This window comes from Paenibacillus caui, from assembly GCF_019904135.1.
Classification (GTDB): Bacteria; Bacillota; Bacilli; order Paenibacillales; family Paenibacillaceae; genus Fontibacillus; species Fontibacillus caui.
The window spans coordinates 57,672-114,154 of record NZ_JAIOGQ010000007.1 but is presented as its reverse complement, the minus strand read 5'-3'; the positions used below and the strand labels follow the sequence as shown (position 1 = coordinate 114,154).

Sequence of the window (56,483 nt, the reverse complement as noted above, 5' to 3'; positions counted from 1 at the left end):
CCAAGAGGGAAGCCGTTCTGAAGGCCATGCGCGAGCTGAACTATCACGTCGATGCAAGCGCCCGCGCGATGAAGACGGGCAGAAGCCATTGTGTGGCCGCTTTTGGCGATACATCGAACGCGCTGTTCCTGCAGCTTCTTGAAGGGCTGCAGCAGGCGTGCGTCCGGCTGGGCTATCATGTGCTGTTGGTCGGGCAAGGAAGCGGACGGGAATCAAGGGAAGAGCTCATCGCGCTTTATTTGCAGCGGCGGGTCGACGGCATCATTAGTCTGGATCATCCCGGATATGAGGATAAAGCATGGGCGAATCAAGTTGAACAACATCGCATTCCGTACGTATCCGTGGAAGGATATGCCGGATCCGATGAAATCTGCTCGGTGCTAGCGGATTATTACGGCAGTGTAAAGACGGCGCTGCAATATCTGTCCACGGGCAAGCCCGATATTCCAAGCTACCTGCGGATTGCCGCCTCCGAGGCCCCGGTCAACTGGGCGGAAAAAGCCCGGCTTCAGGCTTATCTGGAGTTTTGCGCGGGTAAAGGCGCAGAACCCGTCGTAGAGGTGGTCGAAAGCCAGTATGCGGCGCGAATCAGGGACATTCTGAAGCGGGACATCGCTGCGGGACGTCCGCTGCTGTATTTGTCCAACTGGATGGACGGCGCTCTGGAAATTTACAGGGCGGCGGCGGAACTGGACCTGAAAATTGGCCGCGACGTGCGGGTCATGTCGGCGGACAATACATACCGGGTAAGCCGTCAGCTCGTCCCACGGCTCAGTGTAATGGCCGTTCCATATAAGGAAATGGGAGAGAAGGCGGTCGAAGTGCTGTTGGAGCAGATTGACCGCAGTGAGGTCGAGACTGAAGCAGGGGCTTCGTGCAAGCATTGGATAGAAGCCCAGCTGATCTCTGGCGAGAGCGTATAGTTTATGGCCAATCCGAGTTTTCCGCGGTTTCGGCAAGCCCTACCAATTTCGCAGCTGGCTTTCGGCAAAGTCTCCGATCCAGGGAAGCTTCAGCCATTTTTTTTGCAGCGAGGACACGATAAGAATGATCCACAGCAGTACTCCAACAATGCTGAGCAGCATCGACAGCACAATCCCGATCAAGGGAATGAAGCCCGCCAACGTATGGCTGACCATCAGTCCGCCGAACAGCAATACGGATTGCAGCGCATGAAACAGGACAAAGCGGCTTCTTTTCTCAATCACCAGAAAAACAATGCCGCCAACGAACGGGAACAGGTGGCAGAGAAAGGCAGCCAGATTTTCCGGAAGGCCTGTGGAGGATCTGAACGGTGACAATCGCAACACCTTCTTGATTTCATCAGATGAAGGGAATCGGGAGTCCCCCTCTCCTTGATAATTTATGACAAGCATTCCGAACTAAGAACGTGATTTCCGGTCTGCAGCCTATTTGGCTGCCGTTTCAGGATGGCGCTGCCGATGCCTCTAGCCTTGAAAAAATGCTCGATCTGCCTAACAAGCGTTCTGCATGCCCCCGTAAGCTCCCCCCATCAGAAGCACGACCGGCTTGCCTTCCGGTTCCTGTCATGATTCGTAAGGTACAATTCCATAAAATCCTTCAAAAATAATGAAAGCTGAAACATGCCGATGAATATGTTACAATATAGAGAGATAGGAGGCCGCTTCATTCATATCCGGTATATACACAAGATAACCTAAGGAATTACGCCTTGAAGATGACTTGGATACCAAGCATTGATTCATGGCGGTTCGCACCGGGTATGTATAGTGTCAGATGCTTGCCGGAGGGCAGCGAAACAAACTTAACCACTTCTAGATGAATATTTGTAGGATCTTTTCGGCATTCTCATTAACGGAAGCATTAACCATAAGCGTTCTGGGAGGGAATCATTATGGCAACGAAAGGTCATAACGAAGTTAAGGAAAGTTTGCGGGAAATGACAAGAATTTTCAGACCGAAGGATCCCAAAAAGTTTGTTAAAGAGTACGTTCGCAAATACCGTATTATGGGCGGTTATGAGGAAGAGCTAACGCACCTTGTTGAACGGGAAATGGGCAAGCTGGATTCTTCAGTTTCATGATGATTCACTGATGATCGGTCAGCTATCACAAACGAAATAGGAAAGCGCCAAACCGTCTGTTCGCAATTTACAGCGAAGGACGGTTTTTTTCTTTGTTTTATAACATATATTAAATCATTACAGGTCTCATTGAATACAGGTCAAAGAGCGCACAAATTTAAAAAGGAGGCTTGCCCCATGCCGAAAGCCACGTTGAAGAATGCGGAGCAGATTGCGCGTATACGGGCAGCGGGGAAAATACTTGCCGACTGTCATAGGGCCTTGGAACAATTGATTGCCCCCGGTATTTCCACGATGGAGATCAACGCCTTTGTTGAACGCTTCCTGCAGGAGAGGGGAGCCGTTCCGGCACAGAAAGGATACCGGGGATTTCCTTTTGCCATATGCGCTTCGGTAAATGATGTGGTATGCCATGGATTTCCGACTCACAGGCCGCTGCAAAAGGGCGACATTGCAACGATTGATATTGTCGTGGACAAGGACGGCTGGCTGGCCGACTCGGGCTGGACTTATCTGGTTGGCGAGGCGAGGCCCGAAGTCCAGCGATTATACGATATCACAAAACTGGCGCTGGAGCGCGGCATAGCCGAGGCGGCTCCAGGCAAACGGATCGGCGATATCGGTTATGCCATTCAGCGAACGGCGGAGGAAGCGGGGATCGGTATTGTAAAGCCGCTGGTCGGGCACGGAATCGGTCAGACGATGCATGAACCTCCCGATGTCCCCAATTACGGAAGACCGGGTGCGGGACTTAAGCTGCGAAAAGGGATGGTCATTACCATTGAGCCGGTTTTTATGCTTGGTGAAAGCGGCGCGGTGCTGTGGGAGTCCGACGGTTGGACGATCCGTTCTGCGGACGGGACGCCAGGTGCGCAGTTTGAGCATACCGTAGCCATAATGGACAAGGGAGCGGCCATTTTGACGTTATAAGCCGGCAGGTCCTGTTGGCTTCGGCTTCGCTGTTATATTTTATATTAACACTTGGCATGCAGCCTGGCGCAAAGCGCCGGGTTTTTTTGTTCTTTATTATTGCAGGTTGACAAAAACTAACAATACTCATATACTGTGTATAAAGATATACACAGTAATCACAGTTAGTGAAGCAAGCGGCTTAATCCGGGTTTGGAAACAGCTCGCTGGCAGGACGAAAAGAATGGATTGCCGCTTAAGGGAAGGAAGGGAATCTTGGCGATGAATGCATGGAAAGACAGCATGATCTTAATGAAAAAGGAATGGGACACCGAACGATTTACTCTGCTGTGGAATTTTGTGTTCATGATTTATACGGCCGGAGGCATCAGCTTATTGCTTTTTGGTTCAAGATCGGATGAAGCGGCCGACATTCTCAGTCCTGCCGTTGATTTTATGTTTCTTATATTTGCCCCAATTACGGGCTCTTACTTCTCGAGGCGTTCTTTCCGCTATTTGAAGGATGATTCTTATACGCAGATGCTGCTGTATTACCGGATTTTGCCGATTCCGCTTCAGTCCATTGTTTTTTCCCGATTCCTGCAGGCTGTCGCCGCTTTAATATTTAACGGTCTGGTGTACTATGCCACGATTTATTTCCTGTCAGGCGGCCTGAACGATAGGATTCATGGATTTGACTATGCCGCATTTGCATTGACCTGGACCGGGTACGGATTAGTGACAACAGGTCTTTATATTTATTTTGAATTTTTGCGAAGCGGGCGGACCTATATGTGGATGAGCTTTGCCCATATGGGGATTGCTGTCCTGGCTGCGATTGCCATCATGATGATGAAAGGGAGCCTGCTAGGCTATACGCTGCAAGTTTCCCGCCACTTTGGATTGTTATCCCCGCTCATGTGGGGAAGCCTTGTACTCGGCGCGATAAGCTTGGCTTTGTTCTACCGTGTTATTTTACGGAAGCTGGAAGTTAGAGATTTGGTTTGAAGTAAATAATAGGGATGCGGCTGCTAAATGCAGCTAACAATGGCAAGCGTGCCGGGAATATGAATCGAGGTGTTGTAAAGGGTGTGGATTCCCATACAGATAAACGAGAGCAGCGCCGAGCCGCTTTATCATCAGATCGAAACACAGCTTCGGTCGATGATCGTCAGCGGTCAGATCGGGGAAGGCACCCTTCTGCCGTCTATCCGGGAATTTGCCGGAAGTCTGAACTGCAGCGCAATAACGGTCCGGCGTGTCTATCAGGATCTGGAAAATGAAGGCCTGCTTCGGACGAAGCAGGGAACGGGAACGTTCGTCGCCAAGGTGGAGGAATCGCAGCGCGGGGCATTCAAGCAGACCTTGGTTATGGAGGCGCTGGAAGCGGCTGCTGACGCCGCGATTTCCTTGCAATACAGCAAAGAAGAGCTGCTAGATCTGTTCATGCAGGTGCTGGGCAGGAAGTACGAGGATAAAGGGAAAGGCGGAGATCAGAAATGACTGGCGAGTTGGCCGTTCAGCTCAGAGGGGTTACCAAGGAAGGGCGCCGTAAACCGATAGGTCCGATTGACCTTGATATCCCTGCCGGATATGTGGTTGCCCTTGTCGGGCCAAATGGTGCAGGGAAGAGCACATTGATGCATCTGATGCTGAAGACGTTACAGCAGGATGAAGGCCAGGTGGAATGGTTCGGCAAGCAGTATGAGCGGGGTCTGCCTGTGGAAGTGCAGCGGAAGATCGCTTATGTGCCTGAAGTTCCGATCTATGAGGAGAACTATTTAACCGCGGAGAAGGCGGGGGAATTCCGTTCCAAATGGTACCCTGCCTGGGATGCCGGACGTTTTGAAGAGCTACTGAACCGCTTTGGCGTTCCGCGGGGGATCAGGCTTGCCAAAATGTCCAAAGGGGAGCGGCGCAAGTTCGAAATTTCGGCGGCGCTCGCCTGCCGTCCCAAGCTGCTGCTGCTCGACGAGCCTTCTTCCGGCCTGGATCCATTCGCCTGGAAGGAAATGATCGAAAGCTTGAGGACACTGCTTGAAGAAGAAGGAATCACGATTATTCTGTCCACGCACATTGTGGAGGAAGTGAAGCGGCTGGCCGATTATATTGTGCTCGTCTATCAGGGTCAGGTACACGGCATGGTGGAGAAGGATATGCTCCTTGGCTGCTTTCAGGAATGGTGGATTCGCGGGGGCGCAGAGGAGGCGGCCAGACTGAAGGGGCTGAGCAGTGAAAGCGGCCCGGGTATGATGAGAATTATGGTAGGCTGTCCGGAAGAAACGGAAAGCATTGCAGCCAGAGAAGGCATCGAAGTGCTGCGCAAGCGAAGCCTTGAGCTGGAAGAGGCTTTGGACCTATGGATGAAGGGACATCTGCCCGAACAATTGAAATGGAAGAGGGGAATTTAGTAATGGCAAAGCCTTTGATTTTGAATCGGGTCTTGAAACAGTTTGGGGACAAGACGGCGGTGAACGGCATTTCGCTGGAGGTGGAAGAAGGTGAAATTTACGGCCTCCTGGGGGCGAATGGCGCCGGCAAGACGACAACGATGCGGATGGTGCTTGGCGTTATTTTTCCGGATGGAGGAGACATTTCCTATTTCGGCAAGCCGTACGGACCGGATCAGCGGCATGAAATGGGCTATCTGCCTGAGGAACGCGGATTGTATCCCAAGGTGAAGGTAAGCGAACAAATTATTTATCTTGCCCAGCTGCGCGGCATGTCCGCAAGGGAAGCTGACCAAAGCCTCCGTTTTTGGCTCGATCGGTTTGAGGTGCCTGAGTATTATGACAAGCGGATTGAAGAACTGTCGAAAGGCAATCAGCAAAAGATGGGCTTTATCGCGGCAGTGGTCCATAAGCCCAAGATTCTTATTCTGGATGAGGCCTTCAGCGGCCTGGATCCGGTCAATGTGGAGCTGCTTAAGGCGAACGTCAAACAGCTGCGCGACGAGGGAACGAGCATTCTGTTCTCGACTCACCGCATGGAGCATGTAGAGGAACTGTGCCGAAATATTACGATTTTGCACAAGTCGAATTCGGTTATTCAGGGGGATCTTCGCGAAATCAAGAAACGTTACCCGCGGGAGGAAGTCTTTCTTGGCACAACCAGTCCCGTGGCAGGATTGGAAGAAATTGCGGGCGTTACCGGCGTGGAACGCAAAGAGCGCGGCTACCTCATCCGCATCTCCGATGTTGCGGATGCCAAGCATATTTTGGCTGCAGCCATGGAGCAGAGCGAGGTTGAGCACTTTGAGATTAAAGAGCCGACGCTGAACCAGATCTTTATTAAAGAGGTGGGGGAGTCCAATGAATAAACTGGGTACGGTCGTTCGATTTTCTTTGCTGAGTAAAGTGAAGAAGAAATCATTTATGATCACTATGATCATCATCGCTATCATTGTCAGCATTTTAGTTAACGTTCCTTATCTGATTCAAGTGTTTACCGGGAAGGATGACGAAAGCAAGTCAGTGCGCATTGGCCTTCTCTATGACACTCAGCCGCAAATCGCCGAGACGTTCAAGCAGGCTTCGCAGCAGCTTCCGAATGCCGGCTACACCTTGATTGATTACAAGCAAAAGACGGACAGCGGCGTTCTGCAGCAAGACATCGATCAGGATAAAATTGACGGTTATCTGCAGTTTGGCGAAGAACAGAAGGGCGGCTTCCCGGACGTGACGTACATTTCCAAATCCGGCAGTGACCTTGAAGGCAGTCTGCAGGCTACAATCCAGAGCGCTCTTCAGAATGTAAAAATGCGGATCATTGCCGGCGGGTCTCTGAGCAATGAGCAGCTTGGCGAGATGGGAGTTCCGGTGCAGTTGAACGAGCAGAAGGCCGGAAGCGCGGATTCGGGCTCCAAGAAAGACAATTCGATTGAATCCAATCTGGCCAATTACATCTATGTGTATGTTCTGATTATTTTGTTCCTGATGATCAACACGATGACCGGCAGCATGATCGCTTCGGAAGTCACGTCGGAGAAAAGCTCGCGGATTATGGAAATTCTGATTACGAGCGTATCGCCGCTTACGCAGATGTTCGGCAAAATTATCGCCATGTTTCTGCTCGGACTTATGCAGATCGCTTTCCTTACCCTTATTGTTGTCGGGAACGTGGCGATGCCTCACAACCGCCAGGCTATCACCGAGATGGGCGTAGACTTGTCGCAGATCAGCCTTGACGTATTCCTGTTCGGCCTGCTGCTATATGTCCTGGGATATTTCCTGTATGCGACCCTGTTTGCAGCCATCGGTTCGCTGGTCAGCCGGACAGAAGAGCTTGGCCAGGCGATCATGCCGATTACGCTTCTGCTGATGATTTCGTTCTATGTAGGGATGTTCAGCATGGGGACTCCGAACGCGATTTTGATTAAAATTACCTCGTTCATTCCGTTTACCTCTCCGATTTCGATGCTGGTGCGGATCGGCATTGGGGACGTGGCAGCCTGGGAAATAGCGGTATCCCTGGCCATTCTGCTCGTATCCATCGTGTTCTTCGGCTGGCTGTCGGCGAAGATTTACCGTACCGGCGTGCTGATGTACGGCAAACGTCCGTCGCTCCGGGAGCTGGGCAAGGCGATGCGGGCTTACAAGATGTAGCAGGAATGAAGACATATTGTGCGGTGTCATAATTATTGAGAAATTTTTCGGAATTAATGAGAAATGAATTAATACATTTTAATGGTTGAAAGGATGAGTACAACTGCTCATCCTTTTTTTCTATTTTGTAATTTTCTCGACAATATGACTCTTTAATAAATATCTATAGTAGAAACAAAGGTTAGATGTAAATGGTACTGGTTTTTGGCAGTAAAAGAATACTCAATGTTGACGTGGAACAAAAACGAAATTAAACTATTCAATAAATTAATTGAACGATTGAGGTGATTTAGAAATGAATGAAAGAGACTTTAAAGATGAATTATTTAAGGAATTTGCTCGTATCGGTAAATGCCTTTCTAGTCCCAAACGATTAGAAATCCTGGATATTTTAACACAAGGACCAAAGTCAGTTGAGCGTATATCGACTATGACATCCATGTCTGTGGCAAACGTCTCTCAACACTTACAAATCCTACATCATGCAAAATTGGTGGATTATAAGAAACACGGAAACTTTGTTTATTACGAGCTTGCTGATTCGGCAGTGTTTCATTTTCTTGATTCGCTGTATGGATTGTCTGAAAAACAATTAGTTGAAGTTCAACGCATTAAAGACGAATTCTTGGGTCAGTTATCAGATATAGAGGAAGTCTCCATGGAAGAACTCTTGAACCGTATGGAAGAAGGGAAGGTTACGCTAATCGACGTCCGTCCAAAGGATGAATATGAAGCCGCTCATATTCCAGGAGCTATTTCAATACCTATTGAGGAGTTGGCAGATCAATTGGCTACACTGCCAGCAGATGCTAAAGTTGTTGCGTATTGTAGAGGCCCCTACTGCTTAATGTCTGTAAAGGCAATCGAGTTTTTAAAATCGAAGGGATTCGATGCTGCTCGTTTTGATAAGAGAGTTCAAGACTGGGATATTCTTAAACAAAGTATCCGTAGAAATGAAAAATTTCACTGATTTAAAACCAAAAACAGAGGTGTTACTCTATTGAATTCAAATATAGTTGAGAACCCGTCATCAATTCTGCAAAGTTACGTTGAATCTCCTGAAAAGCAAAGCAAATTATACCGCCGAACCTTGGTCATTGTTATTCTTTCGCAGATTTTTGGTGGAGCTGGACTCGCAGCAGGAATTACAGTCGGGGCGCTTTTGGCCCAAGATATGCTGGGAACTGATAATTTTACTGGCATTCCAACAGCTCTGTTTACATTAGGTTCAGCAGGTGCTGCATTGCTGGTTGGCCGTCTATCTCAACAGTATGGAAGGAGTTTGGGATTAGGTTTAGGATTTCTTATGGGCGGTTTGGGAGCAGTTGGAGTCGTGGCAGCTGCTTTAGCCAATAGCATTATATTGCTTTTAATTTCATTGCTCGTATATGGAGCAGGTACGGCAACGAATTTACAGGCCCGATATGCAGGGACAGACCTAGCCAATGCTAAGCAGCGGGCAACTGCAGCTAGTGTGGCTATGGTGTTCACTACATTTGGAGCAGTAGCAGGTCCCAATTTGGTTAATGTCACGGGGGACTTTGCGCTTTCTATAGGAGTTCCGAGCTTAGCTGGGCCATTTCTTTTAGCAGCCGCAGCTTATACTCTGGCCGGAATTGTTTTGCTGGTTTTACTGCGGCCCGATCCTTTGTTGGTAGCCAATGCAATTGCTATCTATGGTAAAGAGTCAGAAAAGATATCCTCAGTACAAGAAACGATTCCTATGGGATTAGAAAAGCGTGGAATTACCATTGGTGCGGTGGTTATGATCTTAACTCAAATCGTGATGGTGGCCATTATGACCATGACGCCTGTACACATGAAACACCATGGACACGGACTAAGTGAAGTTGGACTTGTGATTGGATTTCATATCGGCTCCATGTATCTTCCCTCTCTGATTACAGGTATTTTGGTAGATAAGATTGGTCGTACAGCGATGGCAATCGCTTCTGGAGTTACACTTTTAATTGCTGGTGTAGTAGCTGCAACCGCGTCGGCGGATTCGATGGTGGTATTGATTATTGCTCTTTCACTTTTAGGCTTGGGATGGAATTTTGGTTTAATTAGCGGTTCAGCCTTAATTGTGGATGCAACAACTCCATCAAATCGCGCTAAGGTGCAAGGTTCGGTTGACGTTTTAATCGCCCTCTCTGGAGCTTCAGGAGGAGCGTTATCCGGTATGGTTGTCGCACAATCTAGCTATGCAACCCTTTCCTTTGCTGGAGGTTTGCTGTCCCTAATGCTTATCCCGGTGATGTTATGGCTACGTCACAAAAAGTAAATGAACTCTCTTAGATATAGAATAGGTTTCTCGACCTTTTGAATGAGCGGTTAGGCTCGTTAGGACCTCAGGACGAACTTTATCGTGAGGGATTAAACCAAGTGGTGGAAGCCTACCGTAGTGGAAAGAAAGTGGGATTCCCTTGTGGTGGAGGCAGGGGAAGGACGGGAAATGGCTAAAACCATTTGCCGAGTATCAATGGCTCCAAGCTTCCTCGCTTGATTTCACGGGCGATCGTAGAATGATGTCTACCTAGCTCACGACCAATTTGGTGCGTTGTCCAGCCAAGACGATGTAAAGTTTCTAGTTTACTGCGTTCAATTATGCTACGATCAGAGTAGCTCATGTTGGGTTCTCCTGTTCAATGGTTAGTGTGGTAACTTCCATTTTACACGAATCCATACATGGGCGTTTTCTTTGTTTACCTGTTGCACTTCATATTACAATCTGTCGTGTCCAAATATTGACTCAAATCCAAATCTAACTTCAATTAGCTTATACTAAAATGTAAAAATATCTAAGTAAGGGACTGATAAGATGAAAAAGGTTGGAATTATTGGAGGTACGGGACCAGAATCAACAGTAGATTATTACCAATCAATCATTTCTAAATATCAAGAAAAGATTGGAAGCAAAGAAGATTTACCGGAACTCTTTATTAACAGCATTAATATGTACAAGATATTTCATTTGCTTATGAATGGACAGACACAAGAGTTAATTAATTACTTAACTGATGCTGTTCAAAAATTAGAAAGTGTTGGGGCTGATTTTGTGGTGTTTACTGGAAACACACCACATATTGTTTTTGAACAAGTTCAAGAAAAAGTCCAAGTACCTATGATAAACATGGTAGAAGAAACTTATTTAAAAGCAAAAGAATTGAGCTTAGAAAAGATTGGTCTTATAGGAACAAAGTTTACGATGGAAAATGATTTTTTCAAAAAACCATTTATTTCTCATAACATAGAGATGGTAGTACCGAATCAATCGGAACAGGAATACATTCATAGAAAAATTGTAGAAGAATTAGAAAATGGCATCGTGAACAACGATACAAAAAAAGGTTTTTTAAATATCATTGAACAAATGACAGATAGAGATGGTATACAAGCGGTCATATTAGGTTGCACAGAAATTCCTATGTTAATCAAAAATGAAGATTTAAATATTCATTCATTAAATACAGCAGAAATTCACATTAATAAGATTATCGATACTATTTTTATGGACACAACTCATTGACGTTATTGAACTATATGGGGCGATTGTTGAGCAAGAAGTAAAAGGTCGATTCATATTATACACTGCCATTTCTTTAGCGGCGGGGATCTGTTGGAGAATCTCTTTACTTGTCCCATACGGCATTAATTTCATGTTGAATCAAATTATAGTGGGTCACCCTGGCAGCGTCTTGTATCTGTCGAATTTTTTTCCTGCCATAAACAAAGGAACCGGCTTTCTGTCCGGCTATACCCATTCCCTGAATCCCTATGCCGGCTGCTCGTTCGCCTGCTCCTATTGCTATGTTCGGCAAATGCCGATATCCACATTCCGCCCGGAAGAGTGGGGCAGCTGGGTAGACGTCAAGCTAGGCGCAGCCGCTCTGCTGCAAAAAGAGCTTCGAAAAGCCAAGTCCAAAGGCAAGGTAACCGTGTTTATGTCTTCCAGCACCGATCCTTACCAGCCTGTCGAATACAAGGAACAAATAACGAGATCCTTGCTTGAAGTGATGACTTTGGATCCTCCCGATTTTCTGTAGCGTCCAGACTCGCAGTCCCCTCGTGGTCAGAGATACCGATTTGCTCCGGAAGCTTAAAGGGCAAGTAAGGGTCAGCATGACCGTGGAAACGGATTTGGAGCCCATGCGTCGGCACTTTACGCCCGCTGCTCCGCCCATTGCGGCCAGATTAAAAGCGTTGGAGCACCTCAGGGCGGCGGGTGTTCGACCTAGGCGACCATTGCTCGGGTGCTTCCCAGCAGTCCCTCGTTTGCGATGACCCTTCGCAAGGTGGCAGATCGGGTCTGTGTGGATGACTATTTTATGGGTGACGGCAGCGGAGGAAGAAGGACTGGCAGGCTCGGCATACGCTCATTATATAGTCAGATGGATATGGAGGAATGGTATGATCCTTCAGCTTAGCGCATGGTTTATGACCGGCTTAGAGCCGTATTTGCAGACCATCAGATTTTTGTAAGCCAGCAAGGATTTTAACCCTTAGCAGTGAAGATCGGAAGGGCTATAGAAACGAACGGGAGATTACTGCCATATGCCAAGGGTTGAAACGAAGTATTTTGACTACGGTCAGGCTGAAATGGATTTTTTGAGTAAAAGAGATGCGGCGCTTGGAGCGGCGATAACCAGAATGGGCAAAGTGGAGCGTAGCGTGATTCCCGATTTGTTCAGCGCCCTCGTCTATGCCATTATAGGACAGCTTATTTCCGTAAAAGCCGCCAAGACGGTTTGGGACAATATGCAGCATCAGCTCGGCGAAATCAGTCCGAACAACCTGTCTAAACAAACACCGGGCGAGATCCAAAGGTGCGGAATCACGATGAAAAAGGCGGTCTGCATCCATCAGATCGCAATGACGATCGAGGAGGGCGCACTCGACCTGGAGGAGCTGCACCGGATGTCTGACGACGAGGTCATTCGCAGGCTGACAGGCCTAAATGGAGTGGGACGATGGACGGCTGAAATGCTGCTAATCAACTCGATGGAGCGCCGCGATATAGTCAGTTGGGGAGATGCCGCCATTCGACGGGGCATGATGAAATTGTACGGTTTGGACCAATTAACGAAACGGCAGTTTGACGAATACCGTCTTTGTTACTCACCTTACGGTTCCGTTGCATCCATCTATCTGTGGGAAATCTCGTTCGAATAACATTCCTAGAAACGGAAAATTCGCGGCATGAAGCGGAAATGAGCATTAATTTCACTATCTTGCTTTTTCATTGCAAAAATCGTACATCGGGCATGTCAAAAGGCTATACTGTTCACAGAGGTGATAGGCATGTCAAAACGAAGGGAATCGGGTACAAGCAGCAGTAAGGAACAGGAGCTGACCGAAGAGAAATGGCAGGCTATTCTAGGGAATGACCCGTCCTATGACGGTCACTTCTTCTATGCAGTCAAGTCTACCGGCATCTTCTGCCGTCCATCCTGCAAATCCAAGGCTCCGAAGCGTGAAAATGTGCGGATTTTTGCGTCGGCCACCCAAGCCTTGCAAGAGCAATTCCGTCCCTGCAAGCGCTGCAAGCCGACCGGGGAACGGTTGCCGGACGAGGAGTGGGTGGCTGTCATGACAGCATATATCGACAGAAATTATTCCGAGCCGATATCGCTTGAGTTTCTCGCCGAAATGTGCCATGGCAGCCCTTATCATTTGCACCGGACCTTTAAGAAGGTCATGGCGATCACGCCAACCGAATATCTTAGGCGTACCCGCATCGCGCGGGCAAGGCAGTATCTGGTGCAAACCGATCAGTCAATAGCAGAGATTGGCGCTATGGTGGGACTGCCCAATACCTCTTATTTCATAACGCTATTCAAGCGTATAACGGGGGGCACTCCTGCCGGTTACAGGCAGCGAAACAAGGTACAGCAAGCAATGAACCCAGATATGGAGGGAGCTAATGATGAAACTGAGCAAGAGTACCGTCTGCTGGACAATTGTGAAACATGAGGACTGGCATATTCACATCGCCGCAAGCAGCACCGGACTCTGCTATGTCGGATCGGCAAACAAGCCTTATGCGGAGCTAGAGGAATGGGTGCTGAAACGTAGACCTGGCAGCTCGCTCGTGCGAGATGACGAACGTATGCGGCCCTTTGCCCTTGAGCTAGCGGAATATTTGGAGGGCCGCCTAAGCAGCTTCACCGTTCCGTCCGATTTGCAGGGAACGCCGTTTCAAACGGCTGTTTGGGAGGCTCTACGTCAAATTCCGTATGGGGAAACCTGGTCCTACTCGGATGTTGCCCGTCATATCGGGAAACCGGCTTCAGTACGGGCGGTCGGAGCAGCGGTCGGAGCCAACCCGCTATTGATCACGGTTCCCTGCCACCGGGTAATCGGCAAAAGCGGAGCCTTAACCGGATATCGGGGCGGACTCGAGATGAAGACAAGGCTGCTTTCGCTGGAACAAGGGAACGCTGGATTTCAAGAAGCAACGTTCAGGGGAGAGACTGTGCTTCAGGTTAAAGAGGCGGAAAGCGGACACGCCAGTTTACAAGTCGTTAGGAAATGATCGCGGCTTGCTGGCTTTTAAAAAGGCTGCCGCATCCCTCACGCGGCAGCCTGTAAGCAATATGGCAAATAACTAGGCTAAAGAATCAGCAATAAGTTCGGACCAATGCTTTACGCAAACCCCAGCACAGGGTGCGGTACGTACGGCTCTTCAAGTCTCTTGATCTCATCCGATGTCAGCGTAATTTCCAGTGCAGCCACGGCATCCTCCAGATGGTGCGGTTTGGTCGCTCCGATGATCGGAGCGGTTACCGGCTTCTTCTGGAGCACCCATGCGAGCGCGATTTGCGCGCGGGGAACGCCGCGTTCTTCCGCGATTTCCTTGACCACTGCGGCTACTTTGCGGTCGGCCTCGGCGGTTGTCGTGTACAGCTTTTTTATAACTTCGTCCGTTTCGGAGCGAACGCTTGCTTCTTCCCAATCCCGGGTGAGCCGTCCTCGTGCCAGCGGACTCCAGGGGATCACCCCGATGTTCTCCGCTTCGCACAGCGGCAGCATTTCGCGTTCCTCTTCCCGGTACAGCAGGTTCAGGTAATTCTGCATGCTGACAAACCGGGTCCAGCCGTGGCGTTCGGCCGTGAAGAGAGCCTTCTGGAACTGCCAGGCGTACATGGAGGATGCGCCGATATAACGCGCTTTGCCGGCTTTAACCACATCATGAAGAGCTTCCATCGTTTCTTCAATCGGGGTGTTATAATCCCAGCGGTGGATCTGATACAGGTCCACATAATCGGTTCCAAGCCGCCGGAGGCTGTGGTCAATCTCGGACAAAATCGCTTTGCGCGACAAGCCTTTTCCGTTAGGGCTGTTGCGCATCTGGCCGTGAACCTTGGTGGCGATGACGACTTCATCCCGGTTCGCAAAATCCTTCAGCGCTCTCCCGACAATTTCCTCACTCGTCCCGTCGGAATAAATATTCGCGGTGTCAAAGAAATTGATGCCAAGCTCCAGCGCCCTTTTGATGAAAGGCCGGCTCAGTTCTTCATTCAGCGTCCATGCATGCGCGCCGCGTGAAGGCTCTCCGTAACTCATACATCCCAAGGCAAGCCGGGAGACATCCATCCCGGTATTTCCGAGTTTTACATATTTCATGGCCGTCATCCATCCTCTCTACCCTTCATGATTGATAGCAGGAGCATCAGTTGTTCTCCCGTTAAATTTAAGTTTAGTTCACCTGCGCAGTGGGTGCAAATTCCACGCCGCCCAGGTTTCGGAAGCGGCCAGATTGCCGAAGCTTGCATGACAGATTAGCGCTTTATGCCCAGGTACTGGCCAAAGGATTATTCCTTGGTCCTTCGTTACCAAGTTTAGGGCTTCCCATTCTTGCGATTAAGATGACCGTATTGTAGTATCTGGGGTGAGGTGAAGCTTAGTGAACAGAGAAAACAAGACAAAGATTTTGTTTGTCTGCTTGGGCAATATTTGCCGTTCTCCGATGGCTGAGGCGGTGTTCCGTCATCTGGTTCGGCAGGAAGGCATGGAAGACCAGTTTGTCATTGATTCGGCGGGAACCGGAGACTGGCATACAGGTGAGCCTCCGCACCATGGCACCCGCAGAATACTCGACCAACACGGCATTTCCTATGAGGGACTTCGGGCGAGACAGATAACGGCAAACGATGGTTCGGAGTTTGATTATATCGTGGCCATGGACGCGTCCAATGTGGATAATCTGAGCCGGTTAACGAAGGGGACGGGAGCCAAGGTTATCAAGCTGCTTGATCTCGTGCCTGGATCGAAAGGTCAGGATGTTCCCGATCCGTACTACACGGGAAACTTTGAGCACGTCTACGATCTTGTTGGCCAGGGCTGCCGGGCTTTATTGGAGCATATCCGGCAGGAGGATGCCCATAAAGCGTAGAGGCCCGATGCCTTTAGGGGACAGGCGTTTTTTGCAAGCCATTCAGATTCAGGTTGAAAAGTCCGCGTAAACCGCGGGCTTATTATATTTTCAGACCAGACGCTTCCTGTTCTTGACACTGCAGCGACACTCGAATAGAATTAACGCTGTAAGTGAACACTTGCATTAAAGAAGGGGAAATCAATGAGCAGCAATCCAAATACCAGTGATAGACTTCTATTGGCAGCAATTGATCTCATGGCCGAGAAAGGGTATGACGGTACGACAACCAAGGAAATTGCCCTTGCTGCCGGAGTGAACGAAGTTACGTTATTTCGTCATTTCGGAACGAAGCAGAAACTGCTGGAGGCCGCGTTCAACCGTTATCATTATGCCGAAGAGATGACAAAGCTTTTTAATGAATCCCTTATATGGGAACTCCATTCGGACCTTCTCACGATCAGCCGAACGTATCATAGAATCATGAATCGGAACAGAAAATTAATTTTTATCGCTCAAAGAGGCAGCAGCAGTCTTCCGGAAGAGGTTTATCGGGAGGCCGGGCGCCATCCTAAACATCTGAAAAATCTTTTAACGAGGTACTTAATTACAATGGCGGAACAGGGCAAGGTGTTGACGACGAATCCTGAAATGCAGGCGTTGTCTTTCATGTGGATGAATTACGGCGCGTTTATCAGCAGCTTGCACGAACAAGACCCCACTCCGGAAGGCTCGTTAAACGAATTTATCGAGGAGAGCGTACGGCTGTTCTCTAGGGCATTGACTCCCTAGCATTTTTTATAAAGTTGATTGCAAGTATTATATTTTTGCTTCACTGATTCGTCCTCGGCAGAATGCGGAAGAGGAAATAGTGGTAAAATAAAACAAAGGGGTAAGTCATATGAAATTAATAACGAAAGGAGCAGGTGAAGGATGAGGGATCTGTTTAACCGGGCGCTGTCGCTTGGGCTTGGACTTGCGGTGCAAAGCAAGGAGCAAATCGAGAAGGCGGTTGACGAGCTGGTAAAGAAAGGCGAGCTCTCGCGCAGCGAGTCGTCGGATGTGGTCAATGACCTTGTCGCCAAAGGACAGGAAGCAAAGCGCAATATCGAGACTATGGTCAACGAACGAGTACAGAAAATGATCGGAGCACACAACTTTGCGACCAAGGAGCAAGTGGAGGAATTAACGAAACGGGTTGAGCTGCTGGAGCAAAAGCTGAACCAGGACAAAGCCGAAGGGTAGCGTCAGAGAGATCCGGGCTGCTCCGAGAGGAGGAATGGGATGAAGGCGGGAAAACGGGTGAGGCACCTTCTTCGGTACCGGGAAATTGCGATGGCGCTTGCCCGCAACGGTTTTGGCTATATGGTTCACGAGCTTGGCTTTCCTGACAGCGTTCCATTTATCGGAAGGGGCCGGAATACCCCGGTGAAAACCCGGGGGGAGCGGATTCGTCTGATCCTGGAAGAGCTGGGACCCACCTATGTGAAATTGGGGCAGATCGCCAGTACCCGGCCTGATTTAATTCCGGCGGACATCGTCGCGGAGCTGGAGAAGCTGCAGGACAAGGTCCCTCCATTTCCCTATGAGCAATCGGCCGCAATTATTGAAGAAGAATTAGGCGGCAAAATTGGCGAACTGTTTCTCAGGTTCGAGGCCGTGCCTATGGCTGCCGCATCGATAGGACAAGTCCATGAGGCCGAGCTGAAGGATGGAACGAGGGTTGCGGTGAAGGTGCAGCGTCCGGATATCGAAAAAATGGTGCGCACCGATTTGGACATTTTGGCGGAGCTTGCCCGAATCGCCGAGGACCGGCTGGAATGGGCCAAAAATTACAGGGTACGCGAAATTGTAGAGGAAATTGCCAAAGTGCTGCTGGCCGAGCTGGATTACAATGCGGAGGCGCGAAACGGCGAAAGGTTTGCTGCTCAATGCAAGCGGCCCGGGTCCGTGACGATTCCGAAAGTATATTGGGACTACTGTACACGCCGGGTGCTGACGATGGAATTTATTTCAGGCATCAAGCTGTCGGATACGGATCGTCTGGTTCGTGCCGGAATTGACCGGAAAATGCTGGCGAACCGGATTGCGTCCGTTATTTTTCATCAAATTTTAGTGGAAGGATTTTTCCATGGAGATCCCCATCCCGGCAATTTGCTCGTGCTTACGGGCGGAGACCTCGCCATGCTGGATTTCGGTATGGTGGGCCGCTTGTCCCCCGAGATGAAGCAGCACTTCGCATCGATGGTCATTGCATTAAGGAACCAGAACACCAGGGGAATCTTAAGGGCGATCTCTGCCATGGGCATTGTTCCGGACGATGTAAAAGAAGCCAAGCTGCGTCAGGACGTGGATGATCTGAGGGAAAAATATTATAATGTCCCGCTCAGCCAGGTCAGCATCGGAGAAGCCGTTAACGATTTGTTTCGGGTCGCCTTCCGCCATCATATTGTCATTCCTCCGGAAATGACCCTGGTCGGGAAAGCTTTGCTGACGATGGAAGGGGTTGTTACCGCCCTGGATCCGGATATCAGCATATTTGATATCGCTGAGCCTTACGGCCATCTCCTGCTCAGGGACCGGTTCAATCTGGCGAAGGTTTTCAGAAGGTGGGCGGATAACATTCCGGATTATTTGGACCTGCTGAGTGATGTGCCGAAAAGCCTGAAGGTTTTGAGCTCGCTGATGAAAAAGGGCAAGGTTCAGGTCGAGGTTACCGCGCCGGAACTAAACACCATCCTGGGCAGGCTGGACCGGATCAGCAATCGGGTGTCTTTCAGCATCGTTCTATTATCGTTCAGCATTATCATGATGGGGCTGATTATTGGTTCGTCCATGGGACATCAGCAGTCGGTCCTATGGGATTTCCCCGTGGTCGAGATCGGCCTCGGTATTGCAGGACTGCTTGTCCTGTGGCTCATCTATGCTATTTTCAGGTCCGGAAGGTTTTAAGTGGACCAAAGCGGGCAACCACCGGCGGCAGGCTTCAGCAGCCTCGCGAAGCCGGTGGTTGTTCATAATTAGGCGAGAAACAGGGCGGGTTGCCTTTATGGGTAGTCTTGTCTCAGGCCGGTCTGTCCCTCGCTCACCCGATAGTCGGATGGAGACATGCCGATGATCTTTTTGAACATACGTGAAAACAGCAACTGGTCCGTATACCCGACAGAGTAGGCGATTTCCTTGATAGACAGCTCCGAGCTTTCCAGCAATTCGCAGGCCTTGCTCATCCGGTACCGGCTTAAATATTGCTGTGGCGGCATGCCGGCAGCGGACTTGAACAATTCGGCAAAATATTTACGATTCAGTCCGAGCGTCTGCGCCAGCTCTTCGATTGTTATAGGCCGTGAATAATTAGCCTTAATGAAGCAAATGGCTTGTTTGACATATGCGTTTTTGATCTGGTGCTTCTGGGGAAGGCAGGCCTCTTTGGGCGAAGGTTCGAGCAGGATGGACAGAAAGGCGTACAAGGCGGAGGTCCTCCGCAGCGTGTTGCCGTAAACCTGTTGAGTGGCGTCGAACAGCCGGTCCAGACACTCCGTTATTTCCGCATCCCGCCCGCAGGCGATGACCGGGTAATCATGGGTGAATCCCGCCTGCTGCAAATACGTTTCGACCTGAGTCCCGTTAAAGGCAACCCATGAGAAGTTCCAGGGATCTTCTTCGTCCGCCTGATAATAACAGAGCTCGCCGAGCGACATCAGGAAGGCGCAGCCGCGGGTTAAATGAAAAGTTTCCGTGGCTGTCCGGAAGACGCCCTTCCCGCTGCAGTTTCCTTATAAATATAGCGGTTCAACCGAAGTAACAACCCAAGTCTATGAACATATTGCAAAGGGACTGCTTAGATTTTTCCCTATTGCAAATAAAGGAAAACTGTATTATTGTTGTACATACAAAATAAATGAGGATGATCTTAGCTATGAATGACAGCTTTTTGCACAATTGCTTATTTTTCACGACTAATCGTTTAAGCCGGGCCATCACCAAGATCGCTGAAGAAGAGTTCGCGCCGACAGGACTAACCCCGATGTACGGTTATCTGATTCTGCTGGTTAATGGAACTCCGGGTATATCGCAAAAGGAATTGGCCGAGAAGCTGTACATCACCCCTTCTACCTTGACGCGCTTTATCGACAAGCTGGAGGGCAAGCAATTGGTGGAGCGTAAAGGGCAGGGCAAGACGGTCCTTGTATATCCGACGGATAAAGGCAAAAGTCTGGAAGAGTCCATACGCGATGCCTCTAAGAATTTGCAACGCCGGTATGAAGCGATTCTCGGGGCCGCCGTCTCGGATGAGCTGACGAAGGACAACGAGATGGCCAGTGAGAAGCTGGAGAGAAAATAATATTTTCTCGAATAATATGTTGTTTGTACAACCAAAATAGATAAAGGAGTGGATCTTTTGTGAATACATCAACAACAGCAAAATCGCCTAAATTTTTTTACGGATGGCTTGTGGTCCTGATTACCTTTGTCGTGCTGCTTGTGTCGGCGGGAATCCGCTCAATGCCAAGCATTTTTATGCTCCCGTTCGAGGATGAATTCGGCTGGAGCCGGGGAGAAATCTCCAGCGTCGTATCTCTCGATATTTTACTGTACGGTCTGATGGGGCCGTTCTCTGCCGCTCTGCTGGAGAGGTTTGGTATTCGCCGGATGCTGCTGGTTTCTCTGGGCGCTTTGGCGGTCGGGCTTTCGATTACACCTGTCATGACGGCTTTATGGCAGTTTGAGCTGCTTTGGGGGCTGCTTGCCGGACTTGGTACCGGCATGATGGCGAATGTCCTCGGCGTAACGGTAACTAATCATTGGTTTGCAAGGCAAAAGGGGCTTGTGATCGGAATCCTTACGGCCAGCGCTGCGACAGGTCAGCTCCTGTTCCTGCCCTTGCTCGCGCATATCACGGTGACATCCGGCTGGAAAAATGCCATTTACGCGGCGGTTGCGGTTCTTGTTGTTCTGTTGATTGCCGTAGCGGTCTGGATGCGGAACCATCCTTATGATGTCGGGGCTGCTCCCTACGGAGCGGAAGAGCTTGTTAAACCTGAACCTTTTCAGGGGAACCTGTTCCTTGCGCCGCTGCTTGCGCTCCGTTCGGCCTTTCGCAGCAGGGTGTTCTGGCTGCTGGCCGGTACCTTTTTCTTCTGCGGTTTTTCAACGAACGGCTTGATTGGCACACACCTTATTCCCGCTAGCGGCGATCATGGCATTCCCCAGGTAACGGCGGCCGGGCTGCTGGCCCTGATGGGCTTGTTCGATCTCGTTGGCACAACGCTTTCGGGGTGGCTCTCCGACCGGTTCGACAGCCGCTGGCTGCTCTTCTGGTATTACGGACTCCGAGGCTTGTCTCTCCTTTATTTGCCGTATGCGCTGGATGCCAATTCAGCTATGCTGATGATCTTTACGGTGTTTTACGGCCTGGACTGGATTGCGACTGTTCCGCCAACCGTCAAGCTTGCCACGATGGAATTTGGCAAAGAAAAGGCGGGCATGATATTCGGATGGATTGCAGTTGCTCACCAGTTGGGAGCTTCGGTAGCAGCTTATGGAGCTGGCGTCATGAGGGATATGCTCGGCAGCTATACCTTGCCTTTCCTTGCGGCTGGCTTGGTATGTCTGTTCGCGGCTGTTATGGCGATAAAAATTGGAATTTCCAAAAATAAGGCTGAGGCGCCTGCCTGACAATCTTGGAATGCCGGGCGGCGATTGTGTTTATCCGGCCTTCATGTGATAATTAATTTTTACCCGAATGTTTGAAAATGAATTGTTGGAGGTTGGCCAGGCGCGTGAACCGGTTTCCGTTTGATTATGATCCTTCCAGACCTTTTGTAGAGCAGGTAGGCGAGTGGGTTGGAGATGTATTTTATGAAGTGCTTCCCGAGGCGGGCTTTGAAATCCGCGATGAGCAAATTTATATGGCTTATCAGCTCGAGCGGGCTTTTGCGGACAAAATGCCGATTTTTGCCGAGGCGGGCGTCGGCACGGGCAAGACGCTGGTCTATTTGCTCTACAGCATCTGTTATGCCCGTTATGCGGGGAGACCCGCGGTCATCGCCTGCGCGGATGAATCGCTGATTCAGCAGCTTGTGAAGCCTGAAGGCGATATCGCCAAGCTGGCTCTCCACATGAATATGGAGATCGACGCCCGGCTTGCCAAATCGCCGGACCAATATATGTGTCTGAACAAACTGGACCAGGTCCGAACGGGCAGTGAAGGGAGCTTGCCGCTTGAGCATCTGTACGGCAGCTTGCCGGACTTTGTGCATTCCTATGCGGCTATGCAGGAGTTTCACCCTTACGGGGATCGCAACAATTACCCCGAGCTGAGCGATGAGCAGTGGAGCAGGGTCAACTGGGATTCTTTCCAGGACTGCTTTGCCTGCGAGCAGCGCCATCGCTGCGGCCAGACGTTATCGCGCGACTATTACCGGAAAGCGGCGGACCTTATCATTTGCTCTCACGATTATTATATGGAGCACGTATGGACCTATGAAGGACGCAAGCGGGAAGGCCAGCTTCCTCTGCTTCCGGAGCATTACGCGGTCGTCTTTGACGAAGGGCATCTGCTCGAAGCCGCAGCGATGAAGGCGCTGGGCTACAAGATGAAGCATGTCGTCTTTGAGGAGCTGATCAGCCGGCTCCTTCAGAATGAGATCCGTGAACAATTGGCCGTGCTGATTGATGAAGCCATCCAGCAAAGCGACCTGACGTTCGAGATCCTTCGCGGCCAAAGCCGCAGCATTCCGGGCTCTGACCGAAAGAGCGTGGAGCTGAGTGACAAGCTGCTGCGGGAGATTCGCCGGTTCCGGGATATCCTTGCGACTATTGAGGAGGAACTGGTGTTTGAAAGCGAGCTGTATACCCTGGACAACTACCAGCTGCGCATCGTGGAGCAGCATCTGGAAATGATGGGAATAGCGCTGAAGCTGTTCGAAGAGTCGGGCGCCCTGATTTGTTGGACGACCGAAGACCGTGATGGACTGACGCTGTGCATCATGCCAAGGAACGTCAAACAGGTGCTTAAGGAGCGTGTGTTCAGCCGGGACATGCCGATTGTTTTCTCCTCCGCCACCCTGTCGGTGGACAAATCGTTCCGCTATGTGGGAGACAGTCTTGGCGTAAAGGAGTACTTGTCTTTTTCCGTCGATTCTCCTTACGATTATGAAAGTCTGATGGAAGCCTTTGTACCGGAGCTGCCGGAAGGTAGTCTGGATGCAAAAGTGGATACTGCCTTGAAGCTGATCAACCGGACGCAAGGAAGGGCGCTTGCGCTGTTCCGGACCCGGGAGGAGCTGCTGCAATTCAAGCAGAAGTGCAGCGGCAGACCCGAAGGAAGTTTGTTCCGGTTTCTGTATGAGGGCGATGGAGAGATCAGCCATTTGATATCGGCCTTCCAGCGGGACGAGCACAGCGTGCTGTGCGCGGTCAGCTTGTGGGAAGGGCTGGATATACCGGGGCCATCGCTGTCCAATGTTATTCTGTGGTCTTTGCCTTATCCGCCGCATGATCCGGTATATATGGCGAAGCGGTCCGAGTCGTCCGCCCCGTTTGAGGAAGTCGATCTGCCGTATATGCTGCTACGGCTTAAGCAAGGGATTGGGCGTTTGATCCGCTCGAGCGAGGATCGAGGGATCGTGGCCATCCTTGCCGGCGAAGACGAACTGCACAAGGTGCGCGGGTTCATCGCCTCCGTATTGCCCAAGGGAGTGCAGCTAAAGAGACTTGCAGCCGAGCGTATATAGTCGTATTCATATAATTGGTTGCAGGCAGTGAGCTTCAAGTTCGATTTGAAGCTTTGAGAGAGTGATGAGAGCGGGAGGGGAACCTATGTCATCCGATGAAATGCTCGATGTTTTCAACGAGCAGATGGTAAAGACAGGGACGGCCAGCCGCCGGCAAGTGCATGCCGAGGGACTGTGGCATCAGACTTTTCAATGCTGGGTTGTCAATATGCAGGAACCCGGCAACCCGGGGCTGGTCTTTCAGCTGCGCGCAGAGGATAAGGACACATTTCCGGGGAAATTGGACATTTCCTGCGCGGGACATTTGCTTGCGGGGGAAACTCCTGCTGACGGCATACGGGAGCTGGAAGAAGAACTCGGAATAACTTCCGAAGCCGGGGAACTGATCTACTGCGGTATGGTAGCTCAGGAAAGTCTGATATCCGAGCAGTTGACCGACCGGGAGTTTAACCATGTATTTTTGCTGGAAAGCAGAGTACCGCTCAAGGAATATCCGTTCCAAAGGAGCGAAATTTCCGGCTTGTTCCTGATCGGGCTACAAGAGTACAAGGCGCTCCTGAATGGGGAACAAGAAGAAATCCAGACCCGGGAAGGCGTGCTGCTTAACCGTGTGAAGGGAACGTGCGGCAGCATGAACAAAAGGGTGACGCTGGCAGATTTTACGCCGAATTCCGAAGCCTATTACCGGCTGTTGTTTGGCACGATTGACAAAATAAACGCCGAACAAAAATGATGGAAGAGAGCTGACAGCGCAAGGAGTGAGATAGGGAACGGCAGCGTTTTCCCGGAACGCGTGCAGCCTAATGCAAGAGACCCGTCCAACGGTAGTTCGGACGGGTCTTCCTATTATACGGTACGTTTTCTCAAGGGCTCAGGAAGAAGCGGATCTGATTGTCATTTCGACCCGGGGAACAAGCGGCTTAACGCGCTGACTGCAGGTGTGGCGCAAAGCGGTTTTCTAGGTTACAATGAACTCCAAGATAATCAAGGAGCAGGAGCAGAAGCAGACATGATAACCTTGGAGAGAATCAAGACAGGACAGGTTCGATGGGAAATGCAGATTATGAATTCAGATCCATTTTTTAACCGGGTAACCAAAGGAAAAGAGTCGTTTGCGCTGGAAGAAGCGCTTCAGGAGATTCAAGAGTCTGAAGAACTCGGTGCAGAACGATATTTTATACTGAATGGCGATGAACGGATCGGGATGCTGGAGTTTTTGATGAAGAATCCGGCCGATGGCTGCACCTGGCTTGGACTCTTGCTGATCGACAAGAAATATCAGAGGCAAGGCTACGGCAGATTCGCATTTGAGCTGTTCTGCAGCATGATGAAGGATCGAAAAGTCAGCGGATTTCGGATTGGCGTCGCCATAGACAATGACCCCGCCCATCGATTCTGGGAAAATTTAGATTTCAAACCGATTGAGCATAGAAAGAAGCCCGATGGCAGGGAAATCGTCATTTATGAACTGAATATATGAAGGTGAAGAGAACGTCCATTTCGGACGTTTTTTTGCTTTAAAGACTTCATACGTTGCCGGGAGTCGGAACAGCGTGTCTGAAGTCCCTCGAAAAGAGAGCCCGCTCTGGGAATTTTTTTTGTATAGGCTGCGAAACATAACATGACTAATCAAGAGATATCCAGATATTTTTAAAGAATAATAGATATTTTAGCGTTTTCATGCTTGGAAATGAGTCTTGGAGTGCTTTTTTTCGTTAAAGTATAATGGAACCCTAGGCGTTGCACCGGATTAAAGATTTAAAATTATTCATTAAGGAGGATTAGTCTTTGTTTTTTGGACAGCTGAACAAGAATTGGTTTTCGAACGCGCGCACCGATGTACTCTCGGGGATGACGGTCGCGCTTGCGCTCATTCCCGAGGCGATCGCCTTTTCGCTTGTGGCCCAGGTCAGTCCGATGGCAGGATTGTATGCGTCCATTACAATGGCGATTGTGATCGCTTTTGCAGGTGGAAGGCCGGGCATGATTTCCGCAGCTACCGGAGCCATCGCATTGCTGGTAACGGGGCTTGTGAAGGAGCATGGTGTAGAGTATCTCTTTGCCGCAGCTGTGCTGGCTGGCGTTTTTCAAATTATACTGGGATCGCTTAAGCTTGGCAGGTTTATAACCTTTGTTCCGCGGCCGGTGATGACAGGGTTCGTCAATGCGCTTGCCATTCTGATTTTCATGTCCCAGCTTACGCACTTTAAGGGGCAAGGATGGATCATGTACGCGCTCGTTGCGCTGACGCTTGTCATCATTTACGTCGTTCCGAAATTGACGAAGGCCGTTCCCCCAGCGCTTGCGGCAATTGTGGTCGTCTCTGTGCTGACGATAGCCTTCCATCTGGATGTCTACAAGGTTGGCGATATGGGTGCGCTTAGCCGTGATTTGCCGACGTTCCATCTGCCGGATATCCCACTGACGTGGGAGGCGTTTCTTATTATTTTGCCTTATTCTGTTTCTATGGCTTTTGTCGGTCTGCTCGAATCGCTGATGACGGCGATGCTGATTGATGATATTACGGATACGGCCAGCGATAAAAACCGGGAAATGCGGGGACAAGGCATGGCCCAGATCGTGACTGGATTTTTCGGAGGTATGGGCGGTTGCGCCATGATCGGACAATCGATGATCAACATCAAGTCCGGCGGAAGAACCCGTCTGTCCACCCTCGTAGCAGGCGTCTTTCTGCTTATACTGCTCGTGCTTTTTGGCGATATTGTCAAGCAAATTCCAATGGCTGCTCTCGTCGGCGTCATGATCGTTGTATGTATAGGTACGTTTGACTGGAAATCGGTTAGCGGGTTGCGCAAAATCCCGCTCCCCGATGCTATAGTCATGGTTGTGACTGTAATTATTGTCGTAGCAACGGACAATTTGTCGATTGGTGTTGCAGCAGGAGTTCTTTTAAGCTCGGTTGTATTCGCCTGGAAAATGGCTATTGTTAAACTTCATTCAACGATTAAGAACGATGGAAGCAAGGTTTACACCGTTTCAGGCCCAATGTTCTTCGGAACGATGCATCATTTTATGAGCGAATTTCATGTGGCCGAGGATCCGGAGCGGATTATCATCGATTTCTCGAAAACGCATATCTGGGACCAATCGGCTGTTAACGGAATAGCCAGAGTGATTGAGAAATACGAGCAAAACGGGAAAAAGGTGATGATCCAAGGCCTGAACGAAGAGAGCAGGGCGCTTTTAGAACGGATCGGGCTGGCAGCGCCGGAGGGCCACTAGAATTAAAAGGTCAGAGAAGCGTGGAAACCAGGCCATAATGAAACCGCCTCGTCATGAGGCGGTTTTTTGCCGATCCATGGATTGCCCAAAGGAAAAGGCCTCAAGCAGCTTCCAGTACAGTGCGCTATGCCAAAGCTCCCCGCTTTAGCAGCCTTTTAATGCTGTGGTTGGACTCCTTCAGCACGGTTTGCTTATCCAGCGTTTTCATGACCCCGTTCTCCATAACGATCCGCCCGCTGATAATGGTGGTCTCCACGTCCGCCCGTGTGGCCGAATAGACGATTCGGGAAATCGGATCGACGTCATAGGACGGGAATGTGTGAAAGTTGAACAGGTTGAGGATCGCAAGGTCGGCCTTCTTCCCGACTTCGATGCTGCCGATCTCTTTGTCCAGGCCGACGGCCCGTGCGCCGCCAATTGTGGCCATCCGGAAGACCGTTCTGGCATCCATGACCGTCGGCCCGTGCTGCGGCTTCTGAATGAGCGCCGCGAGCCGCATTTCGTTGAACATATCCAGATTGTTGTTGCAGGGAGCGCCATCGGCGCCGATGCTGACGGAAATATCCCGCGCCAGCAGATCCGGCGTTTCCGCAATGCCCGAGGCCAGCTTGAGGTTCGAGCCTGGACAATGGCTCACGCGGACCTTCCGGTCGTGCAAAATCCGCTTCTCCTCCTCATCCAGCCAGATGCAGTGGGCCAAAATGAGCCGTTCATTGGCAAGGCCGATATGATCCAGATACACGATGTTGCGCATGCCGGTATTGGCCTGAACGATTTCAATTTCTCCTCTGTTCTCGGAGGCGTGCGTATGCACCATTACATTATATTTTGCGGATAAATCACGAACCTCTGTCAGCAGCGGTTCCGTACAGGAAACGACAAAGCGTGGAGAGAAGGCGTATTTGATCCGGCCGTTGTCGTAGCCGTTCCATTTCTCCAGCAGATCCACGCTTTCCTGAATGGAGGCGGCCGTATCTTCCTGAAGCGGCAGGGGAATGTCATCGTCCTTCCGGTCCATCATCACCTTGCCCGAAAGGGCGCGGATTCCGGATTCGGCAATGGCCTTTAGAGCGGAATCGGTATGATGGACGGTCTCCATATCGACAATGGTTGTCGTGCCGCTCTGGATTAGTTCGCCGATGCCAAGCAGGGCGGAGTAGTAGATCGATTCTTCGTCGTGCGCGGCTTCAAGCGGCCATATCCGGTTCCTTAGCCAATCCATCAACTCGAGATCGTCCGCCTTGCCCCGAAACAGCGTCTGGCATAAATGGATATGCGTCTGTACAAATCCCGGAATGACTGTCCGTCCTGACGCGTCGATCGTGCGGTAAGGCTGTGGAGGATTCAGGCGTTCGCCGATCCCGGCAATCAGACCGTTTTCAATCCATATATCTCCGTAAATGATATCTTCGGCCCCATTCATCGTAACGATTTCGGCATTTTTGATCAGCAAGTTCTCCATGTATTTATATCCCCCTACTGAAAAGTCTGATTTCACTGGCAGTTCTATAGCTTATTCTCGATTATCGCTCGAAGCGGCACGGATGAACAATGAGAATAATGTATCTCATTTATAACACATTTTTATCTCGCAGACCCGTCAGACGTCAAGTAATGACAAAATGAAACTTTCTTTGTCCGATGACCGTTTACTATGAAGGTGCCTCTCACCGATTAAACAGGAAGGAGAAAAATCATGGCACAAGCAACGCTGCCCAAACGTCAGGAAGCGCGGGCGGGCATGAAGAGAAGAAAGAAGAAGAAACGGAGTCTGTTTCGTCTGTTGTACCGGACGTTATTATTGATAATTTTGATGGGAGCCATTGGGGCATGCTGGTTATTCTTCACCGATTCCGGCAACAATTTTCGTTACCTTGTAGCGGATACATTAATTACGACCCAGCATCGAAAATGGGCCAAGTACATTATTGGGGAAGATGGACTCAAGAAACGCGTAGCGGAGTATAACCAAGAATTTGAGCAGATGGGAATGGAAAAAGATACGCATACCATCCAGATGCCTGTTTCGGACCAGTCGGAGGAACAGAAACCGCTTGTGGAAATTGATACAATTTCAGGAAAAAGCTATCGCGGTTATGTCATGACTGTCCATGATCCGACCAAAATCCGGCTGGGCGTGCCGGCCAAACGCGGCAAGGGCGAGAAGGTGTCGAGCATGGTGCAGCGGCTTGGCGCGGTCGCGGGCGTGAACGCCGGCGGATTCGACGACCCGAAATGGAAAGGGAACGGCTTCAAGCCGATCGGTGTCGTCATTTCGCAAGGAAAGCTATATTATAATGGACTGGGGAATAGCGACTCCACCCAGATCGTAGGCATTGACAAGCAGGGGAAAATGATCGCGGGGCACTATACGCTCAAGGAACTGAGCGATATGAATATACAAGAGGCGGTTACTTTCAAACCCCGAATTATCGTTAACGGGAAAGGCCAGATTAAAAACCACAAGGACGGGTGGGGCATTGCGCCGCGAACAGCGATGGGTCAGCGCGAGGACGGAGCTATTATCTTCGTGATCATTGACGGACGCCAGCCGGGTTACAGCATCGGCGCGGACCTGTACGATGTGCAGAATATCATGCTTGAGCACGGCGCAGTGATTGCCGCAAATCTGGACGGCGGTTCGTCTACGGTTCTTGTCAAGGACGGCGGTATTGTCAACCGCCCATCATCCGAGCACGGGGAACGCTACCTGCCGACAGCTTTTCTCGTATTCGACCATCCCGAAGAGGCCGACATTTCGAACGTGTGGGAAGGGCTGACCTCAAAGGATATCGACGCCGGCAAAAAATAAGATGCGGTCCGGCCTTTGGCCAGCGGGTTAAGAAGCCTTCCTTGAAAGGGATTTATCCAACCAAGGAAGGCTTCTTTTTGTTTGGCTCTACGAATCGCGTAGAATACTCCACCTTATGTATCAATTCGTGCAGGTTTTGATTATTTTCTAACTTATAAACAGGAACCTGAAATATTCATGGGTAATTTAGATAAATGTGGATATAGAATGACGTACGTATCCGTTGGCAATCTCTTAAAGATAAGAAAGAGATATTATTGCGATTGTTCCGAAAACGATTGTACCGCCAACAGAAATCCACTTTGGAGCTTTCCCCGCCCAGTATCCAGCAACTTCAAGAACAGTATTAATAACCGCCAATAAACAAGCGCCCGAAGTGAATTTGGGATTCACAGCACCAACAAAGTAAACAACACTAACAGAAACCTAAAGAGCAGTTAGCATGTAACGGAAAATGGATTGATTGCGGTTTAAGTTTTGAATATGAGGTGCATGTATCCCATAAAGAGTGTTGTCAGTTTGTTTATAGGAAAAGAACATGCCAATAGCGGTTATTATTTGAATAGCACTAAGAAAAAGAAGGTTTATAGTTATCAACATTAGAATCACCTCATTGTCTAAAATAAGCATGTATTGTATTTAGAAAAAGAATGGTGAAACTTATCTATGTATCCTTCTGCATCATTACTTGCTGATTCAAGTTCAATAACAGACAGTTTTTTGATTTTCTCTATAAGACCTTTGTTTATTTAATGAACACTCCGCCAAAGGGGATGACTTCACGCAAAATTCTTTTGAACAGCCCCTCGTCCTCCAGGTTCTCTTCCAGCTTCCTGTTCTCCCGGCCGGCCTGCAGCAGCACGGAGCCTTGTCCGGTCATTTTCCAATGATAGTTCATATGCTGGCTCGCCAGATGGTTGCCGTAGACGGACAGCTCCATCCGGGCATTCTCCGGATAAGCGATGACGCTGCCCGCCTGAACATACAGCGGTTCAACCGGATGAAGCGCCGCTTCAACGACGCATCCTTCGGTCAGAATGCCGATTTGTCCCTCCCCGGAGAACTTCATCTTGATGGCGTCCCGGGTAATAAACATATTTTTGACGCTCAGGATTCGGGATTGCATGGCAATGCCGTCGCTGTAATGGAACAGATGGCGATAGTCGTACAAGAGATCGCTCCCTGGATCAAGAGTAATCGGCTTCAGGCTGTAAGCGGCCGGAAGGGCGGCAATGAACTCGCAAGGGCCGGAAAAGTCGGCCCGGATGAGCTTTTTCTTGCGGTACATGCCCTTCACGTTCATCAAGCGGTCAACCCGTCCCTTGGCAGGACCGCGGTAAGCGATAACTTGTCCCGGGTGGAGCACATGCGCCGTTTCCCCCTCCCCAAGACGGAAGGTGACGGCTTCGCCGGAGACTTGCGCATGGTCCGTTTCGAATTGGATGTCCACAGCTTGTCCCCCTTTATTTACGAAGCTTGAAGCGCACGACCCGTAAAAATACAAAATAACCGGCGAACAATCCGAGCGCGGTATACAGCATGATGCGCAGCTTGTGGGAGGTGGCTTCGCGCGCCTCGTTTGCATCCTTCAGCATATTCACCGTCTCGGCCAGCTGGCGGTTTTGCTGCGCCAATTGTTCATTCTGCTGTTTCAGCGATTCGCTTTGCTGACGGTAATCTTCAAGGCTGCTCTGCGCCTGTTCCAACTGTAGCGCTGCGGAATTGTAATCCTCCTTGAGCTTGTTTATATCGGAAGGAAGCTCCGAGAAATCCTTAATCCCGTTATACATATCGTTAAAGTAGCCGGCCTTGGCAATGGGCGTATCCGGAGCGGCAAACAGCAGTGCAGGGGCGAGGATCAGTGCGGCGAGCAGGCAGCGTGCTGCAGGATGAAGTGTTTTTTTCATAAGAGGAGGCAGCCTCCTTTCAAATCTGGTCGGAAATAGTCTATACAATAATACGTCATTATGGGCCGTAAAGTTTCCATATTCTGCGGTTGCTTCGACAATTTCCTTGGTGGCTTGCGGAATTTTTTGTCAGCTAGCAAAAACGCTGCCGGTACTTTCGGGGGGATACCCCCTCGTATTTGACAAAGCAGGAGGTGAAATAAGCGGCCTGGTTAAAGCCCACCTCCTCGGCAATCCGCGCGATGGACAGATCGGTCTGCAGCAGCAGCAGCTTGGAGCGTTCCAGCCGGTACCGCATCAGATAGGCGGCCGGGGAGCAGCCGAATGTTTTCTGCATGCAGCGCGCAATGTAGACCGGATGGAAATTAACGCTTTCCCCGAGCGCTTTGGCAGTCACTTCTTCCCGGTAATGCTCCCGCAAATAAGCGGCGGCGCGTTCGGCGCAAATGGAATGGGCCGCAGGGGCTTCGCTTAAGGCCGAATCCGCGAGCAGGCGCAGCACGTCCTGAAAGAGAAGCTGCTGCTTGAAACGGCTGCCCGCTACATGAAGCGATTTGCCGAGCAAGGTCAGTTCGGCAAGCGTATCGTTCATGCTACCGGGCTTCGGCAGATGTACGTACTGGGGAATCAGCTGCGTAAATTCGGTTGTCTGGAAGGCAGGCAGAAAGACGGGCGTTCCCGATGAATCCGCATCGGGTTCGGCCGCTGTCTGGTCATCGAGCTGGCACCAGGAACCGCTGCTCTGAAAATGGAGCCAGTAGTAAGAAGTGTCTTCCCGGCATTCGGCCGTCGAATAGTGGTAGCGGTCGGGCAGCAGAATCAGGCAGTCTCCGGAGGAGACGTCATATTCGTGGTCATCTTCGCCAATATAAATGCAGCCGCTTACGACAAACAGCAAATCAAATACCCCGGTATTGCGGCGGCTCCCGTGTCTTGTCCCCTGAGGGAGCAGCCCGTGATCACAAACAATAAAATGCGGAAGCGGAGGTATCGTGAACCTAAGCATCGGCATCAGATCGTCCCCTTGCGATAAGGAATTTATAAGGTTGGAAAAATGAAATTATTGGTTGTAAAAATGATAGTTCCGTTTCAGTATAGCATCTATAATTTGTCTCAGACAAAAACGTGAAGAGGAAATGGCAGATTCATTTCTTTCCCTTCGGGAGGTTGTAATGTTGAAAAATCGGGCGACTGACAAATACTCCATGTGGATGCTGGCCTGGCCTATTTTTATTGAACAATTTCTGCAGTTTCTGCTCGGAGCGGTAGACACGCTGATGGTCAGTCATTTGTCCGACAACGCCGTGGCCGTGGTGGGCTTCTCCAACCAACTGTTTAACGCGCTAACGACGTTGTTTGTAACAGTAGCCAGCGGGGCAGGCATTCTGATTGCGCAGAAGATCGGATCGGGGAAGGAGGAGGAGGCAAGAACGGTCGGCGTTATTGCCGTTAAAGCCACCCTGCTGATCGGGGCCGCGCTCAGCGTGCTGCTGATTGCTATTCCCGGGCCGATTGCTCGCATTCTCCAGCTTCCCGAGGAGCTGCTGCCGCTTGCCAAAACCTACATTTCCATTGTCGGAGGCGGCATGATCCTGACGGCCATCATGACGGCGCTAAGCACGGTCATCCGCAGCACAGGCAATACGCAAGCTCCCATGTTCATAGCCGCAGGGATGAACGTGGTGCATATTTTAATGAACTACTGCTTTATCTTCGGCGCGTTCGGCTTTCCGCAGTGGGGTCTCACAGGCGTAAGCATCTCCACGGTAACCAGCAGGCTGCTGGCTTGCACCGCGCTGTTCGTCATCTTCCTGAATGCGTTCTGCCGAAAGATCGGAGTCAAGGATATAAGGCTGTTTGACCGCAAGCTGTTCAAGGAAGTGATGGATATCGGCTGGCCGCTTGGCGTGAACACGGCAAGCTGGGTATTCTCGCAGCTGGCCATCTTCTCTTTCCTGGCCATGCTCGGGACGAAGGAGCTGGCGGCCCGAACCTATATGAATACACTGGAATCGTTCTGCTTTCTGCTCGGTTTTTCCATTGCACTGGCGGTTCAGATTCGGATTGCCCATCTGTTTGGCGGAGGCAAAACAAAGGAGGCTTACAGGGCTGCTTATAAAGCGCTTGCAGTCGGACTTCCGCTCGTAACCCTGAATGCGCTGCTGCTGGTGCTGTGCGGCAGAAGCATCCTCAGCCTGTTCACCACCGACCCGGCCATCCTGGCCATTGCAGGTTCGCTGCTGTGGCTGAATGTGCTGCTGCAGCCGGGCAAAATGCTTAACATGGCTCTGGGAAACTCGCTAAATGCTCTCGGCGACTCGCTTTTTACGATGGCTATTTCCGTTATCTTTATGTGGGCAGCGGCAGCAGGCGGTTCCTACCTGTTCGGGGTAACTTTCGGCTTTGGGATTACCGCGATTTATGTCAGCATGATCACCGATGAATATATTCGGGGCATGCTCTCCCTGATCCGCTGGAGAGGGCGCAAGAAGCTGCGCATGAGGGAGAAGGAGCTGGAGCTCGAAGCGGCGGGGCGCTGGCAGATGGATAGCAGCGCGAGCGTGCAAACGGGGCCTGGCGTCAATACGGCGGCAGAAGCCTGATGTAAGGCGCGTCATAAACAAACAACCCCTAAGCCTGTGAATCAGGCTTGGGGGTTGTTTGGCTTACGGGCGGGATGAGTGCACATTCGGCACCTGTATCCCGGCTGTAAAAGGTTATCTCTATTATTTTGCTGCGTTATAACGTTTTTCAACTTCAGCCCAGTTGATGACGTTCCAGAAAGCAGCGATGTAATCAGGACGTTTGTTTTGGTATTTCAGGTAGTAAGCATGTTCCCAAACGTCCAGGCCCAGGATTGGAGCAGCGCCTTCCATAATCGGGCTGTCCTGGTTAGGCGTGCTGGTTACAGCCAGCTTGCCGTCTTTGACAACAAGCCATGCCCAGCCGCTGCCGAAACGGGTTGCTGCCGCTTTGGCGAAGTCTTCCTTGAACTTGTCGAACCCGCCGAGCTCGCTGTCGATGGCAGCTGCGACATTGCCTGTAGGAGCGCCGCCGCCGTTTGGTCCGATGATTTCCCAGAACAGGGAGTGGTTGGCGTGGCCGCCGCCGTTGTTGCGAACTGCAGTACGGATGCTTTCAGGCACGCTGTCCAGGTCTGCAATCAATGCTTCAACGCTTTTGCTTTGCAGTTCAGGCGCGCTTTCCAGTGCCGCGTTCAGGTTCGTCACGTATGTATTGTGGTGACGGTCGTGGTGAATATTCATTGTCGTTTCGTCGATATGCGGTTCAAGAGCGTTTGCCGGATAAGGCAGTGGTGGCAATTGATGAGCCATGATAAAATTCCTCCTTAGGATTGGATCGTAATTTGGTTATTCAAAGAACTTACATATAGCATTGTAAAAAACTTTTCCGACTTAGTCAACATTTATGTTTCATAAGTCGGAAATGGAAGAAAATCATGGATGGGCCGATCCGGAGGACGGCGAGATCACATAGGCGCAGCATCCGCCTCCCTTGGCGAGGCATTCCGTCCGGGTGACGCTGGTTCCAAGCAGGGACTGAAACAGCTCCAGCTCGCAGTTGCAGGCCTGATTATATTCGTTAGCAACTTGAAAAATCGGACAATTATGTTCTTTCAGCACAAATTGCCCGTCTTTTGTTTCTTCGCATTCGGCCATATAGCCGTTCTCGTTCTGCATTTCGGTTAACAGCCTGACTTTGCCGCGGAGATCCTGTCCGGCCGCTCTCATTCTCGGCTCATAGTTCTTCATCAGCTTCAGCTTGCGCCGCTCGAACAGCTTCCCGATCATTTCTTCGCCGACTTCGTCCGCAAGCTCGCCAAGCAAATCGAGCGCTACCTTGTGATAGGTTTTGGGGAACATGCTGTCGGCATGGTCCGTCAGCGCATACTGTGAAGTGGGCCTGCCCATCGCCTGGCGCTGCAGCCTGGGCTCAATTAGGCCATCCCGTTCGAGATTACCGAGGTGGCGGCGCACCGCCATCTCGGTAATCTGAAGTTCGACTGACATTTCCTTGACGGTTAAAGGCCCGCGTGTCTTGAGCAGATAGAGAAGGTGCTCCCGTGTTGGCAATTCTTTCATTTTGTTCAAAGGGGAACCTCCATTTTCTCATACTTGTAGTCTTCAGGAGCATGATCACGGCATTCCGCAGAGCAGAAGCGGTAATGCGCATCCTCGCATTCTTCACAGCAAACATGCTGCAGGTTGCAGGTCGGACAGTTAATATATCGGTCATGGGGCTTGCCGCAATGATAGCAGCTGGCGATGACGACATCTTCGTCGGTCCGGTTGATCGGCACGGAAATGCGTTCATCGAACACATAGCATTTGCCGTCGAACAAGCGGCCCTGGACATCGGGATCCTTACCGTAGGTGACGATACCGCCTTCGAGTTGGGACACGTCCTGAAAGCCTTCGTTCATCAGGAAACCGGTCAGCTTCTCACAGCGGATGCCGCCTGTGCAGTAGGTAAGCACTTTTTTATCCTTGAACTGGCTTAAGTTATTGCGAATCCATTCCGGAAACTCGCGGAACGATTCCACCTCCGGCCGAATGGCTCCCCGGAAATGGCCGATTTCATATTCGTAATCATTGCGGCCGTCAATGACGACAACGTCCTCCTGCTGGAGCTGCTCATAGAAATCCTGCGGGGATAGGCGCTTTCCGCTCTTCACATTAGGGTCAAGGGGCTGATCGTACCGGAAGGTGACCAGCTCCTTTTTATGGCGGACAAACATCTTTTTGAAGGCATGCCCCTCTGCTTCATCAATTTTATATACCATGCCCTTGAACAGGGGATTTCTGCGCATATCATTCATATACTTCTCCGTTTGTTCCCAGGTTCCCGACACGGTGCCGTTAATTCCTTCGGAAGCAATGAGGATCCGGCCTTTCAGGCCCAAATCCTTGCAGTATTGCAGATGCTCCGCCGTAAAGGCCTCGGGATCGTCAATATGGACAAATCTATAGTACAGCAATACGCGGTACTTAGGGTTATTCAACATGTTTGTCTCCTCTATTCTATTTATAAATAAACCGGAAGAAGCAGTGGCAAGAAGGCTTACGTTGAACCGGCACCTTTGCCACTGCGTTGTTCGCATGAATTTGCAACTTTCGATAATGTCCGATTGTAAGCTATTAAGTATAGTTAGTCAACATATAAGTATAATAAGTGTAAAATTGGCAGTCCGGGAGCGATGATCTCCATATAAGAAAAACATCCGGGCAAAAGCCGTGATTGGCTTTACCCGGATGTCTCCATGCTTTGTCGTTATGAACTTTAAGGTTAATTGGCCTGCCGGTCCGGGAGCTGCTTGACATAGCTATCAGATAGCTGGAGCAGCTTCAGGGCGCGGTTATATTCGTCTTCTGTGGTCAGCGCCTGCGTGACGCCGTCTTTGGCAAGCGGATACTGGTCTCCATCCTTGTACCATACCCCCGGCATAAAGAGCGCCTTATCGTTCAGGAATGAACCGGAAGGGAGATAATACCGCTCGGGCAGCAGGTTGTAGGTTTGGTTCAAAATGTCCTGACCGAAGTGAATTTGGTCATCCAGAGAAATGCCCAGCAGATTGGCTGCTGTCGGCATTACATCGACCTCGCCGCCTACATGGTCAATAACGGCAGGCCCTGTACCCGGCAGGGACACAATGAACGGAATATTGATCATATCGATATTGCTGTAGGGGCGACCGTAGATTTCTTCCATCAGGGCGAGCTCATCCTTGTTCAGCGAATACTTCGGCAGCCCCTGGTGATCTCCGTACAGCATCACAACACTGTTATCCCAGATCCCTTTTTCCTTGAGCTGCTCGATAAACTGTCCCAAGCACCAGTCGGCGTAGTTTTGGGAACGGATATAATCGCCGACCATCGTATTCTGGTACCGCTCAGGCAGCGTGATTCTATCAAGCTCATGCGGTATCGTAAACGGGTGATGGGCCGTCATTGAGATAATCTGGGTGTAAAAAGGCTTGGCGCTTGCCTGCATCTTTTCCAGCTCGGGCATGGTTTTGGCATACAGCACTTCGTCGGTTGGGCCGAAGAATACGGTATGATCGGTGCCAAAGAACTTCTGGTCATAATACCGGTTCCAGCCAAGCGCCTTGTACAGCTCTCCGCGATTCCAGAACTCGACGACGTTCGTATGGAATGTCGCCGTATCATAGCCGTTCTTCTGAAGCAGCTTCGGTAAGCTTGGCAGCTGTTTGTCCGGATAGTTCTGGGTGGCCGCTTCGTTCGGCGGAATGTAAAAGGATGTGTTCACCACAAATTCCGCATCCGACGTATTGCCTTGTCCGACCATTTGATAGAAATTAGGGAAATAAAGGCTTTCGCCTGCCAGTTTGTTCATAGTCGGCGTAATTTCCTGGCCGTCGATCTTCAGGTTGATCAGGAAATTCTGGAACGATTCGAGCTGAATGATAATCAGGTTCTTTCCTTTTGCAGCGGCATAATAAGCGGGGTCCACAGGCTTGCTGGTTCCCTTCAGCTTGTCAATCACCGACTGATTAATTTGTTTGGCATCGACCAGGTGTTCTTTTTTGCTGGAAAGAATGGTATATGCCTCATAATTGAGAATGCCCATGGATTCCGCTTTTTTGATCTCGTTCATGCTGGCGCGGTTTGGCCAAATATTAAAAATGCACAACGCCAGGCATAGAGCGAAAAGGGCGGATACAGCCACTCTGTGGCTCCGGCGCAGCTTCGGCTCAAGCCCCCGCTGTTGTTTACGGAGCCGGGCGATCCGGATCAGTACGATACCCAGGACAACAATATCTATAAAGATCAGCAAATAATAAGGGTCAAGCAGCGAGAATACGCTGTTCTTCACAGCTGTAACCTGGTTCACCTGCTGAAGCGCGTGATACGTAACGATCACGCCGTAATATTTGTAATACATAATGGCAGCGAAAAAAATGCCTGTCAGCAGTAAATTGACGATTAGGTAGTAAAGCGTTTTCCGTTTAGATGCAAAATACTCAATCAGGCAGAAAGTGACCCATATGAAAGGAATCTCTTTCAGCAGTGGAGATAGTGGAGGAATGCCATCAAAGATGGACATCCAGGCCAGATAACTCTTCACTATTAAAAGCAGCGAGAAAATAACGAACGGTCTTTTTCCGCTGAACCATTTGAAGAGACGGTTAGTTGATGATGACACGTTTGCTACCTGCCTTTCGGAGACAATTTAATAGATAAAGCAAAAGCACGGGTACATACATCATACTCCGAAAAGGCATCACAATAAAACCGATGCTTGCCCTCTAAAACGCACTAATGACCTTAAATTTGCAGGAAGTAGAGGATAATTCCAGAAAAAAGGGAAACAAAGCACAGAAAAGTCTGAATTGGGAAATATCTGGGAATCAATTGTTCGTTCGGACACTGTTTTGCTGCCTTGGTGATTGGTTATTGACTGAGGTCTCCGTAATTGGTACATTAAGGATATCCTAATTAACAGGGAGAGATTTTGATGTTGGTGACCGTTCTTAACTAAGCAATTTCATAAGATCGACTTCGGCAGCAGGGCGCCTTCTGTGAATGTATATGCAGAGGCAGTCTCATTTAGGCATGTCCGGAGCGTTCGTTTTGAAATTAGTTAAGAACACGCGGAACATCATTGTCGCCTTCTTCAGGCGCCATATGTCTTTGGAATGATCCAAAACCGTGCTGCATTCTTTAGCACGGTTTTTTTGATGCATTTCGGGAGGGCGGAACCTGGAGAGAACAAGAGGGGCAAGGAATGACTTCGTTCATTCTTTGCCCCTTTTTGCATTTTAAAAAAGGAGGCATCACACGGATGGAAGAACAAGAACAAACATGGCTTACGCTTGAATACGGAGAGGTGGTCAAGGAACTCGGCAGGCACGCGGTTTCCTATGAAGGGAGAAGAAGAATCTCGGAGCTGGCGCCTTCGGACAATCCCGTAGCGGTAGCCAGGATGCTCGCGGAAACGGCGGAGGCCAAAGCGCTCATTGAAAAAGGAGCCAGCGTTCCCCTGCCATCCCTGGGTGGCATCGAATTCGTCGTTTCGCTCCTCGGCACCGGGTACCTGTATGCCGAGCAGGATTTCAGCGCGGTCAGCCAGTTTCTGCGCAGCTGCTCCCAACTGAAGCGATACATGACGGGCAAGGGAGAGATCGCTCCGACCATTGCTTCCTATGCTTTATCGCTGTGCGAGGAGCAGCGGCTGCAGTCGGAAATCGACCGCTGCATCCGGCATGGACGCATTGAAGACGGAGCGAGCCGGGAGCTGGAGAAGATCCGCCGCAAAATAAGCGGAGTCAAGGAACGCATTCAGAAGCGGATGCAGTCCGTTTTGTCCAAATACGGATCTATTCTGCAGGAAAACCTGGTGAGCACCCGCGACGGGCATTATGTGATTCCTGTGAAAAAGGAATATTACCGCCAGGTGAAAGGCAATGTGCTGGATCAGTCAACAAGCGGACAAACGGTGTTTGTGGAACCGGACGAAATATCGTCGCTGCAGTTTGAACTGAGCGGGCTGCTCGGCGATGAATCCCGGGAGGAAGCCAAAATACTGGCTATGCTGACCGGATTGCTGGAGTCCTCGGCGCGGGAACTGGCCCTGAATATTGAAATCACGGGGATGTACGATTTTCTCTTCGCCAAAGGCAAGTTTGGAGTGGCCATTGGCGGAAGGAGCGTCCCGGTGAATGACGCGGGATATACCCGCATCTGCGGCGGGAAGCATCCGAAGCTTCTCGGCACCATGGTGCCGCTTGATATTGAAATCGGGGCCGAAGCGAGAGGGATGATCATTACGGGGCCCAATACCGGCGGCAAGACAGTCGTGCTGAAGACGCTCGGTCTGCTTACGCTGATGGTCCAGTCCGGACTGCTCGTTCCGGTGGATGAAGGAAGCTGCTTCGCCGTCTTCCGGAATATCCGCGCCATCATTGGCGACGGGCAGAGCCTTGAACAGTCCTTAAGCACCTTTTCGGCGCAAATCGCAAGCCTTGTCCGGATGCTGGACACCGCGGACCGCTCCAGCCTGATGCTGATTGATGAGCTGGCGGCAGGGACCGATCCGGCGGAAGGGATGGCGCTGTCTATTGCCATTCTGGAGGAACTCGGGCGTAAGGGAGCGGTGGTGGCGGTGACAACGCATTTCAATGAACTGAAGACCTTTGCCTCCCGAACACCGGGCTTCCGGAACGCCCGGATGGAATTCGATCCGGTATCGCTGAAGCCGCTGTACCGGTTGACGATCGGGGAGGCCGGAAAAAGCTATGCGCTTGAGATCGCGCAAAGGCTGGGGATGGACCGGCGCGTGGTTGAACGGTCCCGATGCCTGATGACACATCGTTCGGAAGCGGAGCATGAAGCGCCGGCTGGGTTAGCGCCTGAAATGCCCGGAACACCGGCTGGAACGGAACAAGCAGCTGAAGCGGCAAGCCATGAACCGGCCGGAATCGCCGCAGACCGGCAGCCGGAGAAAGAGGGAGAATCGCAGTCCGGCAGCGCCAAACAGCCTGCAGTATTTGAACCGGGAGACGCCGTATGGGTCACCTCCTTGGGCAAAATGGGTATCGTATGCAGCCCCAAGGACAGCCAGGGGATGATAGGCGTACTGGTCCAAAAGCAGAGGCTGAAGGTCAACCATAAACGGCTTAAACCTTATATCGCCAAGAGTGAACTGTATCCGGCCGATTATGATATGGACATCGTCTTTGAAACCAAGGAGAACCGCAAGCTCAAGAAGCAATTCGGCAAAAGGCATGTGGAAGGGAAGATGATCATAAAGGAAAAAGATTAGACAAGAAAGAAGAGGCTCCTTCGCCGGATTTGCACCGGAAGAAGGAGCCTCTTGATTTCGGGCCTTAAAAGCGGCAGCTTATGAAAACTGCATCTCTTCTGTCAGGACATGTACAACTTGTTCGAGGAAGCGCCGGTCTGTTTCATCAAAGCGTCCTTTCAGCGGACTATCGATGTCCAGTACCCCGATCAGCCTTCCGTTCTGCACGATCGGAACAACGATCTCGCTGTTTGAAGCCGCGTCGCAGGCGATGTGTCCCGGAAATTCGTGCACATCCTGAACGACAATCGTTTGCCGCTGCTGCGCGGCTGTTCCGCATACGCCTTTGCCGAGCGGAATGCGAATGCAGGCGGGAAGCCCCTGGAATGGGCCGAGTACAAGCTCATGTCCATCGTAAAGGTAAAAACCGGCCCAGTTAATATCCTGCAAGGTGATATTGAGCAGAGCGGAGGCGTTGGATAAATTGGCAACAACGCTCGGCTCGCCCTGAATAAGTCCTTTAAGCTGTGCCAGTGCCGTTTCGTATGTCTGCTGGCGATCCCCGGAAGAAGCTGCGGCTTGAAACATTTCATTCCCTCGCTTTTTAAGATGAAAACGTATTAATAGTTAACAGTATGACACGATCTTTTCGGCTGTCAACCGAGCTCAAGGATGAGGCACTCCGTAAAGGAGTGCTCAATTTTTGCCAATTTCGAAAATGTGTTTTTTTGGCATCATCGTTTATAATATGAAATTATCGCTGAAGGGAGGGACAGATTATGACTGCCCAGACACGATTTTCCAAAGGCAAAACCGTAAGGAAGAGCCGGATTAATGAAGATCTTCATGATACAATCGAGAACTTGAGGAGAGAGCTTGTTGAAGTTTCATCAACCAGCGGTTTTACAAGTGAAATCGTCCTGGAATTAAGCCAGCGTCTGGACAAGTATCTCGTCCTAGCCCAGCGCCAGATGAGAAAAAGCCATGATGCCGGCCTTGAGATGTGAGTTTGCGTAGAAATTGAATGTATATTACATAAAGACTGAGATATTTCTTTAAGAAAAAAGCGTGAAGCGGCAAAGAACAGTCCGCTCAAAAGCTGGGAGAACGTACAGCATACGATTGGTGAATTTTCTCATAGAATGAACTTAAACCACTTATGGAAATATTTTCAGTCTGCCGGTTCCGCCGTGCATGGTCGGCGCAGGGCCGCTCGCTCGAGGAACTGCCGTACCGGACGAAATGGTTCCCGTTCGGCCCGCTGCTCGCGATGAAGCTCTGTGCCATCGTCATCGCCGGCCAGTTCATCGGCGGGGTCAGCGGCGGGAAAGTGGACTGGGCGTTCATCATCGCGTCCTATTTCGGTCTGCCGCTGTTCTTGGCCATATGGCTGGGTCATAAATGGAAGCATAAGACGAAGTTCCGGAAGCTGGAGGAATGCGACCTGAGTCCGGTTTGATGAGGAGGGCTGGATTGACCAGCCCTTTTCTAGTAACTGCCTGGGGATGGGCTTAGACAAAGCTATCTATGCGTCTGTACCGGTCAGCCTTCAGCCTGAGGGATTGCCAGAGAAGGTGCCAAAGCAGGGGCCATAACGGGAGATTCGGCCATGTTTTCATCAATAAATGTTTGCACGGCTTCTTTATAACGTTTCGGCTCGGTCTGATAGGAGGCGGCGTGGCGGGCTCCGGGAATCAGAACGAGCTGCTTTGCGCCCGGTTTGGCATCATACATGTGCCGGCTCATGAAGGTTGGGACATAGCGGTCGGCGGCGCCGTGTATAAATAGAACAGGCTGCCGGCATCTCATGACCGATTTGATCGGACTGACCTCTTCAAGCCGGAAACCCGCTCTCATGTGCAGACGCCGGTTTAACAGGCTCATGAATGGAAAAGCGGGAAGCCTGGCCAGACGCGTGATGTGATGCCGGATCAGTTCTTTCAAATCCGAATAAGCGCAGTCGGAGATGGCGAACTTGACTGCCGGATCCGCCATGCTTAAATATTCCAGAACCGTCCCTCCTCCAAGCGATTGCCCATGAAGCGCTATTCTGATGTCCCTGCCGAAATGTTCAAGCAGCCAGTTTACCCAGGCTTCGACGTCATATTTTTCGTGAAAGCCGTAAGTCGTATAGCTTCCCTGGCTTTTTCCGTGTCTGCGCTGGTCAATCAGCAGAAGATTGAATCCCTTCTCTTCGAACATGCTGGCAAACTGCAGCGAAGCCCGCAGCGACATCGTATAGCCGTGAACAATAATTGCCCACCATTGGGAATCGGGATAGGGCTCAAAGATTTGTCCATTAAGGAGGAGACCGTCCCGAGAGGTTGTCTTTACTTCGCGGGGCGACATGGAATCGTATTTTTCCTTTGTAAAAATACCGGTCCTCAGGAGGTACTCATGCAAATGCTCATTCGGATAGCGGTGGAGGCGCATTTGGGTGATCTGACGGAAGCCGTAGCGGGTTATTCCATTTACGCAAAGCCAGCCCGTCAGCAGGCAAACGGATGCAATGACATAAATCAAGCGGGATCTTCTCCTTTTTTTAAGGTTTTTTTAATGTATTTTTACCCAAAATGAACGTTTTTACTTCAGGTGAGGGCTCATTTAAAATGCAGAAATGACAAAAGAAGCCGTCATGGTAGCAGGCGGCTTGTTCAGTGTCAAATATAAGAAGGCTTGGTTGCCTTTATTATAAGGGCGGGTTGACGGTTTCGGCGCGGGATTCGGCCGTCATTTCCGGGCTCGCAGGAGAGGTCTTTTTCCCGGATTTTGGCTGGGTTGCAAACGCATGAATGATGATGCCTCCCACAACGAGGGTAAGTCCGATCCATCCCCATAATCCCGGCAGCGGGGCGGACAGCAGCAAAATTTCGGCGATCAGGGTAAATACAACTTCAAACGACTGGGTTGCCTCCACTCCGGCAAGGCGCAGCGGATCTTTCCGGACCATTTGGGTCGCCTGAAAGAAAAGGACGGTGGCAGCTACTCCCGAGAATACGGCAACCAGCAGCGAGTTGAACAGCTGCCCTTGGCTCGGGGGACCTGAAGCCATCCAGGCGCAGCCGGACAAGATCAGCCAAAACGGCATGCTGCACAGGGTCATGGCCAGAACGCGCTGGGTTGCATCCAGCCGTCCGCCGCTGATCTGCATGAGCTTGCGGTTGCCGGCGGGATAAGCGGCGCTGGCCAGAATAATAGGCAGAACGCCCAGCAGCAGCTCCTTCCCGGACAAGCTTGAGCCATGACCCGCCTGCACTAGGACGACTCCGGCTAAAATAATTAGGGAGGTGCCCAAAGCGGGCAGGGGAAGCGACGAACGGTAAGCGGAGGAAAGGCGCCTCCTTCTGAATTGTTGTTCCAGAAGCGGAGAGATGAGCAATCCGGCAACGATCGTGATCTGCCAGGTAGCGGCCGTAAGCCAGCCGGGTCCGTAGATGGAGGCGAAGCAGATCGGGGCGTAAAACAGCACGAAACCGATAAAGCTCCACAGCATCCAGCCCCATGGATTGCTCCTGATTTCCCGGATGACCGGACCGATCCCGCCGCGCCATACAGCCAGCAGAAACAAGAGAGGCAGCATCATTTCGTAGCGGAGCGAAGCGGTCCAGGCCCAGTTGCCGCCTGCAAGATTCATATACCGGTTCAAAATAAATGTAAAGGCAAAGAAAAATGCGGACAAAATGCCGATCCCGAGCGGTTTCACGGCTAGCCTCCTTTCCCGGCCAAAACGCAAGAATATTCATTCATTGTAGCAAAAGGACGGCGAAATGACGACTTAAAGATTTGCCCTCGCAAGCAGGTTTTCCCTTTGACGAGAGGAAGCCTGATATGATTTGCTATAGCAAGAGCGGTGAAAGGAGCGATCGGATGAAGGCGACATACCTCTGCAGAGGGAATATACCGGTTCTTGAAACCCCGCGGCTCATGCTCAGGAAGATGGAACAAGAAGATGCAGCACCGATGTTCCGTTTCTGGAGCGACCCGGAGGTCGCGAAGTATATGAATGTCCCGCCTTTTGCGAGTGAAGACGAGACGCGGGAAATGATCAATCTGCTCAACGCGCTTTCCGAGACGGAAGATACGATTCGCTGGGGGATTGAAATCAAGGAGAACGGCAGCCTGATCGGGAGCTGCGGATTTAATGCGTGGCAGCTTTCGGGAGCCTATCGCGGTGAAATCGGCTATGAGCTTGGACAGGAATATTGGGGCAAGGGATATATGCGGGAAGCGCTGCAGGCTATGTTTGAATTCGGCTATGAGACGATGGGACTGAACCGGATTGAAGCGCTGATCTACCCGCAAAATAGCGCCTCGATCCGGCTGCTGGCCGGACTCGGCTTCAGCAATGAAGGCCTGCTGCGGGAGTATCAGCAGGACGGAGACGGGGAGCGGTTTGTGGATTTGTACATTTTTTCGCTGCTCAAAAGAGAGTTTGGAACGAAAGGGAGAGTGCAGGGATGAAATTTGGAATGAAAAAGCGGGGGGGTTATCCGTCAGGGTCCGAACATGGCCGCTGCGGCCACTCTGCAGATAGCGGGATGACAGCGGATGAACCGCCAAAAGGGTCGATGCTGCACCGGGCGGATCCGCTCAGCAAGCTCATTGGGCTGCTGGGGATAGCGGCGCTTGCGATACATGGGAGCCGGCCGGAGCTCCAGGCCGGACTGCTGGCTTTTGTGCTGCTCATATCCGCTATCGGAGCCGGAATATCTTTAAGTGAAGCGGCCAGAAGAATGGCTCTGGTGGCAGGCTTTGGCATTCCGCTGTTTGTGCTCACCCTGCTGGCTGCGCCGGAAGGCAGCGTCTATGCAGCCATAGGGCCATTTCAAGTGACTTCGGGGGGCGTGGCGAGCGCGTTGGTTGTTGTTTTGCGTTTGGGCTCGCTGTATCTTTCCTCGCATATCTATATCGCCACAACAAATCCGCGGGATTTTGTTTATATGTTGACCCGCTGGTTCAGGGTGCCATACCGTCTTGCTTTCGGCGTTTCCGTAGCGTTAACCTTTTTGCCCCTTCTTGAATCGGAGGGCAGAGTAGCTGCTGCAGCAAGGCGAATTCGCAGCGGACGCCCTCCGCAAGGGCTTATGGAGCGAATGGTTTTGCTGCGGAATCTTGCTGCAAGCGTATTTACGGCCTCGATCCGGCGCGTGCAGCAAACGGCGGGTGCGATGGATGTGAAAGGATTTGGCGCTTACGCTCACCGGTCTTTTCTGCATGAAGTCCGGATCTCCCGGTGGGGGATGGGCGCTGCCTTTTGCGTTTTGGCTGCAGCCGTCCTGCTATGGCCGCTATAAGGGGCGGGAGAATCCGTCTTTCGCGAGGAGAAGATAAAATAAGTCTTGACGCGGACTAATTGTTAACCTAAATTCATATATTGGGTTAACAATTAGATTTCAGGAGGAGTAATATGAACAGCTCGAAGGGAACAAAACCGGCATTATCTTTTTTTACGACAATGGAAATTGTGCTTATGGCGATGCTTGCTGCTGCCAATGCGGCCATGAGCTTGTACTTAACTTCCGTTAACCAGATGCTGAACAGTCTGGGCGGACCCATTGCGACATCTACGATTACTGGACTGTACATGGTTTACGGTTTGCTGGCGGTATATATCATACGGAAACCCGGAACGGCCGTCATCACCTATGGCATCGGGGCGGTCGCTCAGTCCTTTATCGGAACGGCGTATGGCATGGCCTCCGCCTTTGCGGCAGCTGCCTGCTATATGGTGATTGTGGAAATCGTATTTGCTCTGCTTCGCTACCGTAAATGGAATACCGGCGTCATGATGCTTGCAGGAGCGGTGATGGTTCCGCTTTGGTTCTATTTCGCTGCCCATATGTTTGGATATACGAAATGGGATCTGAATATTCTCCTTATTGCGCTTGTGGTCAGAATGCTGAGCGGAGCCGTTCTCTGTGGACTGCTCACCAAATGGATCGGAGAAGCTCTTATCCGTTCCGGTCTGCTTAGATCATTTGCCGCTGCCCGGCGTGAAGAGGCCTGATGACGAAGGCGCTCGCCGTTCGGCTCAAAGACGTCGCTTATACGCATGAAGGAGACAAGCTTCCCGTGCTGAGCGGTTTGTCTTTGCAAATTGCCGCAGGCGAATGGGTGCATATCGCCGGCCGAAGCGGCAGCGGCAAATCGACCCTGGCCGCACTGCTGGCCGGTCTTGCGCCGCGGGTTATGGGCGGACGGCGTGAGGGCGAGCTGACGGTAGGAGACATAGACCCGTCAACAGCTGGAATCGCCACAACAGCGCAGGTCATCAGCGCGGTGTTTCAGGATCCGGATGCGCAGCTGGTTCAGGGCCGGGTGGAGGACGAGGTCGCTTTCGGACCCGAAAATATGTGCGTGCCGCCTGTGGAGATCAGGCGGCGCGTTCAGGCGGCCCTTACGGACGTCGGCTTGTCCGCAAAGCGGGGCAGCATGGTGCACCAGCTGTCCGGCGGACAGCGGCAGCGTACGGCGGTCGCCGCCGTCCTGTCTATGAGCACGCCGGTTCTTGTGCTGGATGAGGCGGCAGCAAGCCTGGACAGGGCCGCGCAGGAGCGGCTGTGCAGCCTGCTGCGGCGGCTGCATGGCGAGGGCCGAACCGTCATTACGATGTCGGCCCGCATGGATACGCTCGCCGAATCTGCCGAGCGGCTCATCGTGCTGGACGGCGGCGGCGCAGCGCTGGACGGTCCGCCGGCTGAGCTGCTGCGGAGCGAGCAGGCACGCCTTGCCGAGCTCGGCGTGCTGCCCCGGCCGCAGGGCGATCCGCCGCGTGCCGCACGGCTCCTGCCGCCACAGGCGCCGCCTGGCGGGTCGGCACACGCCGCGGTCGCCCCGGCCGCGCCGCCTGCGGGGTCGCGCCCGGCCCCGGTCGCTCCGTCCGCGCCGCTGCCTGGCGGATCGCCGCCAGCCGTTCCAGCCCCGGCCGGGTCGCCTGCCGGGTTGCCGGCTGCCGCGTTGGCCCCTACCGCGCCAGCCCCGGCCACGACACGGCCAGCCGCGCCGCCGTCCGCCCCGGCGCCCCCAGCGTCACCGCCGCTCCCCGCCTCCCATGGCGGCGGGCCCCTACTTGCGCTGCGCGGCCTCAGCTTCGCCTATCCCGGCGGCAGACACGCGCTGCGCGGCGTAAGCCTGGAGCTCGCGCCCGGCGAATGGGCGCTGCTGTGCGGCGAGAACGGCTCGGGCAAGACGACGCTGTCCCGGCTGCTGCTCGGGCTGCTGCGCCCGCCCAAGGGGACTGTTTTTCTGGGCGGGCGGGATATCGCCAGAATGAAAACAGCCGAGCTCGCCGGGTCGATCGGGTACGTCTTTCAGGAGCCGGAGCATCAATTTGTGACCGGCAGCGTGCTTGACGAAATGCTGTACGGGCCACTGTCTTGTACAGGGCGGCGACGGGGAGGCGGTTTGCCCGAAGCCGAAATTGAGCGGGCGAAGCGGCTGCTTGAAGCGGCGGGTCTTTCGGGGAAAGAACACAGCTCGCCGTACCTGCTGAGCGGCGGCGAGAAGCGCCTGCTTGGAGCCGCGGCGCAGTTCATGACGCCGAAGCTTCTGTACATTCTGGACGAACCTACGGCCGGAACCGATTATGCCGCTGCCTCCCTGCTTGTCAACCTGTGCCGCCAGGCTTCCGTTGAGGGCGCTGCGCTGCTTGTCATTACTCATGAACCGGAATTGTTCCGGCATGAAGCGGATGTGATTTTTACGATGCAGAACGGTTTGCTTGGGGAGCCGGAGCGAAAATAAAGGAAACAGGGCAATGAAGCAATAGGCACTGGTGCAAGCACGGCAAATGGCTAAAGCATTTTCGAAACTGCCTGATAATTTGGGTTTGGGTTGCTGCAGCGATGATTTGCGCATAAAAATCCGCCTCCCTCGGCACTTTATATAAGGAAAGGGGAGGTGGATGTATTGGAGAAATCGCTTAATGTGGACCAGGATACGCTGGTTGAGGCCTGGCAGCAGCAGCTTCCGGAAATGCTTGGGCCCGGAGACTCTTCCGTGGTGCAGGCGGATCTTGCCGATCCGCAGAGCCTTCTCGTTCATATCAATGTGGCGGGACATCAAATGTACGCTTTCGATTTCAGATGTTCCTATCAGGATACCCGGGAGCTGGAAGTAACCCTGGTCGATGCCGAGAAGGCCGGACGTTCCATTGATGAGCGGGGCGATGCCATTCAGGAGCTTGCCAAAGATTACGCACGCCATATTCATGAATGCGCACAAGTGCTGCATTCCATTACGAATCCTTCTTAGAGAAAGGTAAAAGGAGAACAGGTGCGATGACCAAGCATAACGGTGCAGCAGACAAAAATCTGCAAAATGTGGTGGAAGCGCTGGATACGGTGCCGGTCAACAGCCATCAGGCCCAGCAGCTTCAGCAGGACAAAAATGACCGCCGGAACAAGGATGTCCAAAATCACGATAAAAGCACGGATATGGACCCCAGCCATTGATAGGACGGCAAGGTGAATATCCAATTTATAATCCCCCGGGCATAGTAAGCCTCGGGGGATTTTTTGCGCGTTATTTGCGCGGGAGGGGTGGAAGTTTTTCGGCTTCCATCCCCATCTTTTTCAGCAGGGAAATCATCATTTCTTTTTCATTCGAATCAAGACCGCTCAGCGCATGATCAATCCGGTCCTCGAATTCGGGATAGAGCTGATCCATCAATGCCTTGCCTTCAGGCGTAAGCTCCGCAAAAATAACGCGCCGGTCACGCGCGCAAGGGGTGCGGTGCAGCAGTCCTCCCGCTTCCAGCTTGTCTATCACATACGTAACATTGCCGCTTTGGAGCAGCAGCTTGGCGCCGATTTGTTGAATAGGCTGGGGGCCTTTGTAATAAAGGACTTCCAGTACGGCGAATGCCGTCGGATTGAAGCCTTGCACTTTGCTTGCGCTTACGGCGTGTTCGTTGACGCTTTTAAAAGACTTCGCAAGAACCCTGTACAGATGGAGCGACAATTCGATGCCGCGTTCTTCTGTTTTCATCATATCCATCCCGCCTTTTCTTATATTTGAAAGTCTGTTATATGTTTGGTGTATCTGTATCTTAAAACATGGGTCCAGGTGGGAAAAATATAATTTATCACAATTTGGTCTATTAATTCGGGAGGCGCACCAAAAGATATGGCTGCGGAAGCTCCGGCAAATCATCCTGCGGACGGCTGGAGCGCGCTTCGGGCCTGACCCTGATCGGATTGAAATGGCAGGCAACCCCTTGGCAAATCACGGGGGCTACAATGTGCATGCTGATTCCGATGCTGCTCGGAGGTCCGCTTGCCGGGATGCTGGCCGACCGCGTGGAACTGAAGAAAATCATGATTTTGTCGGATATTGTTAGAATTTTTATTGTGCGCAAAAAGTTGTTTTGACGTGATGTTCAGCCCCGCAAAAAATGGTAAAATCAAAGAGATTGTCCCGCGTGAACAGCTCGATCAGGCTGTATCCTACAGCGCTATTATTGAGCAGGGGAGCAAAATTGCCGGACCTGCCCTGGGAGGGCTGCTTACGGCTGCTTTTGGCATCAACGCCTGCTTCCTGCTGGAGTGGCCTGACATTTCTGCTGTCCGCACTTTTTCTGTTTCGTGTTCCCGGCCGGATGCCGGGTAAGCTTGCGCATCACGATGCTGAGAAGCGGGCCGTTTCTGAGCGGCCACCGCTTTTCAAATATCGGGCAGCCTTGTAGCCGCCTTTGGAATTGTACTGCTTTTGTGCAAAGCTGCTATTATGAAGAGAGATCAAGAAGCTAACGTTTTTATGGAGGGAGAGAAGGCTGCGGGCACAATCGCAGCAAAGAGTGCGAATTGATGCAGAGCCTAAAGAACTATGGATAACAACACCGTACTAGATGTGAATATCCGGCAAGCCGGTTACGGGCAGGACAAAGCCCAAATCAGCGATATCCGGCTCAGTATCAGACCAGGAGGGCTGACCGGTCTGATCGGGCCGAACGGGGCGGGGAAGAGCACGTCCATTAAGACGATTATCGGCGTACTGCCTTTTGCGGATGCGGATATAACCTTTGGTGGCCAGTCGGCCTCCTACGCTTATGTTCCCGAGCAGCCGGTATTTTATGACACGCTCACCTTGTGGGAGCATCTTGCTCTGGCCGCTGCGGTTAACGGCCTGGAAGAGCCGGCGTTTGAGGAGCTCGCTGCAGGGCTGCTGGATAAATTCCGGATGACGGAAGCACGCCATCTGCTGCCCTCCGGATTTTCAAAGGGCATGCAGCAGAAAATGATGCTGATGATCGGGTTTCTGATCAGGCCCGATGTTTATATTGTCGATGAGCCGTTCATCGGGCTGGATCCGAGGGCAACCCGGGATTTTCTGGCTTTGCTGAATGAGGAACGGCAGCGCGGAGCGGGCGTTTTGATGTCGACGCATGTTTTGGATACGGCGGAGCGGATTTGCGATGATTTTGTTCTGATTGACCGCGGCAAAATGGCCGCAAGCGGAACGCTGGAGGAAATCCGGCGGCAATCCGGCCTTCCGGACGCCTCTCTGTTCGACTGCTTTGACGCATTGACTTGAAAGATTGAAATAGGGGAGGCTTTGGTAACAATGGGGAAAAATATCTTAAGCAGTCCCGGTGCTTTGTACAGAAAGCGCCGGCGGGATTACTGGCGCCAGCAGTACAAGGCAATCCGCAGCGTAGTAGATCTGACAATCGCCCTTTATATTCTCATTCCGGGCTTGCTGCTTCTCGGCAGGCTCTATTACGGTTTATGGACGGAAGCTTTGCCGGAGGTCTTAAGCTTCTTTTCGGTCGGCACCGCTGCGAGCCTGTTGTTTTTGTTCACGACGATTCGCGGACTTATCCTGCACGTAGAAGCGGCGGACATTCTGTTTCTGCGGACACACGGCTGGTGGATGACAGGCATCAAGCTCCGCGGCATGCTCACTTCCTTCGGAGTACTGGCGATTTTAACGACCATCGGCGGCCTGCTCCTGGCTCCTTTCCTGATCCGAAACGAAGGATGGGGCGCAGCCGGGATCGTTCTGCTGTGCGCTGTCGCTTTTGTCTTCAGAACAGTACATATGCTGCTTCTGCACTTAAGCCGCGTGAAATGGACAGGCTGGCGGAGCGTTGTCGCCCAAGGGCTCAGCCACGCGGTCCTGTTCAGCGGATTTAACGTCTTGATCCTCACCGGACAAGAGTTCCCGGCTGTAATGGCCGGAGCTGCCCTGCTGGTTGCTTTAGCGGCAGCCGGTTTGGCCGTGTTCCGGATCAGACTGCAAGGCACATTTTATGCCGATGTCAACGAGGATTTGCGGCAGAAGACCCGCTTGACGACACTGCTGCTCTCACAAGCCGTCGACAAGCCGAAACGGCCAAGCAGCAAACCGCTGCTGCTGCGGCGTTCGAACAAGCTGTTCCCTTATTCGCGCGTTCCTTCGCTCCGCGTAGCCGAAGCCGCAGTAAAATCTATCATCCGCGAGCGCTCCATGCTGCGGATGTACGCCATTTACACCGTCGCCGGCGCGGCGGTGCTGCAGCTGCCTCCTTATCCGGTGAATATCATCGTATTTATAGGTCTTGTGATATTGCTTGGATATTGGATGAACGGGCTGCGCCGGAGGTTTATGGAAGACAGGTTTATGACATTGCTTCCCCCGAATGAAGCTCTTGCTTTTAAGTCTGCTTCCCCGGCCATGAGATTGCTTCTGCTTCCTTCAGTAGCCATTCTGACGCTTAGTCTGGGCTGGGCTCTATCCCATGTCTGGTGGGGCATCGCCTGCGGTTTTGCCGCAGGTTTTCCGCTGGCCTGGTGGCTTGGATCGTGGAAATGGGAAATATTGGGCGACCTCCGCTGGAAGGGGAGACGAAAGCATCTTTCGCCCCCACTAACCGGAACCGGAGAGCCGCGGGTTTAGCGGCCGCTGGCGATTAACGAGCTGAATGCCGCGCAGCCTGTCCGGCATGCGAGCCTGCCGAAAATCCGGTCGAGAAAGCGGCTGTGATATTATATCCGCCGGTATAGCCGTGCACATCAAGAATTTCCCCGCAGAAATAGAGGCCCGGCATCAATTTGGACTGCATGGTGCCGGGGGCGATCTCCTTCAGATTGACCCCTCCGCCAGTAACGAATGCTTCTTCAAACGGCCGTGTGCCGTTCACCTGGATGCGGAAGCTTTTCAAAGCCGCCAGAAATGAAAGCCAGGGCTCCTTGGGCAGATGCTCGTAGGTGGTATCGGCGGGCAGTCCGGCCTGCTTGAACAGAACGGGCAGCATTCGCTCCGGCAATGTGCCCTTGAACACGTTTTTCAGCGCTTTTTTAGGCTCGTTCTGCGCCATCCGCCGCAGCAGGACTTCAACTTCGTCCCTGGAACGGTCCGGAAACAGGTCGATCGCCATCGTAACCTCGGATCCGCCGTGCTTCTTTCTGACTTGTCTGATAAACTGGCTGCATCTGAGCGCAATGGGACCGGAAAGGCCGAAGTGGGTGAAGATCATGTCTCCGCGGTGGGCAATAACCTGCTTGCCTTTAGGGTTCAGCACCGCCAGCTCCACGTCGCGCAGCGACAGACCCTGCAGTTCACGGCTGGTGATAAAAGGCTCTTTGGACGTAATGGGCACTTCGGTCGGATAAAGCTCGGTAATCGTATGTCCGCACGCTTTGGCCCACGGGTAGCCATCTCCGGTTGAGCCCGTATGCGGGACGGATCGCCCGCCCGTGGCGATGATAACGGCGGGCGCTTCGATTCGGCTTCCATCCTCCAGCTCCACGCCTTCAATGCCTCCCGGCCCACTGCGCAATCCTTTGACAGGGGAATTGACCCTCAGCTCCACACCGAGTTTGACCGCCCTTCCGACAAGGGCGTCAACAACGGTTTTTGCCTTGTCCGAAACCGGGAACATGCGGCCGTTGTCTTCTTCTTTGAGCGCGATTCCCAGGCTCTGGAAGAAATCAATGATTTCCTTGCTTCCAAAACGGTTAAGAGAACTATAGAGGAAACGGCCGTTCCCGGGAATATAGCGAATCAGTTCGTCCGTTTCTTTGGAATTGGTCACATTGCAGCGACCCCCGCCGGAAATGGCCAGCTTTCGGCCAAGCTTGTTGCCTTTATCCAGTAAAACAACGGAAGCGCCTTGCAAAGCCGCGCCAATGGCCGACATAAGTCCTGAAGGGCCTCCTCCTGCAACGATTACATCATATTTTTTCATAACGATCCTTTCTGTTCCAAAAACGAAAACTTTACAATATTCTTTAAATAAGAATTATTGTAAAATATTGTCGCTTGTGATTTAATTCAATTGAATATACGTCTAAACGTCCCCGCTAAGGAGGGATATTGTTGAGCGCAGTTCGGGAAGTGCTGTTTCTGGTTCTGATCGCTCTTTCACCGGCGTTTATGTTTCCGCTGGTTTATGAGAGAGCGGGCAACCTGTTCCGTCAGGAAACAGGCTTGGAAAGGCGAAAGGGCTATCAGGTTGCGCTGGCGGCAACTTGTGCGATAAGCATGATCCTCTCCTCCATGTTCACAACGAATTTATACGGAATTATTCCTTTGTCTTATGGGATGATACCTCTTTTTGCGGCCATGCTGTATGAAAAATTCGGATATTCGGTTGCGATGGCTGGCCTTCAGTTGCTTCTCTGTTATGCCTTCACGGATTTCTTTTCTTTTACAAGCTTTATATTAAATTCAGGACTGCTGGTTTGTCCGCTTGTGCTATTGTCGGGGGGCCGTTTCAAGACGATGTCCCGAAGGGGAAAGGCCGGCATGCTCAGCCTGTTCCTGCTGATTGGCTCGCTGCTGTCGACAATGTCACCGTTTATTTTACATACCCAGAGCACCGAGAACAATTCCTCTCTGATCCTTGCGGCATATCTGAATACGCTGATCATGATTCTGACCGGTCTTGTCCTTGTTCAGACGATCGAGGATGCATTGGAGAAGGGAAAGTTCAGGCTTCAGGTGGCAGCGCTGTCGAGAAAATATTACCGGGAGGAGGAGAAAATGCAGCAGATGATGGATGCCGCTCCGCTATCCGTCATCTTGCTTGACCGGGAAGGCTGCATTTCCATGGTAAACGAAACTTTCCTGAAGCTGTACCGGCAGAACCATCCGGATGCGATCAGGAGTCATTTGCTTGGTAACCGGCTGGCGCCGGTCCTGAACTCCATTCACATCGATATTGCGAATCTGAATGCCGGAATCCGTTCCATTCTGGCGGGAAAAGACAGCCTGAGCGAGCTGATCCAGTATGAGGACAAAATGTTCTTTACCAGTATTTCCCCCATTATAAAAAGCCATTCCCGGGAAGTGATCGGCGCGGTGGCGATCGTCCAGGATATGACGGAACTTGAAACGCTGCGTCTCGAGCTAAGCAATGTAGACCGTCTGAGCCTTGTCGGCCAGATGGCGGCAGGGATTACCCATGAAATCCGCAATCCGATGGCTGTTGTCCGGGGATTTTTACAGCTGATGAGGGAGAAGAGCCCGGCTTCGCTTGATCATTATTACCGGATTGTCCTGGAAGAATTGGACCGGGCAAACAGCATTATTAATGACTTTCTTTCCCTGGCGCAGAATCGTCCGGTCCGTAAGGAAAGAACCTCGCTGGAGGATATTGTAAGAGAGCTTACGCCGCTGCTTTGGGCCGATGCGAATCTAAGAGGACAGAGCATCGAGGTGAAGCTGGACGAACACATCCCGCAGCTGGAGCTTAATCCGAAAGAGATCAAGCAGCTGATTCTTAACCTGTGCCGAAATGCAATGGAGGCGATGGAAGAGAAAGGATTGCTGACGCTGGAAACAAGGAAGGTGCCTGCCGGCGTGGAGCTGCTCGTTACCGATACGGGTCCCGGGATTCCGGCCGGGAAATGGGACAGTCTGTTTCAGCCCTTTTATACAACGAAGGTTAAAGGAACCGGGCTTGGTCTTGCAATGTGCAAAAGCATTGTGGAGCGCCATAACGGAAAAGTCAGCGTAGCTTCGGAAATAGGCGTCGGAACGACGTTTACGGTTCTATTCCCTGAACCGGCAGGGGGAACCTAGTTTATTCGGCGGCTGGCCGCCCGCAGTAGTTGATTTCCTCCTTT

Annotated in this window: 57 protein-coding genes and 4 pseudogenes (1 of these 61 only partly in view); 42 read left to right on the top strand and 19 right to left on the bottom strand. The window is 51.6% G+C overall.

What is annotated here, in order from left to right; genetic code table 11:
• Positions 1 to 923, top strand: partial view of a LacI family DNA-binding transcriptional regulator gene (locus K7397_RS06230; protein WP_223067083.1) — the 3' portion only. Its footprint begins 109 nt before the window's first position; the window shows 923 of its 1,032 coding nt (coding positions 110-1,032); the start codon falls outside the window, past its left edge; it ends in the stop codon at positions 921 to 923.
• A 39-nt stretch (positions 924 to 962) separates the two neighbouring features.
• On the opposite strand, the gene K7397_RS06225 is transcribed toward K7397_RS06230, so the two are convergent.
• Positions 963 to 1,301 carry a DUF4870 domain-containing protein gene (locus K7397_RS06225; protein WP_223067082.1) on the bottom strand — a complete coding sequence of 113 codons (339 nt, stop codon included), beginning with the start codon at positions 1,299 to 1,301 and terminating at the stop codon, positions 963 to 965.
• A 575-nt stretch (positions 1,302 to 1,876) separates the two neighbouring features.
• Here K7397_RS06225 and K7397_RS06220 point away from each other — a divergent pair.
• The 9 genes from K7397_RS06220 (at position 1,877) to K7397_RS06180 (ending at position 9,862) form a co-directional block, all read left to right on the top strand.
• Positions 1,877 to 2,065 carry a hypothetical protein gene (locus K7397_RS06220; protein ID WP_223067081.1) on the top strand — a complete coding sequence of 63 codons (189 nt, stop codon included), beginning with the start codon at positions 1,877 to 1,879 and terminating at the stop codon, positions 2,063 to 2,065.
• 177 nt (positions 2,066 to 2,242) lie between these two features.
• Positions 2,243 to 2,995, top strand: a complete 753-nt coding sequence (gene map, locus K7397_RS06215; protein WP_223067080.1) for a type I methionyl aminopeptidase — start codon at positions 2,243 to 2,245, stop codon at positions 2,993 to 2,995.
• Between the two features lie 261 nt (positions 2,996 to 3,256).
• Positions 3,257 to 3,982 (top strand): hypothetical protein, encoded by a 726-nt coding sequence (locus tag K7397_RS06210; protein WP_223067079.1) that lies wholly within the window; start codon positions 3,257 to 3,259, stop codon positions 3,980 to 3,982.
• Between the two features lie 81 nt (positions 3,983 to 4,063).
• Positions 4,064 to 4,477 carry a GntR family transcriptional regulator gene (locus K7397_RS06205; protein WP_223067078.1) on the top strand — a complete coding sequence of 138 codons (414 nt, stop codon included), beginning with the start codon at positions 4,064 to 4,066 and terminating at the stop codon, positions 4,475 to 4,477.
• Positions 4,474 to 5,385, top strand: coding sequence for an ABC transporter ATP-binding protein (locus K7397_RS06200; protein ID WP_223067077.1), 912 nt, complete (start codon positions 4,474 to 4,476; stop codon positions 5,383 to 5,385). The genes K7397_RS06205 and K7397_RS06200 overlap by 4 nt, the downstream gene beginning before the upstream one ends.
• A 2-nt stretch (positions 5,386 to 5,387) precedes the next feature.
• Positions 5,388 to 6,293 (top strand): ABC transporter ATP-binding protein, encoded by a 906-nt coding sequence (locus K7397_RS06195; protein ID WP_223067076.1) that lies wholly within the window; start codon positions 5,388 to 5,390, stop codon positions 6,291 to 6,293.
• Entirely contained in the window at positions 6,286 to 7,578 is a 1,293-nt protein-coding gene (locus K7397_RS06190; RefSeq protein WP_223067075.1) for an ABC transporter permease, read from the top strand. The genes K7397_RS06195 and K7397_RS06190 overlap by 8 nt, the downstream gene beginning before the upstream one ends.
• Before the next feature lie 295 nt (positions 7,579 to 7,873).
• Entirely contained in the window at positions 7,874 to 8,548 is a 675-nt protein-coding gene (locus tag K7397_RS06185) for an ArsR/SmtB family transcription factor (protein WP_223067074.1), read from the top strand.
• A 30-nt stretch (positions 8,549 to 8,578) separates the two neighbouring features.
• Positions 8,579 to 9,862 (top strand): MFS transporter, encoded by a 1,284-nt coding sequence (locus tag K7397_RS06180; RefSeq protein WP_223067073.1) that lies wholly within the window; start codon positions 8,579 to 8,581, stop codon positions 9,860 to 9,862.
• Positions 9,863 to 10,070: 208 nt separating this feature from the next.
• On the opposite strand, the pseudogene K7397_RS06175 reads toward K7397_RS06180, so the two are convergent.
• A pseudogene (locus K7397_RS06175) lies at positions 10,071 to 10,208 on the bottom strand (helix-turn-helix domain-containing protein); the annotation flags it as partial.
• Between the two features lie 191 nt (positions 10,209 to 10,399).
• Between K7397_RS06175 and K7397_RS06170 the strand changes: the two are divergent.
• The 5 genes and pseudogenes from K7397_RS06170 to K7397_RS06150 all read left to right on the top strand — a co-directional run bounded on the left by K7397_RS06170 (position 10,400) and on the right by K7397_RS06150 (position 14,113).
• Complete coding sequence (locus tag K7397_RS06170; protein ID WP_223067071.1) at positions 10,400 to 11,107, top strand: aspartate/glutamate racemase family protein; 708 nt, start codon at positions 10,400 to 10,402, stop codon at positions 11,105 to 11,107.
• Positions 11,108 to 11,237: 130 nt separating this feature from the next.
• A pseudogene (locus K7397_RS06165) lies at positions 11,238 to 12,077 on the top strand (SPL family radical SAM protein).
• Between the two features lie 55 nt (positions 12,078 to 12,132).
• Positions 12,133 to 12,750, top strand: coding sequence for a DNA-3-methyladenine glycosylase family protein (locus K7397_RS06160; protein WP_223067070.1), 618 nt, complete (start codon positions 12,133 to 12,135; stop codon positions 12,748 to 12,750).
• Positions 12,751 to 12,879: 129 nt separating this feature from the next.
• On the top strand, positions 12,880 to 13,551 hold the full coding sequence (locus tag K7397_RS06155; protein ID WP_223067069.1) for a bifunctional transcriptional activator/DNA repair enzyme AdaA: 672 nt from the start codon (positions 12,880 to 12,882) through the stop codon (positions 13,549 to 13,551).
• Positions 13,502 to 14,113: a methylated-DNA--[protein]-cysteine S-methyltransferase gene (locus K7397_RS06150; protein WP_420488755.1), complete on the top strand. Its 612-nt coding sequence runs from the start codon at positions 13,502 to 13,504 to the stop codon at positions 14,111 to 14,113. Before K7397_RS06155 ends, K7397_RS06150 begins: the two co-directional genes overlap by 50 nt.
• A 110-nt stretch (positions 14,114 to 14,223) precedes the next feature.
• Here the strand turns inward: K7397_RS06150 and K7397_RS06145 are convergent, their stop codons facing one another.
• Positions 14,224 to 15,204 (bottom strand): aldo/keto reductase, encoded by a 981-nt coding sequence (locus tag K7397_RS06145; protein WP_223067068.1) that lies wholly within the window; start codon positions 15,202 to 15,204, stop codon positions 14,224 to 14,226.
• 280 nt (positions 15,205 to 15,484) lie between these two features.
• Here K7397_RS06145 and K7397_RS06140 point away from each other — a divergent pair, with 280 nt between their 5' ends.
• The 4 genes from K7397_RS06140 to K7397_RS06125 all read left to right on the top strand — a co-directional run bounded on the left by K7397_RS06140 (position 15,485) and on the right by K7397_RS06125 (position 18,904).
• Positions 15,485 to 15,973, top strand: coding sequence for a low molecular weight protein-tyrosine-phosphatase (locus K7397_RS06140; RefSeq protein ID WP_337926683.1), 489 nt, complete (start codon positions 15,485 to 15,487; stop codon positions 15,971 to 15,973).
• Positions 15,974 to 16,156: 183 nt separating this feature from the next.
• On the top strand, positions 16,157 to 16,744 hold the full coding sequence (locus K7397_RS06135; protein ID WP_223067067.1) for a TetR/AcrR family transcriptional regulator: 588 nt from the start codon (positions 16,157 to 16,159) through the stop codon (positions 16,742 to 16,744).
• Between the two features lie 141 nt (positions 16,745 to 16,885).
• Positions 16,886 to 17,197 (top strand): phasin family protein, encoded by a 312-nt coding sequence (locus tag K7397_RS06130; protein ID WP_223067066.1) that lies wholly within the window; start codon positions 16,886 to 16,888, stop codon positions 17,195 to 17,197.
• A 39-nt stretch (positions 17,198 to 17,236) separates the two neighbouring features.
• A complete protein-coding gene (locus K7397_RS06125; protein WP_223067065.1) occupies positions 17,237 to 18,904 on the top strand; it encodes an ABC1 kinase family protein in 1,668 nt (555 codons plus the stop codon).
• Between the two features lie 95 nt (positions 18,905 to 18,999).
• Here the strand turns inward: K7397_RS06125 and K7397_RS21815 are convergent, their stop codons facing one another.
• Both K7397_RS21815 and K7397_RS21810 read right to left on the bottom strand, forming a co-directional pair.
• Positions 19,000 to 19,419: a helix-turn-helix domain-containing protein gene (locus K7397_RS21815; RefSeq protein ID WP_273545580.1), complete on the bottom strand. Its 420-nt coding sequence runs from the start codon at positions 19,417 to 19,419 to the stop codon at positions 19,000 to 19,002.
• A pseudogene (locus tag K7397_RS21810) lies at positions 19,417 to 19,704 on the bottom strand (AraC family ligand binding domain-containing protein); the annotation flags it as partial. The pseudogene K7397_RS21810 and the gene K7397_RS21815, both read right to left, overlap by 3 nt.
• 164 nt (positions 19,705 to 19,868) lie before the next feature.
• On the opposite strand from K7397_RS21810, the gene K7397_RS06115 reads away from it, so the two are divergent.
• The 6 genes from K7397_RS06115 (at position 19,869) to K7397_RS06090 (ending at position 26,931) form a co-directional block, all read left to right on the top strand.
• On the top strand, positions 19,869 to 20,294 hold the full coding sequence (locus K7397_RS06115; RefSeq protein ID WP_223067063.1) for a MarR family winged helix-turn-helix transcriptional regulator: 426 nt from the start codon (positions 19,869 to 19,871) through the stop codon (positions 20,292 to 20,294).
• Positions 20,295 to 20,353: 59 nt separating this feature from the next.
• Positions 20,354 to 21,628 carry an MFS transporter gene (locus K7397_RS06110; RefSeq protein WP_223067062.1) on the top strand — a complete coding sequence of 425 codons (1,275 nt, stop codon included), beginning with the start codon at positions 20,354 to 20,356 and terminating at the stop codon, positions 21,626 to 21,628.
• A 104-nt stretch (positions 21,629 to 21,732) separates the two neighbouring features.
• A complete protein-coding gene (locus K7397_RS06105) occupies positions 21,733 to 23,688 on the top strand; it encodes an ATP-dependent DNA helicase (protein ID WP_223067061.1) in 1,956 nt (651 codons plus the stop codon).
• An 85-nt stretch (positions 23,689 to 23,773) separates the two neighbouring features.
• The gene (locus K7397_RS06100) at positions 23,774 to 24,421 is read left to right on the top strand and encodes an NUDIX hydrolase (protein WP_223067060.1); all 648 of its coding nucleotides are present in this window, start codon (positions 23,774 to 23,776) and stop codon (positions 24,419 to 24,421) included.
• A 276-nt stretch (positions 24,422 to 24,697) separates the two neighbouring features.
• The gene (locus tag K7397_RS06095) at positions 24,698 to 25,168 is read left to right on the top strand and encodes a GNAT family N-acetyltransferase (RefSeq protein WP_223067059.1); all 471 of its coding nucleotides are present in this window, start codon (positions 24,698 to 24,700) and stop codon (positions 25,166 to 25,168) included.
• Positions 25,169 to 25,476: 308 nt separating this feature from the next.
• Positions 25,477 to 26,931 (top strand): SulP family inorganic anion transporter, encoded by a 1,455-nt coding sequence (locus tag K7397_RS06090; protein ID WP_223067058.1) that lies wholly within the window; start codon positions 25,477 to 25,479, stop codon positions 26,929 to 26,931.
• A 124-nt stretch (positions 26,932 to 27,055) separates the two neighbouring features.
• Here K7397_RS06090 and K7397_RS06085 read toward each other — a convergent pair whose 3' ends face one another.
• Positions 27,056 to 28,393 carry a 5'-deoxyadenosine deaminase gene (locus tag K7397_RS06085; RefSeq protein ID WP_223067057.1) on the bottom strand — a complete coding sequence of 446 codons (1,338 nt, stop codon included), beginning with the start codon at positions 28,391 to 28,393 and terminating at the stop codon, positions 27,056 to 27,058.
• 234 nt (positions 28,394 to 28,627) lie between these two features.
• Here K7397_RS06085 and K7397_RS06080 point away from each other — a divergent pair, with 234 nt between their 5' ends.
• Positions 28,628 to 29,743 carry a phosphodiester glycosidase family protein gene (locus K7397_RS06080; RefSeq protein ID WP_223067056.1) on the top strand — a complete coding sequence of 372 codons (1,116 nt, stop codon included), beginning with the start codon at positions 28,628 to 28,630 and terminating at the stop codon, positions 29,741 to 29,743.
• Between the two features lie 745 nt (positions 29,744 to 30,488).
• Here K7397_RS06080 and K7397_RS06075 read toward each other — a convergent pair.
• The 3 genes from K7397_RS06075 to K7397_RS06070 all read right to left on the bottom strand — a co-directional run bounded on the left by K7397_RS06075 (position 30,489) and on the right by K7397_RS06070 (position 32,662).
• Positions 30,489 to 31,193 (bottom strand): AIM24 family protein, encoded by a 705-nt coding sequence (locus tag K7397_RS06075; protein WP_337926682.1) that lies wholly within the window; start codon positions 31,191 to 31,193, stop codon positions 30,489 to 30,491.
• A gap of 13 nt (positions 31,194 to 31,206) precedes the next feature.
• A complete protein-coding gene (locus K7397_RS21350) occupies positions 31,207 to 31,650 on the bottom strand; it encodes a hypothetical protein (RefSeq protein WP_237690713.1) in 444 nt (147 codons plus the stop codon).
• 133 nt (positions 31,651 to 31,783) lie between these two features.
• Positions 31,784 to 32,662 carry a helix-turn-helix transcriptional regulator gene (locus K7397_RS06070; protein WP_223067054.1) on the bottom strand — a complete coding sequence of 293 codons (879 nt, stop codon included), beginning with the start codon at positions 32,660 to 32,662 and terminating at the stop codon, positions 31,784 to 31,786.
• Between the two features lie 160 nt (positions 32,663 to 32,822).
• On the opposite strand from K7397_RS06070, the gene K7397_RS06065 reads away from it, so the two are divergent.
• A complete protein-coding gene (locus K7397_RS06065; RefSeq protein WP_223067053.1) occupies positions 32,823 to 34,253 on the top strand; it encodes an MATE family efflux transporter in 1,431 nt (476 codons plus the stop codon).
• A 123-nt stretch (positions 34,254 to 34,376) separates the two neighbouring features.
• Here K7397_RS06065 and K7397_RS06060 read toward each other — a convergent pair whose 3' ends face one another.
• The 4 genes from K7397_RS06060 to K7397_RS06045 form a co-directional block, all read right to left on the bottom strand.
• Positions 34,377 to 34,985, bottom strand: a complete 609-nt coding sequence (locus tag K7397_RS06060; protein WP_223067052.1) for a superoxide dismutase — start codon at positions 34,983 to 34,985, stop codon at positions 34,377 to 34,379.
• Positions 34,986 to 35,108: 123 nt separating this feature from the next.
• Positions 35,109 to 35,753, bottom strand: a complete 645-nt coding sequence (locus K7397_RS06055; protein ID WP_337926686.1) for a helix-turn-helix transcriptional regulator — start codon at positions 35,751 to 35,753, stop codon at positions 35,109 to 35,111.
• Between the two features lie 5 nt (positions 35,754 to 35,758).
• On the bottom strand, positions 35,759 to 36,676 hold the full coding sequence (trhO, locus tag K7397_RS06050) for an oxygen-dependent tRNA uridine(34) hydroxylase TrhO (RefSeq protein WP_223067050.1): 918 nt from the start codon (positions 36,674 to 36,676) through the stop codon (positions 35,759 to 35,761).
• A gap of 281 nt (positions 36,677 to 36,957) precedes the next feature.
• The gene (locus tag K7397_RS06045) at positions 36,958 to 38,835 is read right to left on the bottom strand and encodes an LTA synthase family protein (protein WP_337926681.1); all 1,878 of its coding nucleotides are present in this window, start codon (positions 38,833 to 38,835) and stop codon (positions 36,958 to 36,960) included.
• Between the two features lie 639 nt (positions 38,836 to 39,474).
• On the opposite strand from K7397_RS06045, the gene K7397_RS06040 reads away from it, so the two are divergent.
• A complete protein-coding gene (locus tag K7397_RS06040; RefSeq protein WP_223067049.1) occupies positions 39,475 to 41,454 on the top strand; it encodes an endonuclease MutS2 in 1,980 nt (659 codons plus the stop codon).
• Positions 41,455 to 41,532: 78 nt separating this feature from the next.
• On the opposite strand, the gene K7397_RS06035 is transcribed toward K7397_RS06040, so the two are convergent.
• Positions 41,533 to 42,021, bottom strand: coding sequence for a GAF domain-containing protein (locus tag K7397_RS06035; RefSeq protein ID WP_223067048.1), 489 nt, complete (start codon positions 42,019 to 42,021; stop codon positions 41,533 to 41,535).
• 191 nt (positions 42,022 to 42,212) lie between these two features.
• Here K7397_RS06035 and K7397_RS06030 point away from each other — a divergent pair, with 191 nt between their 5' ends.
• Together K7397_RS06030 and K7397_RS06025 are read left to right on the top strand one after the other, a co-directional pair.
• On the top strand, positions 42,213 to 42,440 hold the full coding sequence (locus K7397_RS06030) for an aspartyl-phosphate phosphatase Spo0E family protein (RefSeq protein WP_223067047.1): 228 nt from the start codon (positions 42,213 to 42,215) through the stop codon (positions 42,438 to 42,440).
• A gap of 152 nt (positions 42,441 to 42,592) precedes the next feature.
• Entirely contained in the window at positions 42,593 to 42,892 is a 300-nt protein-coding gene (locus tag K7397_RS06025) for a hypothetical protein (protein ID WP_223067046.1), read from the top strand.
• Positions 42,893 to 42,975: 83 nt separating this feature from the next.
• On the opposite strand, the gene K7397_RS06020 is transcribed toward K7397_RS06025, so the two are convergent.
• Entirely contained in the window at positions 42,976 to 43,956 is a 981-nt protein-coding gene (locus tag K7397_RS06020) for an alpha/beta hydrolase (protein ID WP_237690712.1), read from the bottom strand.
• A gap of 166 nt (positions 43,957 to 44,122) precedes the next feature.
• Positions 44,123 to 45,136, bottom strand: a complete 1,014-nt coding sequence (locus K7397_RS06015; protein ID WP_223067045.1) for a DMT family transporter — start codon at positions 45,134 to 45,136, stop codon at positions 44,123 to 44,125.
• 164 nt (positions 45,137 to 45,300) lie between these two features.
• Here K7397_RS06015 and K7397_RS06010 point away from each other — a divergent pair, with 164 nt between their 5' ends.
• The 4 genes and pseudogenes from K7397_RS06010 to K7397_RS21345 form a co-directional block, all read left to right on the top strand.
• On the top strand, positions 45,301 to 45,894 hold the full coding sequence (locus K7397_RS06010; RefSeq protein WP_223067044.1) for a GNAT family N-acetyltransferase: 594 nt from the start codon (positions 45,301 to 45,303) through the stop codon (positions 45,892 to 45,894).
• The gene (locus K7397_RS06005) at positions 45,891 to 46,727 is read left to right on the top strand and encodes an energy-coupling factor transporter transmembrane component T family protein (protein ID WP_223067043.1); all 837 of its coding nucleotides are present in this window, start codon (positions 45,891 to 45,893) and stop codon (positions 46,725 to 46,727) included. The genes K7397_RS06010 and K7397_RS06005 overlap by 4 nt, the downstream gene beginning before the upstream one ends.
• Positions 46,728 to 46,840: 113 nt before the next feature.
• Positions 46,841 to 47,440, top strand: coding sequence for an ECF transporter S component (locus K7397_RS06000; RefSeq protein ID WP_223067042.1), 600 nt, complete (start codon positions 46,841 to 46,843; stop codon positions 47,438 to 47,440).
• A pseudogene (locus K7397_RS21345) lies at positions 47,440 to 47,901 on the top strand (ATP-binding cassette domain-containing protein); the annotation flags it as partial. The gene K7397_RS06000 and the pseudogene K7397_RS21345, both read left to right, overlap by 1 nt.
• On the opposite strand, the gene K7397_RS21340 reads toward K7397_RS21345, so the two are convergent.
• Positions 47,820 to 48,089, bottom strand: a complete 270-nt coding sequence (locus tag K7397_RS21340; protein WP_237690729.1) for a hypothetical protein — start codon at positions 48,087 to 48,089, stop codon at positions 47,820 to 47,822. The pseudogene K7397_RS21345 and the gene K7397_RS21340 sit on opposite strands and share 82 nt — an antisense overlap.
• Before the next feature lie 286 nt (positions 48,090 to 48,375).
• On the opposite strand from K7397_RS21340, the gene K7397_RS21335 reads away from it, so the two are divergent.
• The 3 genes from K7397_RS21335 (at position 48,376) to K7397_RS05985 (ending at position 49,886) form a co-directional block, all read left to right on the top strand.
• Positions 48,376 to 49,176 (top strand): energy-coupling factor ABC transporter ATP-binding protein, encoded by an 801-nt coding sequence (locus K7397_RS21335; protein WP_237690721.1) that lies wholly within the window; start codon positions 48,376 to 48,378, stop codon positions 49,174 to 49,176.
• A gap of 165 nt (positions 49,177 to 49,341) precedes the next feature.
• Positions 49,342 to 49,686: a hypothetical protein gene (locus tag K7397_RS05990; RefSeq protein WP_223067040.1), complete on the top strand. Its 345-nt coding sequence runs from the start codon at positions 49,342 to 49,344 to the stop codon at positions 49,684 to 49,686.
• A 26-nt stretch (positions 49,687 to 49,712) separates the two neighbouring features.
• Positions 49,713 to 49,886, top strand: a complete 174-nt coding sequence (locus K7397_RS05985) for a hypothetical protein (RefSeq protein WP_223067039.1) — start codon at positions 49,713 to 49,715, stop codon at positions 49,884 to 49,886.
• Between the two features lie 70 nt (positions 49,887 to 49,956).
• On the opposite strand, the gene K7397_RS05980 is transcribed toward K7397_RS05985, so the two are convergent.
• A complete protein-coding gene (locus K7397_RS05980) occupies positions 49,957 to 50,424 on the bottom strand; it encodes a MarR family winged helix-turn-helix transcriptional regulator (RefSeq protein ID WP_223067038.1) in 468 nt (155 codons plus the stop codon).
• A 254-nt stretch (positions 50,425 to 50,678) separates the two neighbouring features.
• Between K7397_RS05980 and K7397_RS21805 the strand changes: the two genes are divergently transcribed.
• From K7397_RS21805 to K7397_RS05965, 4 genes are all read left to right on the top strand, one after another.
• Complete coding sequence (locus tag K7397_RS21805; protein WP_273545577.1) at positions 50,679 to 50,804, top strand: hypothetical protein; 126 nt, start codon at positions 50,679 to 50,681, stop codon at positions 50,802 to 50,804.
• 4 nt (positions 50,805 to 50,808) lie between these two features.
• A complete protein-coding gene (locus K7397_RS21330) occupies positions 50,809 to 51,042 on the top strand; it encodes an MFS transporter (protein ID WP_237690711.1) in 234 nt (77 codons plus the stop codon).
• Between the two features lie 216 nt (positions 51,043 to 51,258).
• Positions 51,259 to 51,966: an ABC transporter ATP-binding protein gene (locus tag K7397_RS05970; protein ID WP_223067037.1), complete on the top strand. Its 708-nt coding sequence runs from the start codon at positions 51,259 to 51,261 to the stop codon at positions 51,964 to 51,966.
• A 30-nt stretch (positions 51,967 to 51,996) separates the two neighbouring features.
• Positions 51,997 to 53,310 (top strand): ABC transporter permease, encoded by a 1,314-nt coding sequence (locus K7397_RS05965; protein WP_223067036.1) that lies wholly within the window; start codon positions 51,997 to 51,999, stop codon positions 53,308 to 53,310.
• A gap of 13 nt (positions 53,311 to 53,323) precedes the next feature.
• Here K7397_RS05965 and K7397_RS05960 read toward each other — a convergent pair whose 3' ends face one another.
• Complete coding sequence (locus K7397_RS05960; RefSeq protein ID WP_223067035.1) at positions 53,324 to 54,601, bottom strand: BaiN/RdsA family NAD(P)/FAD-dependent oxidoreductase; 1,278 nt, start codon at positions 54,599 to 54,601, stop codon at positions 53,324 to 53,326.
• Positions 54,602 to 54,732: 131 nt separating this feature from the next.
• On the opposite strand from K7397_RS05960, the gene K7397_RS05955 reads away from it, so the two are divergent.
• Complete coding sequence (locus tag K7397_RS05955; RefSeq protein WP_223067034.1) at positions 54,733 to 56,439, top strand: two-component system sensor histidine kinase NtrB; 1,707 nt, start codon at positions 54,733 to 54,735, stop codon at positions 56,437 to 56,439.
• Positions 56,440 to 56,483 lie beyond the last annotated feature (44 nt).

Bases quoted from the DNA above. Each gene is read 5' to 3' on its own strand.
- K7397_RS06170 (WP_223067071.1), top strand. From the start codon at position 10,400: ATGAAAAAGGTTGGAATTATTGGAGGTACGGGACCAGAATCAACAGTA.
- K7397_RS06190 (WP_223067075.1), top strand. From the start codon at position 6,286: ATGAATAAACTGGGTACGGTCGTTCGATTTTCTTTGCTGAGTAAAGTG.
- K7397_RS06005 (WP_223067043.1), top strand. From the start codon at position 45,891: ATGAAATTTGGAATGAAAAAGCGGGGGGGTTATCCGTCAGGGTCCGAA.
- K7397_RS06145 (WP_223067068.1), bottom strand. From the start codon at position 15,204: ATGAAATATGTAAAACTCGGAAATACCGGGATGGATGTCTCCCGGCTT.
- K7397_RS06150 (WP_420488755.1), top strand. From the start codon at position 13,502: ATGATGAAACTGAGCAAGAGTACCGTCTGCTGGACAATTGTGAAACAT.
- trhO (WP_223067050.1), bottom strand. From the start codon at position 36,676: ATGTTGAATAACCCTAAGTACCGCGTATTGCTGTACTATAGATTTGTC.
- K7397_RS05985 (WP_223067039.1), top strand. From the start codon at position 49,713: ATGACCAAGCATAACGGTGCAGCAGACAAAAATCTGCAAAATGTGGTG.
- K7397_RS21330 (WP_237690711.1), top strand. From the start codon at position 50,809: ATGTTCAGCCCCGCAAAAAATGGTAAAATCAAAGAGATTGTCCCGCGT.
- K7397_RS06025 (WP_223067046.1), top strand. From the start codon at position 42,593: ATGGAAATATTTTCAGTCTGCCGGTTCCGCCGTGCATGGTCGGCGCAG.
- K7397_RS05960 (WP_223067035.1), bottom strand. From the start codon at position 54,601: ATGAAAAAATATGATGTAATCGTTGCAGGAGGAGGCCCTTCAGGACTT.
- K7397_RS21805 (WP_273545577.1), top strand. From the start codon at position 50,679: ATGCTGATTCCGATGCTGCTCGGAGGTCCGCTTGCCGGGATGCTGGCC.
- K7397_RS06135 (WP_223067067.1), top strand. From the start codon at position 16,157: ATGAGCAGCAATCCAAATACCAGTGATAGACTTCTATTGGCAGCAATT.
- K7397_RS06085 (WP_223067057.1), bottom strand. From the start codon at position 28,393: ATGGAGAACTTGCTGATCAAAAATGCCGAAATCGTTACGATGAATGGG.
- K7397_RS06155 (WP_223067069.1), top strand. From the start codon at position 12,880: ATGTCAAAACGAAGGGAATCGGGTACAAGCAGCAGTAAGGAACAGGAG.
- K7397_RS06030 (WP_223067047.1), top strand. From the start codon at position 42,213: ATGACTGCCCAGACACGATTTTCCAAAGGCAAAACCGTAAGGAAGAGC.
- K7397_RS05970 (WP_223067037.1), top strand. From the start codon at position 51,259: ATGGATAACAACACCGTACTAGATGTGAATATCCGGCAAGCCGGTTAC.
- K7397_RS06125 (WP_223067065.1), top strand. From the start codon at position 17,237: ATGAAGGCGGGAAAACGGGTGAGGCACCTTCTTCGGTACCGGGAAATT.
- K7397_RS06130 (WP_223067066.1), top strand. From the start codon at position 16,886: ATGAGGGATCTGTTTAACCGGGCGCTGTCGCTTGGGCTTGGACTTGCG.
- K7397_RS06065 (WP_223067053.1), top strand. From the start codon at position 32,823: ATGTTGAAAAATCGGGCGACTGACAAATACTCCATGTGGATGCTGGCC.
- K7397_RS06160 (WP_223067070.1), top strand. From the start codon at position 12,133: ATGCCAAGGGTTGAAACGAAGTATTTTGACTACGGTCAGGCTGAAATG.
- K7397_RS06040 (WP_223067049.1), top strand. From the start codon at position 39,475: ATGGAAGAACAAGAACAAACATGGCTTACGCTTGAATACGGAGAGGTG.
- K7397_RS06070 (WP_223067054.1), bottom strand. From the start codon at position 32,662: ATGCCGATGCTTAGGTTCACGATACCTCCGCTTCCGCATTTTATTGTT.
- K7397_RS05965 (WP_223067036.1), top strand. From the start codon at position 51,997: ATGGGGAAAAATATCTTAAGCAGTCCCGGTGCTTTGTACAGAAAGCGC.
- K7397_RS06060 (WP_223067052.1), bottom strand. From the start codon at position 34,985: ATGGCTCATCAATTGCCACCACTGCCTTATCCGGCAAACGCTCTTGAA.
- K7397_RS06080 (WP_223067056.1), top strand. From the start codon at position 28,628: ATGGCACAAGCAACGCTGCCCAAACGTCAGGAAGCGCGGGCGGGCATG.
- K7397_RS06000 (WP_223067042.1), top strand. From the start codon at position 46,841: ATGAACAGCTCGAAGGGAACAAAACCGGCATTATCTTTTTTTACGACA.
- map (WP_223067080.1), top strand. From the start codon at position 2,243: ATGCCGAAAGCCACGTTGAAGAATGCGGAGCAGATTGCGCGTATACGG.
- K7397_RS06185 (WP_223067074.1), top strand. From the start codon at position 7,874: ATGAATGAAAGAGACTTTAAAGATGAATTATTTAAGGAATTTGCTCGT.
- K7397_RS06220 (WP_223067081.1), top strand. From the start codon at position 1,877: ATGGCAACGAAAGGTCATAACGAAGTTAAGGAAAGTTTGCGGGAAATG.
- K7397_RS06100 (WP_223067060.1), top strand. From the start codon at position 23,774: ATGTCATCCGATGAAATGCTCGATGTTTTCAACGAGCAGATGGTAAAG.
- K7397_RS06055 (WP_337926686.1), bottom strand. From the start codon at position 35,753: ATGAAAGAATTGCCAACACGGGAGCACCTTCTCTATCTGCTCAAGACA.
- K7397_RS06200 (WP_223067077.1), top strand. From the start codon at position 4,474: ATGACTGGCGAGTTGGCCGTTCAGCTCAGAGGGGTTACCAAGGAAGGG.
- K7397_RS21340 (WP_237690729.1), bottom strand. From the start codon at position 48,089: ATGAGCCGCTCGGCAGATTCGGCGAGCGTATCCATGCGGGCCGACATC.
- K7397_RS06195 (WP_223067076.1), top strand. From the start codon at position 5,388: ATGGCAAAGCCTTTGATTTTGAATCGGGTCTTGAAACAGTTTGGGGAC.
- K7397_RS21350 (WP_237690713.1), bottom strand. From the start codon at position 31,650: ATGAAAAAAACACTTCATCCTGCAGCACGCTGCCTGCTCGCCGCACTG.
- K7397_RS05980 (WP_223067038.1), bottom strand. From the start codon at position 50,424: ATGATGAAAACAGAAGAACGCGGCATCGAATTGTCGCTCCATCTGTAC.
- K7397_RS06010 (WP_223067044.1), top strand. From the start codon at position 45,301: ATGAAGGCGACATACCTCTGCAGAGGGAATATACCGGTTCTTGAAACC.
- K7397_RS06115 (WP_223067063.1), top strand. From the start codon at position 19,869: ATGAATGACAGCTTTTTGCACAATTGCTTATTTTTCACGACTAATCGT.
- K7397_RS06210 (WP_223067079.1), top strand. From the start codon at position 3,257: ATGAATGCATGGAAAGACAGCATGATCTTAATGAAAAAGGAATGGGAC.
- K7397_RS06035 (WP_223067048.1), bottom strand. From the start codon at position 42,021: ATGTTTCAAGCCGCAGCTTCTTCCGGGGATCGCCAGCAGACATACGAA.
- K7397_RS06095 (WP_223067059.1), top strand. From the start codon at position 24,698: ATGATAACCTTGGAGAGAATCAAGACAGGACAGGTTCGATGGGAAATG.